Origin of the sequence: Tannerella sp. (assembly GCF_052170195.1) — a bacterium.
In the GTDB taxonomy this organism is placed as follows: domain Bacteria; phylum Bacteroidota; class Bacteroidia; order Bacteroidales; family Tannerellaceae; genus Tannerella.
The window spans coordinates 57,672-115,342 of record NZ_JBQNAZ010000003.1; the positions used below are offsets into that span (position 1 = coordinate 57,672).

Here is a 57,671-nt window from a genome sequence, read left to right on the forward strand (position 1 = left end):
TATGCGCGTCCTGCATCAGAACGATGGCATTGGCGATCGCTCCCGGCCCGCAGAGCATCGGGATACCGAGCGGCGTAATGGAAATGTCGTTGGCGTATGTTTTGATCTCCTCATCTTTCAGCCGAAGCGAAGTATAACGCGCCTGCAACATATCGAATCCGATTTTGAAGATAATCACTCCTCCGGCGATGCGAAAGCCATTCGTCGAAATTCCGAAAAATTTGAATAAAAACTGCCCGGAAAAGATGAAAACCATCAAGGTGAGAAAGGCGACGATGGTAGCGCGGCGTACAATGGCACGGCGTTCCTTCTCGGTCATACCGTTTGTCATGGTCAAAAAAACAGGCATCGTTCCTAACGGGTTCGTCAGTGTAAAGAAAGATGTAAAACACAGTAAGGCAAAAGGCAAAAGTCCTGAGTCCATTTTTATAAATTATATTGATACGGCTGAAAAATTAATTCCTCTGTTCTCACGTTGTTATTCTGTAATCAGAGAGAAGTCGCCGATTCTTACGGGCGGATTCAGGACGATACTCTTTGCCGCAAGGCGAAGCGTTTTTCCTTCGACCGGTTGGGCAAACCGTACTTCCTGCATGACGGGATTGTTGCGGATATTGGAGAACTCGCCTTTCGCCACCTCTTTCCCATCGACAAAAACCTGATACGAGGAAATATGCCCATCGGCATAGCGCTGTTGATTCGGGAGATAGCGGAATCCTGCGATCGTTGCTTTCTCTTTCAGAACGATGGTGAGCGAGTTTTCGCCCTTGGGCAACGTATACAGCGAATTTCCATCGCCATCGAAAAGAGCCGTCATCTTTTCGTCCGCCATCTCATACGACGAGGCCGGAATATCCAGCTCGGCCGTAGTAACCGGGCTCCACTTATCAAATGTCGCATCATAGCAGGCGGCTTTGATACGGCCTTTTTGCGCAAATGAGAATGGGTGATCGTAACGTGTCGACTCGAGGGAAGGCTGTGAGTTGTCCGTTGTGTAATAAACAACCGAGTTTTTATCGCCCGGCAGAATCTTTACTTCATCTTTCTCGTTACGAACGATACGAGGTTCGACCATCAGCGCAGGCGCCAGAAATGCTTCCACATTGTTGATACAAAGCGAACCACGGGTATCGAGAAAACGTATCCGGAACTGTTTTGCAGTGACGGTCTGGAAACGGACAATACGCTTATAACCGACCGTTGTCGTAGAATCATAAGCCTCGACAGGTGTCCACTGACCTTCGTGCTCGGCTTCGATGACGAATGAACGGACCCGCTGGCCCAGCGGAATATATTCCTGAATCAGGAAGCGATTCAGAGCCGTCGGCTCCGAGAAAGAGAATGTCAGATCGCCGCTTACTTCTCCGTCTGCCGTAGCCCAGTAAGTATCCCAATCTCCGTCAAGCACCTGTTTGGCGGTGTACTTGCTTCCCCGTACGGTTGATGCTTTAACCGTAGCCAGGGTAAGCAGATTTTCTTTTAAATCGTTGCGAATTGTTTCGGCCCATTCCATCACTCGTGCCGAGTCGAAAGGATGAATCGTTCCGCGCAGAGAGATGGGGAAATTCAGAATCAGATTCGCATTATGTCCCACGCTGCGATAGTAATAATCGACCATCTGCGAGAGTGTGCGTACCTGATGATCTTCGCTGGCATGATAGAACCATCCCGGACGAATCGACACATCGACTTCGCCGCCGAGCCATTTCGATCCGTGCTCATCGCCCCACTGGCTCTGTTTGTAATGATAGTTGTGCTCCGGCTCTGTTCCGAAGATGCTCCATTGCGTGTCGCCGGCCCATCCGCTTTCGTTACCGATCCAGCGAATGTCGGGTACCGTACCTCCGAAAATCATCGCATCGGGATGTTTTTCTTTGATGATTTCGCGTGCCTTCTCGTAGTTATAGTAAGTGGAGGCATTGATCGAGCGTTTTTCGTTAGCGCCGCCATACCAGCCGTCACCACCGTTTGCCCCGTCGAACCAAAATTCAAAAAGCGGACCATAGTTTGACGACAATTCACGTATCTGGTTATGGTACGTCTCTACGTATCCGGGACGGCCGTATTCGGCATGATTCCGATCCCACGGCGAGAGATAGACGCCAAACTTCAAGTCGTATTTCTTACATGCTTCGGAAAGATCACGCACCACATCGCCCTTGCCGTCTTTCCATGGCGAATTTTTTACGCTGTATTCCGTTGTTTCCGTCGGCCAGAGACAAAAACCGTCATGGTGCTTTGTCGTAATAACAATTCCTCTGAATCCGGCGGCCTTGATGATGCGTGCCCACTGGTCGCAATCGAGATTCTCAGGGTTGAATGTCGATGCGGGTGTATCGCCATAACCCCATTCCAGGTCGTTGAATGTGTTTAACCCGAAATGTACGAAAGCGTATATTTCCGTTTTATGCCAGGCAACCTGTTCAGGCGTAGGAACCGGCAGAATCGGTGCCGGAGCTTCGGAAACTCCGCTGCCGCATGCTCCGAGAGAGGCTGTTATACAGCCGACAACAAAAAAATGTTTTATATTCATTACTAAGATTGTTTATCATGATGAATGACCATACAAAGATATAGCTTTTTTTGAGACAGATGCTTCTTTTAACGATTCACAGGCCATTTTTTTGAGGTGCGAAAAGTCAAAACAAAAGAACGACAAAAATGACTCGGAAAATTTGACACAAGATGTATTTGGTTTGTGACAAGAGCATCATCAATATCGAAAAGAGCCGCCTTTACACTGCGACAATTACAATAAAATAACAGAAATTAATCTCATTTTCTGGAAAGGATGGTTATCTTTGCGCAAATAATAATGTAAGCCATTAGCCATTAGAAACGTATGAAGAAGATTGTTATTTCGCTGTGTTTGATGACAGGATGTTGTCTGACATACGGACAGCGTACGCATCGGTTCGAGTCGTCCGACCGGTTATTTCACGAGGGGAAAGAGCTGTTTCATTTACGAAACTATCCCGGTTGCTCCGACAAACTGAACGCTTATAAAGCACAATCGACCAATCGCGACCTGATTCAGGAAGCAGACTATATGCTGGTCTGCGTCGCTTTCGGACAAGATCATCCGGCAGCCATCGAGACACTCGAGAACTATCTGACGACTTATCCCGACACACGTCATGGAGACGAGATTTGCTTCATGCTTGGCTCAGCCTACTTTGCACAGGAGAATTATCAGGCAGCGATCGAATGGTTTAATCGCTCCGAAATCGATTACCTCGACGAAGAGCAGCAGGAGGCTTATGCGTTCCGCATGGCTTATGCGTTATTGCAGACGAACGACCTGCGAACGGCACGGAATTATTTCGCCCGGATCCAGCAAGTGGGAAAAACCTATCAAGAAGCGGCTTCATACTATCTGGCTTATATCGATTATGCCACAGGTAACTATGAAAAAGCACTGACCGGATTTAACCGGCTGAAAAATAGTCTGACTTATCGCGAACAGGCTCTTTATTACATCACCCAGATCAATTTTATTGAAAATCGTTACGACCGGGTCATCGCAGATGGTGAAGAGCTCTTGCGAGCTTACCCGAATAGTGCGAATAATTCGGAGATATACCGGTTATTGGGAAATGCATACTACCGGAACGGCGAGCCATCGAAAGCGATTGATCGGCTGGAAAAATATGTGGCTCATACGGATTCCGTACTTCGTGGCGATATGTATATTTTAGGTGTCTGCCACTATAATCAAGGCAATTATGACCAGGCGATCGAAGCGTTGACTGAAGCCATTGATGAAGAAGATGCATTGACACAAAATGCCTACCTCTATTTAGGACAGTCTTACCTCAAGACGAATGATAAAAATAAGGCACGCATGGCCTTTGAGATGGCCACGACATCCGAATTCGACAAGCAGGTGCAGGAAACGGCCATGTATAACTACGCTCTGCTGATTCACGAGACGTCATTTACCGGATTTGGCGAGTCAGTCACCATTTTCGAAGATTTCCTGAACCGTTTTCCGGACTCGAAATACACGGACAAAGTAAACGATTACTTGGCTGAAGTGTATCTTACCACAAAGAATTATGAAGCAGCATTGGCTTCGATCGAAAAGATACGCCAACCGGGAGCCAAGATCCAAGCTGCGCGTCAAAACGTATTATTCCGATTGGGAACACAGGCTTTTGCTAACCAACAGCCCGAGAAGGCCGTCGATTACTTCAACAGCGCCATCGCATTAGGGAACTATGACAAGGAAGCCTATAGCGACGCCTACTTCTGGCGCGGAGAGGCTTATTACCGTCAGCATAACTTCAGTGATGCGGCCTCAGACTTCCGTGCCTTCGCAGCAAATACGCCTGACCGAGCCTCCAATACTTATGCGCTTGCACATTATAATCTGGGATATTGCCATTTCAAGCAGAAGAACTACGAAGCGGCACAGTCAGCTTTCCGGCAGTATGTCGACCTCGAAAAAAACACATCGGCGATATCGCTGGCCGATGCCTATAACCGAATCGGCGACTGCCTGTTCCATAACCGTCAGTTCACGTCGGCCGAAGAGCAATACACACGCGCCGCGTCATTGCAGCCTTCGAGCGGAGATTATGCGCTTTATCAGAAAGGATTCCTTCTGGGATTGCAGAAAGATTACAAAGGAAAGATCAGCCTGATGGACCGGGTTATCCGTGAATATCCCGAATCCCCCTACACAGACGACGCCTTGTATGAGAAAGGACGTTCGTATGTGCTGATGGAAAACTACGATCTGGCGGCCGACGCTTTCAAAGAGCTGCAACAGCGTTTCCCACAGAGCAGTCTGGCACGGAAATCGGGTTTGCAACTCGGCCTTCTGTACTTCAACAACAACCAGCCAGAGCGGTCCGTCGAAGCCTATAAGAAAGTGATCAGCGACTATCCGGGCAGTGAAGAAGCAAAGACGGCCGTGCAGGACCTGAAATCGGTCTATGTGGATATGAACGATGTGGCATCGTATGCGAGCTACGTCAACTCGCTTGGCAACACATCGACGCGTTTCGATGCAAGCGAACAGGATTCTCTAACGTATTTTGCCGCCGAGAAGCTCTTTATGCGTGGCGATAATGAAGGGGCGCGCCGGAGTTTGAACAATTATTTGCAGCAATTCCCGCGTGGAGCGTTCAGCTCGAATGCCAATTATTATCTGGCCCAGATTGCTTTTGCGCAGAAACATTACGATGAGGCCCGAACACGCTATGCGGCGGTAGCCGAAAGCGGCAATACGAAATTTCTCGAAGAGTCGGTAGCACGCAAAGCAGAGGTGGAATACCTGCAAAAAGATTGTGCGGAAGCCATCAAGAGTTTCAAATGGCTGGCAGCTATCGCTGAAACGGCTCATAATCGTGAGGCGGCCAGACTGGGTATCATGCGCTGTGCCCGGCAGACAGGACAACAGACCGAAGCCTTGCTGGCAGCCGATGAACTGCTAAAAAGTTCGAAACTCAGACCCGAAGTAGAGGCCGAAGCCCGTTACTTGCGCGCTCAATCGTATCTCGGCTTGGGTGAAGAAAACAAAGCCCGGGTCGATCTGCAGGCATTGAGTAAAGATACGCGTACGGTCTACGGAGCTGAGGCTAAATACTTATTAGCTAAGTCTTATTACGACGGAAACGAGCTTGACAAGGCCGAAAAGGAATTGCTGAACTTCATAGAGAAAGGTACGACCCATCGTTATTGGCTTGCACGCGGATTCGTGTTGCTCTCTGACGTGTATGTTCGGAAAGGAGATAAATTTCAAGCACGTCAATACCTCACAAGCCTGCAAAAGAATTACAAAGGCAATGATGACATTGCCGGAATGATAACGGAACGACTCGCAAAACTGAAATAAAGAAAAGGATAGTCGAAATGTCAATGAAAAAAATGAAGAAGATGACAACGAAGAACCAAATACGGATATCGATCGCAGCTGTTTTATTAAGTAGTAATCTGACGCTTGCGGCTCAGGAAAAGGAAACGAAATTGAACCATGAAATGACGCTCGAACGCGAATATGATCCGAGTGTACAAGATGCGAATAAGGTCAATCGCCTCCCCGACCTGAAAGAGCCGAAAGTGACGAAGCATACGATCGAATATTCACCGTTCACCCTGCCGGCCGATCCGGAAAAGGAGATCGTCGTGCTTCCTTCGGGTAAAATCATGACGGCCATCCCTTACAACAAACGTCGCGGGTATCTTCGTCTCGGTACGGGAATGAACATGAATGTAGAAGGAGATTTCGGCTATCATCTTTTAAATAACCGGACGGATTTCCTGAATGTTTTCTTTTCTCACCGTTCGACGAGTAGCAAGTTAAAAGACTACGATGGAAGTGGCATGAAACAAAAAGCCAAGCTCAATGACAACCTTGGAGGAATCCATTTTCATCATCATTTCGACTTTGGCACGTTGCGCCTCGGAGGGAAATATGGCTACACAGGGTTTAATTATTACGGTTTCCCCTTAGACTCGCTCTACCGAATCCAACAACCGGGCAACAATCTGCTACTACCACAGAGTTACCCCGCTGATCGCGAGAGGAATCAGGTAAACCAGACCATGAACGCATACGTTGGCATCCGATCGAAAGAAGACGCCTTGCTTGGCTATCTGCTCGATATTGAATATCAGCGCTTCGGACAAAAATACGGACATACCGTCGACGTGGATGGCATACGTGAAAATCGATTCACTCTGCAGCTGGGCTTTAGCTCACGTTTCAGCAATAACCCTCAACGGGTAGGTCTTGCCGGTAAGCTGGATTATTTCAACTATACGTATCCTTCGAACAATAAGGGAGGCGATACCCTCGCCTTCGGCTATCAGAATCAGGCCCAAATCACCGTGACGCCTTATTACCGTTACGCAGACGATAACTGGAAGTTACAGTTAGGAGCCAACGTGATGCTCATCACCGGCGATTCGTCCAAACTTTTTCTGTCGCCCAATATTTCGGCCGAAGGAAAAATAGCGGATAAGACGATGCTATACCTCTATGCCGGGGGCGGTATTGGAATGAACGATGCACGTTCGATCTCACGACTGAACCGTTATACGGATCATGGGTTAATGGTGAGACCGTCGCGCACATGGCTGGATTTGGAGTTGGGCATCCGAAGCGGCTTCGTTCCGAACATGTGGATGGAATTCTTCGGTGGTTACAAAATTACGGAAAATGAGGTGTTTTTCGTTCCGGCTAATTATGTCGGAGCCAAGCACGATTTTGGGAATTACAGCTTCGCTTATCAGCCGGACGCTTCGCTGTTTCGCGTCGGTGCGTCGTTGAAGTATGCCTATCAGAAATGGGTCGATGCCTCGATCAAAGGCGTGTACCATAACTGGTCATTGCGTGACGGAGATGGCAACACGTGGCTCTCCGGCAAAGGGAATGGTTATAAAAAGGCTTACGGACGCCCCGAGTTGGAGCTTCATGCCGATCTTGCCGTCCGTCCGTTCCGTCCGCTAACGCTGGCACTGGGATACTATTTAGGTGCGAATCGTTATACGCTGTTCCATCAGAAAGAAATTAAGCTGTCGAACATCAACGATCTGAATCTTACGGCGACGTATAACTTCAACGATACGTTCGGCGCTTATGTAAAGGTGAATAATATGCTGAACAGGCAGCAGGAACTGTGGTACGCTTACCCTACTCAGCCGTTTCATGTGCTGGCGGGTGTCAACCTCAATTTCTGATTCACTGATTATACAGATTCCTGTCGAAGAAATCGAGGATTTCGATCTCGCTCTGATACGCGCGATGGGCAGGACTGTCAGGGTTCAATGCCGTCGCTGCTAAATAGTTATTTAATGCTTCGCGGCTGTTGCCCTGCTTACGATATGCATTGCCACGTAAGAAAAAGGCTTCGTCCGACTCGGGATGGTCGGTCAGGTAGGCATCAAGCCGGCGGATAGCGTCGGCAGTTTGGCCTTCACGGATGAGTTGTTTTATCTCGTTCATGTTCATGCGGCAAAGATAGGGACTTGTTTGTGAACGGAAAAGATCATCTGCTGTAAAAATCGTATAAAGACAGGAACGGCGCTGTTTCTGAAGTGGGAGCAGCGCCGTTCGACTGTATATCAATACCGGTAGATGTCCGACTTGAACGGCCCGTTTACCGGAACGCCGATATAATCGGCTTGTTTTTGGGTGAGTTTCGTGAGTTATGGCGACCAAAACAGCTGGATTTGGGTGTTATCGGGCAGGATTTTAAGGAATCACAAAAATACCTTTTAGAGGAAAGGTGAAATTTTCTTCGCCAACAAAATTTCGATACTTCTACAGGGCAATTCTTCGTTGAAATAAAAATACAGCTAAACTCTCTCGGGAACATACTTCTCGGCACTCATACATCAACCCCTTCGAGGAAATGGAATACGAATAGCCTGTAGTCATCCGTCTCCCTAAGTCACACTACAACTCAAAACTAATTTCCGGACAATCTTGCAGTAATTTTTGTTTTGCTCGCTCAATGATTTCTATTCGGGGAATCTCCGTTTGTTGGGTATGCCAGTTGTTGATAGGCATATTCATCAACTCGTTGTCTGGTGTATAGTCTGGCAATCCGATCCTCTGGCGGATGTTTAGCCATAAGAGCATTTCTATCGGAAAAATGAAGTAATCCGATGACGGAAAATCCGGAGTACGGTCTTCATATTCATTCTCGTCTGATTCTGCGATATGGAAGTCCGTAAGGTCATTTATTATCTTTGCCAGCAATGTGGTATCTGTTGTATCCCAGCACTTTAATGCTTCAATATAAACGCCCATATCCTTAGGGTAATTGAGTTTGCTGTAGTCAAGCTCTATTTTTTGCCATTTACAGAAGATTTCCAACATAAACCATGGATGCTTGTACGCTGGATGCCAGCCTTCGTACTGCTTGCCATAAAGCATCTTGATTAACAGATGTCCATATTTTACGGCCAATTCATCCCACCCTAACAACAAAGCTTGAGCCATGTGTTTTATCGCTTTATGAAACTGGATGGATTCATTATATTTCTCAACATCTTTGCCCAAGAAGTAATCCCAATTAACAGACTCTAATGCAAAAATTGTAGACAATTCCAATCCATGAGAATCTATTTTTTCGTTATTTAGGAAATTAAACATAAATTCCCAATGAAGCCAGGTTGATATTCTCTCAAATTTTAACCCAATTATGGATCTACCTTTCACTCCTTCTATGAAGTTTTGAATATCTCTCATTGAATTAGTGTAATGCCCATTGTGCTTATCTATCTGGTGCGTTTTTTTCTTTAAAGCATATAACTTCAGTTTCTTAAACTTGTCCATATATTCTTTTTTTACCATTTTCTGACTTGCGGTTCCCCTCGTAATGTCCCATTCTGCTCCACATATATATCTATTTTTTCTGTCTTAACTTCAGCGCCATTATTTATTGCTTCTCTTTGCGCCTCTAATGCCATTTCTGCTTGTTCAGAACTTCTGCCATCAGTGTACCCATCATCACCATTTGCAGCTCTATTTAATCTGTCATTGGTATAATGCTCACCTCCCATCTGTCTCTGATCCTTGCTTAGCGGTATTTCCTTTGTTTTACCACCATTCCAGAGCTTATCTTGTTGGGTCGTTTTGACTTCTGCCTTTACCATATCTCCCGTTTGGGAGTTTCTGGCTACAATATCTACACCATTGCCAGATTTATTTTGCACCGCATAAAACTCATCATACCCTAAAGAACGATAATAATCCTTTGCAATAGTTTCGCCAAAGTCCCCTAATTTTTCACCCTCACGTAAGCGATATTTTTTATAGTCGAAAAGAAATTCGTCTATATTTTTCACTGGAGGTTCCAATTTCGGCACCTTTGCTTTATCCAAAGCTTTAGCAGCATCTGCTGCATCATCCAATTTGTCGGCGGCCTTAGCTATATCAGCTGCATCATCCAGCTTATCCAACGCTTTGGCTGCATCCAATGCATCATCGACCCGATTGGCAACCTTTGCCACATCTACCACCTTGTCGGCAACTTTTACGGCTGTAAGAGCTGCGGCTCCTCCTGCGGTGGCAACCTCTGTGCCCACCTCGAATAGCACCTGCCCGGCAAAATCACCCCATTCCTCCGCACTCATATTGGCGGCCTTGTCGGCAAGGGTTTCCAACATGGCCCTGTTCTCCTGTTGTGCTGCCAGAAAATCCTGAGGGTTGGCCAGCAAATTTACGGCAGAATTACGATACATCCAAGTTCCCGCCTTACCGGCCAGATTGCCAAGAGATTTCAATGTCTCGCCGTCTTGCTTCAGCTGGTCGGCGAAGCCGGCCGATATTTTTAGTGTTGTTTAAATTTTGAATATTAACAATAAGGGACGGAGGGTGTAATCTAAAATGTATTAAGTATTTCATCTGCTTTATAACCAAATCTCTCATTGTCTTCCTGCTTGATTCGATTAATAGCACATAGGATGAAATTTCTTATATCATCATTCTTTTGTTTTAATTTATCGGCTAAAGCTTTTCTCCCCCAATCAGTATTTAATATCCTATAGAATATTATATTTTGCCATCCAATTGAATTGTTATCCATTTTAGCCAAAGCATCTACTAGCTTATCAAAATAGTTATCCACACCGAATAACTTGCAATAATTTTCTATTCCATGTACCAGCCCAAACATCACCTCATGGTGCTCTGTGGCATCATTAAATGCCTCACAGAAATAATCAATATTATTCAGATTGGGTTCTTTATATAACTCATTCATGGCTGACTCAAACAACTCTACCTCTTCTTGAGTTCTCATCAATTTATTTTTCACCAATTGGAGTCTTAAATCTTCTATCGATTTCATGCTATTTTTTGAATAAATCAGGATATTTTTCTTTATTTCTTATAATCACTTCAAGCAATCCTTCTCTAATCTTATCATTGTATAAACCTTGTTCTTTATAAATCTTTATTGCATCATTAATATCATGAGCTAATGCTTCTCTCGGAGACAAATTCCAATATGATTGCTGTTCAGCTTTTGTCATATTATTGTTGTATGTAGACGTCTTTCTATGTCGTCCTCCTTTTCCCGGGGAGGGCTGCTCCATATTCATCGCCACACCATCTTTATATTTGATATCCGTATTAATCTCTGGGTATTTTGCAGATGGCATATGATGAGGAGTAATATTATCTCCCATAGTCCCTGCTTTTACAAGTTCATCAAAGCTACCAACATTTCCTTCTGTATCTAACAATTTAAAGGAATCTATATCGTCTGCCTGTCTCATCACTGGATTGGTCAGTTTGGGCACCTTTGCTTTATCCAATGCTTTAGCAGCATCTGCTGCATCATCAATCTTATCCAATGCCTTGACAGTATCCAATACATCATCGACCCGATTGGCAACCTTTGCCACATCTACCACCTTGTCGGCAGCTTTTACGGCTGTAAGAGCTGCGGCTCCTCCTGCGGTGGCAACCTCTGTGCCCACCTCGAATAGCACCTGCCCGGCAAAATCACCCCATTCCTCCGCACTCATATTGGCGGCCTTGTCGGCAAGGGTTTCCAACATGGCCCTGTTCTCCTGTTGTGCTGCCAGAAAGTCCTGAGGGTTGGCCAGCAAATTTACGGCAGAATTACGATAGATCCAAGTTCCTGCTTTCTCCGCAACTTACTCCAGAAGCTGCGTTCTTCTTCGCGTGAGGCACCGCAGGCAGCCGAGGCGGCCGCCAATGTGTAGAAGATGCCAAGTAAGACCATCAATGTATGGTTTATCATATCGTATAAAGACAGGAACGGCGCTGTTTCTGAAGTGGGAGCAGCGCCGTTCGACTGTATATCAATACCGGTAGATGTCCGACTTGAACGGCCCGTTTACCGGAACGCCGATATAATCGGCTTGTTTTTGGGTGAGTTTCGTGAGTTTGACGCCGACCCGCTCGAGATGCAGCCGTGCCACTTCTTCGTCGAGGTGTTTCGGCAGACAGTAAACGCCAACTTCGTACTTCTTTTGCCAGAGATCGATCTGTGCCAATGTCTGGTTCGTAAACGAGTTACTCATTACGAACGAGGGATGTCCGGTTGCACAGCCGAGGTTGACAAGACGGCCTTCGGCCAACAGGAAAATCGAATGCCCGTCGGGGAACGTGTATTTGTCGACCTGAGGTTTGATATTTTGATGCTTGATACCGGGGAATGTGACCAGTTTTTCGACTTGAATCTCATTGTCGAAGTGTCCGATGTTGCAAACGATTGCCTGGTCTTTCATCGCCTTCATGTGGTCGATGGTGATGACATCGCAGTTACCGGTTGTGGTCACAAAGATATCGCCTTCTTTTATACCTTCTTCCATGGTTGTTACTTCAAAGCCTTCCATCGAAGCCTGTAGTGCGCAGATGGGGTCTATCTCCGTTACGATCACACGGGCCCCGTACGAACGCATCGAATGAGCGCAGCCTTTGCCCACATCGCCGTATCCGGCTACTACTACGACCTTTCCGGCAATCATCACATCGGTAGCGCGCTTAATCCCGTCGGCCAGCGATTCGCGGCAGCCGTATAGATTGTCGAACTTCGATTTCGTCACCGAGTCGTTTACATTGATAGCAGGCACGAGCAGTTCGCCGCGCTCCATCATTTGATAGAGACGATGTACACCGGTTGTTGTTTCTTCCGATACGCCTTTCATTTCCTTAAGCATATTGTGCCAGCGTTGCGGGTTTTCCTTATGGATGCTTTCGAGGAGGTTCAGAATTACTTGTTCCTCGTGATTGGCTGCTTTGCGTTTAAGGATCCGGGGATCGTTTTCGGCCGCATATCCCTGATGGAAGAGCAGCGAGGCGTCTCCTCCGTCGTCGACAATGAGGTTCGGGCCTTTACCGTCGGGGAAACGTAGCGCCTGATCAGTACACCACCAATATTCTTCAAGCGTTTCGCCTTTCCACGCGAATACGGGCACACCGGCCTTGGCGATAGCGGCTGCCGCATGGTCTTGCGTAGAGAAGATGTTACAACTTGCCCAGCGTACATCGGCGCCAAGGTCTACGAGTGTTTCGATCAGAACGGCGGTTTGAATGGTCATGTGCAGCGATCCGGTGATGCGTGCACCTTGAAGCGGTTTCTTATCCGCATATTTTTTGCGCAGCGCCATCAGCCCCGGCATTTCGTGTTCGGCGATTTCGATTTCCTTGCGTCCGAAATCCGCCAGTGTAATGTCTGCCACTTTATAGGGCAGCGTGTTCGTTGTTTCCTTTGCCATAACTTTCTTGTATGATTTTATGGCGCAAAGGTATGAAAATTTTGGATATAACCGTTGACAGACACCGGCAAGGTCTATATAGTTCAAGCATTCCAACAAATGGATCTTTAGCTTTGAAGAATAATTTTTGCGGTCCAATAAAAATTTTTCCTACGACCGATGTAAAAAAACGACTTTAAAACGATGCTTTGTTAACTTATTCAGCCCGTATTCGTTTTTATCTCACAAAAACAAGAGATTTTATAAAGATTACTATTTGAACTCAATGGACAAGCCCTTATAAGAAGAAAATGCTTGTAGTGAAGATGGATAAAGGAATCTGGAGCTTTCAATTTATTTTTATCGAACAGCAATAAAAAAAGGAGGCTGCCTCAAAAGTAAAGTCAGCCTCTTTTGTGCGGCTCTTCTTCTTCGCCGGTCGGTGATTACAGATGGTCTACCTGCGTTCTTTTCAAGAAGGCGACCGTCTTATGTATCTCTTTATACATCACGATATCGTCCTTGACGAAAGGCACTTCCTTGCGATAGGCGTGCATGAACCGTTCCAGAATGGGGGAGCTTTTCAGCGGCCGGCGGAACTCCATGCCTTGCGCCGCATTCATCAGTTCGATGGCCAGAATCAGTTCCAGGTTGTTCATCACCCGGTAGAGCTTCGTGGCGGCGTTTGCGCCCATGCTCACGTGGTCTTCCTGTCCGTTGGACGAGACGATCGAGTCGCTCGAAGCAGCGTGGCAGTACATCTTGTTCTGGTTCACCATAGCGGCTGCGGCGTATTGCGGAATCATAAAGCCGGAATTGAGCCCCGGATTGGCGACGAGGAATTCGGGCAGTCCGCGGAAGCCCATAATCAGCTGTGCCACGCGTCGCTCGGAGATATTGCCCAGCTCGGCCAGCGCGATAGCCAGAAAATCGAACGAGATAGCCAGCGGCTGACCGTGGAAGTTCCCGCCCGAAATAATCAGGTCTTCGTCGGGGAAGATGGTCGGGTTGTCCGTTACGGAGTTGATCTCGGTCAGCAATACGGAGGCCACGTAACGAATGGCATCTTTCGTCGCACCGTGTACCTGCGGGATGCAGCGGAACGAGTACGGATCCTGCACGTGCGCTTTGGGCTGAGCGATGATTTCGCTGCCTTCGAGGAAATGGCGGAAGGCTTCGCCGGTTTCGATCTGTCCCTTGTGCGGACGAATCTGATGGAGGCAATCCATGAACGGCTCGATGCGTCCGTCGAAGGCTTCGAGCGAAAGGGAGGCGATCAGGTCGGCCATTTTCGAGAGACGGCGCGCTTTCAGAATCGCAAATACGCCGTTGGCACTCATGAATTGGGTACCGTTGAGCAACGCCAGTCCTTCCTTGCTCATCAGCCGTACAGGCTCCCAGCCGAACTCGTCGAGCACGCTGATGGCCTCGCACTTTTTCCCTTTGTAATAGACGTCGCCCACGCCGATAAGCGGCAGGAAGAGGTTGGCCAGCGGGGCGAGGTCGCCCGATGCGCCCAGCGAGCCGCGGTCGTACACGATCGGCATCACGTCGTTGTTGAAGAAGTCGAGGATGCGCTGCACGGTGATTACCTGCACGCCGCTGTGCCCCAACGAGAGGGCGTAGGCCTTGAGCAGCATCATCAGCTTGATTACGACAGGCGGTATCTCTTCGCCCACGCTGCACGCATGGCTCTTGATGAGGTTCTCCTGAAGCGTTCCCAGTTCGTCCATCGAGATGTTTTTGTTACACAGCGATCCGAATCCGGTGGTGATGCCGTATAACGGTTCGGACGAGGCCGCTATTTTGGCATCAAGATAGTCGCGGCACGTCTGAATGCGCCGACGAGCTTCGGGCGCCAGTTCGAGTTTGAGGTTCTCACTGATGATCTGTTCGATAATGTCGAAGGTCAGTTCGCCGGAACCGATTTGATATACGTTCTTCATAGTGTAGTCTGTATTTATTGGAAAACTGTTTTAACGTATTCGAGCACCTGCTGTTCGGAGGCGAGCGTCTCCCGCTCGAGCCGTTCGGCCTCGGCGCTCATCTCTTTCACAAACGCCTCGTCGGTAATCGACGTCAGGTTGATACGCACGTTCAGCAGCGCTCCCAGCACGGCCGTGCGGGCGCACATCATGGCTACGCAGGCATCCGTTACCGCGTTGCTGTTGCCTTTGCGCGCGACCGTATCGATAAGCGGCAACATGGCGTGAGCCGTACGGGCTACTTCCATCGGTACCTCGGCGGCATACTTCGTCTCACGCTGGACGGCTTCCGTGCGAACGGCCTTCTCTTCGTCCGTCTCTTTGGGCAACTTGAAGGCTGCGAAGACGCGGTCGTACGCCTCGGCGTCGCGGTCTACATCGTTTAATAATTGAGCGGATAAGCCCGTCAGACGTGCCGACAGCTCCTCCATCTCGTCGTTGACCTCGGCGTACTTCTTACGCCCCACGGTCAGATTGGCTACCATAGCCGCTAACGAAGCTGCCAGCGAACCATTCAGGGCCGACACGCTTCCTCCACCCGGCACAGGATCGTTGCCGGTTACTTTGTCGATAAATTCTTTGACTGTTAAATCTTGTAAGTTCATATTCTTCTAATTTATTTAGTGAAAAACGATAAACGAAAAGTGAATAACTAAAAACTAAAAACTAAAAGTGAAAAACTAAAAATTAAAAGTTGGGGGATCGTTCTTTTTCTTTCAGGCTTTTTTTGGATGTCTTTACGGTCGATACGAGCAATGAAATGATTTCTTCGCAATCCTTTTTTAAGGAAACGGAAAGATTCTCTTCCATATAGCCGGTATCAAAAATCAAAGACAACCAGTAATGCGTTTCGTTAGCTTCTTTTAGCGCAATACTCATTTTATGAACGAAATCGGCTTTACTCTGACCGAACTCCGCTTCTCGAACCAAGGCACCTATGGATGTTCCGCTTCTCAAAATCTGACGGCTTAAGACAAACTCCATCCTGTCGCTCTGAAGCATTTGAGCAAGTCTGACGATCCTTATCGCAAAATGATAACTCTTCGTTTTCAAAATGGAGTCAGCCATAATTTTTCACTCTTCACTTTTCACTCTTCACTTTTCACTCTTCGTTACTCAATCACTCTTCCTCCCTTAATTACTTTTTCCACGATATTCATCCCTACATGGTAGGGCAGGAACTTGTACGACGGGAATTGCAGCAGCACCAGATCGCCCTGCTTGCCCACATCGATGCTGCCGATCTTGTCGGCACGACGGAGGGCTGCCGCGCTGTTGATCGTCAAGGCCGTTACAGCCTCTTCGGGCGAGAGCTTCATATAAATACAGGCGATGGCGAACAGCAACGGTACGGAGGCGCTGAACGAACTGCCGGGGTTGAGGTCGGTCGCCAGCGCTACGACGCATCCGGCATCGATCATCTCACGTCCTCGTGCATATTCTTCGCGCAGCGAGAAGGCGGTGAGCGGCAGCAGAGTTGCTACCACACCCGCTTCGGCCATGGCGCGGATGCCCTCGTCGGAGGCTTGCAGCAGGTGATCGGCCGAAGTACATTTCAATTCGGCGGCCAGCTCGGCCCCTCCGAACCGGACAATCTCGTCGGCATGAATCTTCAATTCGAAGCCGTGCTCGCGGGCCGCTTGCAGGTAACGGCGCGACTGCTCAATCGTAAAGACGTTCTTCTCGCAGAAGATATCGGCGAACTCGGCCAGTTGCTCCTGCGCCACAAGGGGAAGCATCTCACGGATGTTGAAGTCGATAAACTCGTCTTCGCGTCCTTTCCACTCGGCCGGCGTCGCATGAGGTCCCATAAACGTGGGAACGACGTCCATCGGGTGTTCGCTGTTGAGGCGACGCATCACACGGAGCTGCTTCAATTCGGTCTCCCTGTCGAGCCCGTAGCCGCTCTTTCCTTCGACGGTCGTGATGCCGAGGCGTATCATCGCGTCGAGCCGTTGGCAGCCTGCTTCGAACAGCTCCTCCTCCGACGCTTCGCGCGTAGCCCGTGTGGTGTTGACGATGCCTCCTCCGCGATTCATGATGTCCATGTAGCTGTCGCCGCGCATGCGCCACGAGAATTCCTCCTCACGATAGCCGCCGAACACAAAGTGGGTATGCGGATCGACAAAACCGGGCAACAGCGCTTTACCCGTGCCGTCGAGGATTTCATACTCCGCTTCGTTGACGGGAACCGGTTCGCCCGATCTCAGCACGTGCGAAATGATTCCGTCCGTTACAACGACCGTCCCATGCTCGATGACATGCAGTTCCGACATCTCCTTTCCGCGTTTCGGGGCAAAGCCGCTGCATGTAACGACTTGGGACGCATTTTTTATGATCAGGTTGTTCATTGAATCCGTTTAAATGTGTTTACCATCAATCTGAACAAGCATTATCGTTCGAAGCGTTTACTCCATGATGCGCGATTCGAGTACCTGATCCATCGAGAATTTCTCGATTCCCAGATAATATTCGGCACAGTCAATCAGCGCCTGCATCGGTACGAGTCCGATCACTTCGGCGCCCACGACGCTCACGCCGTAGCGTTGCGCTTCCATACGCACCATTTCGTGTGCACGGTAGATAGCCGTCTTCGTGAAGTCGGTCAGGTTCATCGACACCTGCACGATGCCGCGATCGGTCAGTTCCACGCCCATGGCCTTGCAGAAGCGGAGGCCGCCGCCGAGGAAACGCACTTTCTTGGCGATGGCATCGGCAATGGAGAGATCGCCGGTATTGAGGTTCACGTTGTAAGCTACGAGCGGCATCCGTGCTCCGATGGCTACCGTTCCCGCCGTCGCATGACGCTCGGCCGGACCGAAATCGGGATGCCATTCGGGTTGTTTGATCTTCTCGGCCATCCCTTCGAATTCGCCTTTGCGTACGGCGGCCAGATTCTCGCGGTGAGGCGCCGAAGCCGATTTCTCGTAGAGGAATACGGGCAGGGCATACCGTTGAGCCACCTGCTCGGCCACCTCTTTCGAGAGGGCAATGGCTTCGTCCATCGTCGTGTTCTTGATCGGGATAAACGGCACCACATCTACCGATCCCATGCGGGGATGCTGGCCGCTATGCTTGTTCAGGTCGATCAGTTTCACGGCTACGCCGATCGCCTCGATCACGGCATCCCGTAACGGAGCAGGCTCGCCCACCACGGTAACGACTAAGCGGTTATGATCTTCGTCGTTGTTGTAATCCAATAGTTTTACATTGTCTTTTCCGCGGAAACACTCCACGATTTTCTCGATTTTTTCTTTGTCGCGCCCTTCGCTGAAGTTGGGGACACATTCAATAATTTTGTTCATAAATGATTGTTATTTTGAGTATCTATGTATAATTATTCTTTTTTAGAGAAGTTTAAGTGCACTTTTATACGGTTTATCGAGGGAACTTCACTGTCTTTTCTTGCCTCAGATTTATCTTAATCGTTTTATTTTCTCGTTTACTTTATCTATAAATACATGGTATTTATTGGGAACTCTCATTTTCATCTTATCTAAAATCCAAAATTTTCGGACTCCTCCGATATAATATTCAATGTAAAGTCCTCCCCCGTCTGAAGCGTCCGGTTCTCCTATTCTTCTCTCTTTTTCTTTGAGTAAGTCTTTCGGGAAATAATCAATCAAATCTTTTGTCGCCTCGAATTTCTCTTGCGATAACTCCACATATTCCCCGACATAAAAGTCTTCTGATGAAGGATATTTCTTCCGGATATCTTTAAACAACTTCGCTTTTTCTAATTTAAAAATCTCGATGCATTTTTCTCCTTGACACATTCCATAAAAATGTCCAAAAATAAGATAGTCAGTATCCGAGAACTCTATGTCTTTTTCTTTTTCACAAGCGAACGATAGTGCCATAAACGACAGAACCGTGATAATTAAATAGCATGTACGTTTCATAAGTATTGAATATAAGTGAATGAATTGACTGTTTGCGTACCGTATGGTTTGATAGAGTTCATCATGCGTTCTATTTGTTTATTCTTGCAATCATGTTTGTACATTCATTTTACCAACCATTTATTTCATCTTCGATCGTCGGTAATACGTCCAAATTTTGGGCAGATCTTTTTGATATTGGACCAAGTCCCATTTCTGTCCCATCCCTTCGAGATATTCGGCGAGCGGTCCCATGCCCATCGCGGCACGTCGTTCGTCTACATGTTCGACGTCTTCGATGGGAACGACGAAAAAGAACGAACGTCCATCCTCCTCTTTTATTTTATAAGTCTGCGTTCCATAGACTTGCTCGCGTCCTTCATGCATACGGATACGGTCTACCAGATAAGCATAGTACATCGGAACTGTGCGCTTTTCATCAACAGCCGCCTTCAGCATCGGCAAGTAGCGGACAGCTACTTCCGGCCGTTGGTCAGCATGCTGGATGCATAGCCAAAGCGTCTGATCGGCCGATGCTCCTAACACATCCGCTCCCGGCCACTTGCCGAAAGCATCGAGAATCTGTGCTGCACGTCGGGTATTTCGCTCGTCTACACGCCGCATTTCATTCCGAACTTGTGCCTTAGTGGTGTCAGCTGTCTCTTTCGGCAGATTGATCCACAATACCCTGATTCCTTGATCTTCGCGTTGGATACGCCATATTTCGTCGCGGATGTCGGCATAAGGTACGGACTTTACGGAGTCGAGCCATCTTTCATACTTCTCCCAGCCCGACAGTGACCGGAAGAAGGGATGATATTCCGTATTCGAGAGGTAATAATACGCTAAAGCGTCTAATTCGGGGGCGGCTGTCAAGCTCTCCAAGTAGGATTGAACGGCCTGTCGATCACCTTGATGAATGGCACTGTCTAAATAAATTCTCGAAGCCTCCGCCGCATATCGCATAAAAATATCCGGATAGACCTTCCTGAAAGCGATACTGTCACTTGCTTCCAGAAAAGTAATGCATCGACCGATTAAATCTTCCGATGATTGGGCTTTACCCTCTCCCCAAAAGAAGATGCAAACGAAAAGCATCGTTAGACGAGTACAAATCAGGGAAGCGATTCGCTTATTACGTAATCTTGACATCTTATTACTCCTGTTTGAGTATGCGCTTTATCAACTCCTCATTCACCAGATACGGTTCCGTGATATGATACCCGTCGGCATGCGACCGGTTAAATTCGGCGACGGTACTCATGGCGTTCGCGTTGCGTGCCCACGAGCGGCGGGCTACACCTCCCATCACGTCCCAGAGCATGGACGAACGCAGAATCTGATCGACGCGTTCGCTGCCGTCGCACACCATGCCGAAGCCTCCGTTGATGGCTTTGCCGATGCCCACGCCTCCTCCGTTATGCAGCGCTACGAGGCTCATCCCGCGGGCGCAGTTGCCGGCGAAGCACTGTACGGCCATGTCGGCCATCACATTACTACCGTCCTTGATGTTCGAGGTCTCGCGGAAGGGGGAGTCGGTGCCGCTCACGTCATGATGGTCGCGGCCGAGCATAACGGGGCCGATCTCGCCCTTGCGTACCATCTCGTTAAACTTCAATGCGATGGTCATCCGTCCTACGGCATCCTGATAGAGGATGCGTGCCTGTGTGCCTACCACTAACCGGTTTTTCTCGGCGTCGCGAATCCAAATCCAGTTGTCCATATCTTGTCCGCGGCGGTGAGGGTCGATGCACTCCATGGCGGCGCGGTCGGTCTTGATCAGGTCTTCGTGTTTGCCGCTCAGGCAAACCCAGCGGAAGGGGCCGTAGCCGTAGTCGAACAGTTCGGGCCCCATGATGTCTTCGACGTATGACGGCCAGATGAACCCGTCTTTGTCGTCGATGCCGTTTTTCGAGATCTCTTTCACGCCGCTGTCGTAGATGGCTTTCATAAATGAGTTGCCATAGTCGAAGAAGTAGGTGCCGCGGGCTACAAGCTCTTTCACGACGTTGAAATGGCGTCGGAGCGAGGCGTCGACGAGCGTATGGAATTTCTCACGGTCTTCTTTGAGCAACCGTGTGCGTTCTTCGAACGAGATGCCGGCCGGACAATATCCTCCGGTGTAGGGTTCGTGGCAGGATGTCTGGTCGCTCAGCAGTTCGATATGGATGTTCTTCTCCACCGCGTATTCGAGCAGATCGACCACGTTGCCGTGATAAGCGATGGAGAGCGGTTCACGACGTTTCATGGCATCGTGCGCCCATTCGAACGCTTCGCCGGCATGGGGTGTGATGCGTTGCACCCATCCTTGCGAGTGGCGCGTTTCGATACGCGAGTAATCGACTTCGGCCACGATCGATGCAGCACCGGCAATGTCTGCTGCTTTCGGTTGTGCGCCGCTCATGCCGCCCAATCCGGACGAGACGAAGAGATGTCCGCGCAGGTCACCGTCCTGCGGTACGCCCAGCTTCATGCGTCCGGCGTTAAGCAGGGTGTTGAATGTGCCGTGCACAATCCCTTGCGGACCGATGTACATCCATCCGCCGGCCGTCATCTGACCGTAGTTGGCGACACCCATCTGTGCGGCAATCTCCCAGTCGGCGAGGTTATCGAACTGTCCGATCATCATCGAGTTGGTAATGATCACGCGCGGTGCGTCGGGCTTGGAGCGGAACAGGCCGAGCGGATGTCCGCTCTCGATGACGAGCGTCTGGTCTTGCGTAAGCTCTTCCAGATATTTCATGATCAGACGGTACTGCATCCAGTTCTGGCATACCTGTCCCGTTTCGCCGTACGTGACTAGTTCGTATGGGTAGAGGGCGATATCGAAACAGAGGTTGTTATTGATCATCACCTGAAAAGCTTTGCCTTCGATGCACTTTCCTCGGTATGCATCGATGGGTTGGGCTTTCAGGTCGCCCTCGGGGCGGTAGCGGTAACCGTAGATTTTTCCACGCGTTTTCAGCTCGTCTAAAAATTCGGGAGCAAGAGTTTCGTGCAACTCGAACGGAATATAGCGCAAGGCGTTTTTTAACGCGGTTTCGGTTTGTGCCGGAGAGAGGCGGAAACCGCGATCGGGTGCGCGGCGTATGCCTTCCTGAAACTTCGGATACGAAGGCAACGTGCTTTCAAGGGAGATCTTCATATTCTATTATTGTATTGTTTAACATTCTATCATTGGGGGCGCAAGTTAGAAAGAAAAAAGGAGAAACAAAAACAAGTTTATGAAAAGCGAAGCACAAAGAATCCTTCAAAGGTTGAGTTGTCATTCAACATTCAGCCATCATCATTCGTAATTCTTTACAACCTTTACTACTCTTGCTACTTAGCTCCCTTTTTTTGTCATTTAGAGCGAAGCGAAGAATCTCTTTTCTGTTTGACCCAAGAGTAACCCAAAGGTCAAGGCTTCGTGCGCTTCGCACGCCTTCGCGACGCTTGCAGGTCGGAAAATCAGGTAACTCGCTTTGCTCGGACAGCCTGATTTTCTTTCGCCCTGCTTGCTGCTCCGTCGGCTCACCGCCCGAGGCCCGAGACCCAAGACTGAAAGCCGAGGCGTTCGAACATCATTTTTTGTCATTCAGAGCGAAGCGAAGAATCTCCTTCTTTTCCGGGGCGAGATTCCTCACTGCGTTCGGAATGACAAAGAGAAAGCGTTCGGAAATAGATTATGACCGGTCCGGAACCTGACGATGGGTAGTTCGGAACGTATCGGCTGGTAGTTGGAAACGTATGGGTGAGTGGTTCGGAACTACCCATGGATACGTTCCGAAGCAGGTGTCGGGTGGTTCGGGTACGTACCGGAAGTAGTTCCGATGTCATCGGTGAGTATTCCGGAACCGCCCGTCGATACGTTCGGAGCTACCCTTCGGGTAATAAAGAACCGCCCGACGGGTGCCTCCGAGCTACCCATCGGGTGGTAATGGAACTACCTGCCGACAAGTTCCGAACTACCCGTCAGGTATTTCCGAAATACCTGACGACAAGCTCTGAACTACTCACCGATGACCTCAGAACCACTTTTGGGGTACATTATCAGTTGGTTGTGGGTTTTATTTAAGGGGCTTCCGGTATTTGGAGTGACATACATCATCACGCCAAATTCCTGATGAATTTTCTTGTAACGACTGGTTGGGAGAAGGCAGAGATAACAAAAGAGGATGTGTCGTTTGGACACATCCTCTTTTAATAAATGAGCTTTTTTGCCCGGATAAACTTGTCTGCGGTTTATGCCGAGAAAATATTGCGATCGTTATTCGACTAAAATCTTGCCGGAGTATCCGTTATCGAATTTGATGAAGTATACGCCCGGTTGGGGAGCATCGAACGTGGTCAGTCCCGCTTGTACTTTTTCACGTCGGTAGAGATGGCCCATGGTGGTGAAGACATAAACCGTGGTGGGACGATCGGTCTCCACGTAGACTTTCCCTTCATACACCCAGGCTCTTGCTACCTTTCCGATGATTTCCTGATTGCCAACCGGACTGACTCCCGATACGGTTACTTTCAGGTTTCGGGTAACGGTAAGAATCGTTACTTCCATCACACTGTCCGAAAGCATTGTTCGTTTAATGCCGCCTTGTTCGTTCCAGATGGGACTGTCGGTAGTAACCGTCGCGTATTTCAGGCTGTACCCGTTCTTCGCCTTGATCGTGAACGTAAAGTCTTGTTGGCTTTTTACGAAAATCAACTGTCCCGGTCGGGGGGTGGTCTCGGCCGATGGCGGTACGATCAATTCGATGAGGCGATTGATCCCGTGGATCTTTTCGTCGCAGAAACTGAGGTAACACTGGTTACTTACAATACTGTCACCACAGGGATTCTTGACCGATACGCGGAAGAACGCCGATGAGTCTTTGGCCAGTGCATAGTAACTGCTCTTTGTTGCTCCGGGTATAGGCAGACCATTTCTGTACCATTGATACAGCATGAATTTCCCGGTCGTTTTTACGCTCAGCAGGTATCGCCAGTTGTCGCATTCGCGTGCGTGGAGAGGCAGGTCTTTGATGAACGCAGGGATTTCACGGAAATAGACCTCCATCGTATCGGAGCTGACGGTTTCGGGCACCGTATCGGTAATTTCTACGTGATATTTGCCGGGTTTACGCACGATCAGGCTGGTGTCCGTGGCGCCTGCGATCGCACTGCCTTCGTAGAACCATTGATATCTGATGTCCATTCCACCTCCCTTGACGAAGAGCGTATCATGATCTTCACAGATATACTTCATCGGGTCGAGGTTGCGAATAAACCATGGATGGATCCATATCTTTACGGGATAAGGCAATCGTCCGCCAAAATTATGACCATTGATTACAGGAGTGAAGTAGTACATCAGTTCTCCGAGTTTTGTCGAGTCGGTAGGAGCATGCGGCCATACCGGTCCGGTATGCTGCAATGTTCCTCCTGTCTTTTCAAGATACCAGCTTCCTCCGAATCCGGCGCTGAGTATTTCGATCGTGTCAAGTTCGCTCACATACAGGCGTGCCGGGATTTCTTTGGCTGTAAAGAGCCCGATGCTGTCTTTTCCGGTACCGACGGGTACAACGATGGGCGGACAGCTTCCGAATATGGCGTAGATATTGACCGAAGCGATAATCGAATCGACCGGGTTATCTTTGCGTGAGTGACCGTTAGGGGTATACTTAACAGGTACATGGCAGGTGATTTCAGCACCGACTCCCTTGTTAGCGGCTGCATTGTACTCATTGATGGGCATGGGTAGTCTGACGTAGCGCACGCCCTGAGCGTCAATGCTGTCTTTGTATGTGATCGTATCACGTTTGGCCAGTCCGCTCATGGAACCGAAGCCCCGGTAGAAGATCGAGTCCCCCTCCACGTTCAGTTCTTTGGGCATCCGGAGCATTAAATGATCGGTTGGCACCATAGTGTTGACGGTCCCTGTAATCTTTTTGATCGTTAGTTTGAGGGTGTCCTGTGTCTGAATCTCGTTGAAGGCATGCGTACCGGATACCGGAGCGATCTTGATGTCCTCGAACAGATAATTGTATGTCACGTTCGGATACAGTTTCCGTGAAACGATATGAGTGCCACTCCCGGCTGCAACCGTTCCGCAGGGTGACATGCCGGCAATCTGTCCTTTATATTGTATCCCCGTAAAATCGGTATTACATTTGGCATTAAATTCCAGGACGATGCCAGCTGTCCGGTCGGCATCTGTCGCCTCTGTATCGAGGTTTCCCGGCAGGATGATATCACTTCCTTTGGCGTCGGCGAGTTTAATCGAAGCGATCGTCCGTTCCGCATCTTCTCCGGCCCCGAATGCGGCAACGAGTGCAGCTTCCATCGCAGCAGGAACGGGGTTCAGTGTACCTACGGGATATTCAAGGCGTGCGCTTCCGGCTTTATAGACTTGTCCGATAGGAACGGTAAAGTCTTTCATCTCTGGGTTTTTAAGTGCGCCTGTGGAAGTCGCGGTCGTAAAATTCACTTTGATGATATACGGCTCTACCGATTCGTGTTTGAACGTATCTCGAACAGCCGTGATGCTTCCTGCTATCGTAGCATCGGCCGATGGTTTGATAACGAACGAATCGATGGCCGAAAAATTATCGCCCTCCGGATCGAGCGGAGCATTTGTGTTCGGAGTCCATGCGCTGTTGAAACCTGCACCGGTATATACCTTTACTTTGTCGCCCGTACAGTCGTTGAAATTATAGGTATAACTCATCTCGAAGGTCTTTGAAGCCGTGCCGGGCACATTGGCTACTTTTACCCAACGATTTCCCAGTCCGGTACCGTTATGAATCGTTCCGGCGTCGGCATCTTTGAGTTTAACGTCGCTGATATTTCCTTCGAAATAAAACCACATATCCTGTATCGGATTGCTTGTCTGGTTTGTTACGGTGAGTGCCGGACTGTTGACGGTAGGGCCATAGGCCGGTACCTCGGGGACGGAAACTTCGAGCGAATTGCCCGGTCCGGTATATTTAAATGTGACATCAAGTACATGCGTGTGGGTTTGTCCCGTTTTCGGGTTCTTCCACGTCGAGATACGTTTCATGATACTTGCATCGCGCTTGGCTGAGGGTAATGCCTTAATTTTACCGTACGTCGTAAGCCGCCAGAAATCGTCGGGCCGTTGCCATTTGCCCGCTTGCAATGCACCGGAACCATCGTACGTCAGGTCATACAAATTTTTTACGTCATAAATCATATGCCCTCCCGTCGAACTTGCAGGGGCTAAGGTTGTATTTTCAATCGGCCCTGATCCATTATAATACTGTATCGTCAGAGGATCGATAATGCGATATCCTTTGGGCAATTTGAATTCGAGTTTCTCAAGATATTCATGGAAGCGTACTTCTTTGGGGAAGTAGGGAGACGGGAATTTTCCACTGTGGAAAATATCGGTATACCCAAGCGAGAAAGGCCCTTTGGGATTGTTATCGGGGAACGATTCTTCTAAGGCATCGTTATTCCACCAGTTCAGCCGGTCGAGGTTGTATGTGCCGATGGGTAGCGATGCTTTTTCTTTCCCTTTACGGGCGGGATCCGTTGCACTGTTCAGCGGGTTGCTTACAGGAGTGGCGCTTACATACAATTCGGAATCCATACTGTTAGGATTGTTGGTGCCGGATCGTATCTTAAAGGGGACTTTGATTTCGACGACTGTGAGGGTTGTTAAGCCGGCCGGATAATGATAACGGAAGTAGCCCGTATTGATTGTTGATCTTGCAAAAGTTACTTGACCGGCTGCCGGTGCTCCGTTGAGCGTGACCGTTGCGTTTTGGGGATCGGGTACGACGTTCGAATCGAATCGGAATCCTACGGCCTTGACCGGCATATCGATGTATTTATATCCACCCGGTGCCTGAATCGTGCCTTTCCAGTAGAAGTATCCTTCGTCTTCGGCAATGAACAGATCGTGCCGTATTTCACTGTCGGGAGCTACGGAGCCATCGTCCGGCACTCTGTCGTTATTTGTATCTTTCAATCCTTTGGATGTTCTGCGAGAATAAAATTCATCGAACGATATGCCGACAATATCACAGGTGTGTATAGCTTCTTGAAAAACTTGGCTTATTTTTTCGAGCGTTTGGGAGCCCCACTTCTGATTTGCCCAATAATGTACTTGGTCTGTTTGATTGACATTCAATCCGCACGGGGCGGCTTTATATTCCACATGCAGGTAAGCCGTCCCTTGATTCCCTCGGTTCTGAATTGATACCGATGCGTGCGTGGCCCCCGGAGCGACGGTGGCTTGTCCATACAGCACTCCGGTGCCATCGCTGTTACTCGTTATCTTCATACTTAAAATCGTAAGCCAGGCAGGGGTCTTAACATGAAATTCTGCTATTGTTTCATTCGTAGAACCGGGGGCGATGAAAACAGTCTGTTTCTTGGTCTGCCCTCCTTTTAAACTCAGGCTCGGTGGCAACTCACGATAATGCGGAGCATTCAGATAAACAATTCGGAAAGCTTGGGCCAGGGCAATGCCATCATCACCACAAGGACTTTTAACTTGAATGATATTGCTTGTTATTCCGTTGATGGTATTTGTTCCATAGTTATGATAAACATTACGGGTGGTATTGTCATAAATATCTCCGTTGATCGTAGGCACCCAGAACGTAATCGTTTTGCCTGCCGGAACTTCTTCGGGAATGAGGATATGTATTCCATACGGTTTTCCAAGAGCACTTGGTTTGAGATAGCCAAATGTCTCACCGTTGGTTTTGTTCGATGCTTCGGTAATTTCACTGGCTGTGATCTTACGTTTGGGACCTCCTTCCACTTGCATATAAATATCGGAGATGTCAAGATAATTATACGACCCGTAGTTGCGGAAATGCAGCCGGATGTTACGTGCGCTTCCCCCCGTATTCCGGAAAGTCGTTTTTACGATAGTTGACGTCGTTCCGTCCATGTTGACTTGGGGGCTGGTGATAGGAGCATCGGCATGATTGACATAAGTCGTGCTAACGTGTACCATGTTGGGTAGGGGAGGGGACGGGAATGCCAGCGTGACGGAAGAGCCTGTTGCCGTGGCACAATCCGAATCGTGCGGGTATTGCACGCTTGCTTCAACAAGGTGCGAGCCGCAGCCGGTAGAGGCTCCTTGAAAGGTAATGACTTTGTCATTCGTATCATCGATCTTGCTTCCTAACGCGGAGGATGTGAATGCATATGTATAGGTCTTCTTTCCGCCGACCGTCGCTTCGACCGGAGTAAACGAGACACCTTTGAGCTTGAAGTCGGAAAGTGTGGTTACGAGGTCTGTCGTAAACGTAACTTTCGCCGAAGAAGCCTTATTCGCTGTATTTGTCTTGAGATAATACGTAACGGTATTGACACTTGCTTGGGTCGGGAAATTAATCGTTCCATCGGTCGATACGATAGCAATACTTGGTTTTACCATATTTGTCGTTACCGTCTTTTGTCCGTCCGTTACATTCGTTGCTCCGGCTTTAACCTGAATGTTGAAATTCGCTGCTCCGGGTGTTCCACACGAAACGGCTTTTACGTTGACGTGGATTTCTACTTCCGTGTTGCGCAGTAATTTGTTCCCATTTGAAGTGATAGCGATGGACGCAGTTCTGCCTGTAGCCAATGCTCCTCCGAAAGTGTTGGATAGGTTCAGAGGCGTTGAGGACAGTACCGTCGTTCCACTGATGGCCCCGAAGTCTACTTGTGGGGGTAGCGTAATTTCGATGGTTGCGTTGTTAATATCTGCAGTCAGAGGAGTGAAGCGTATTAATAACGCACGTTCATCTTCCAGCATCACCAAAGGCACCTCGTCCAGTTTCGGGTAACCTGATGTCCAATTTACCTTTTGGGCTTGTGTTGCAATTGCTGTGGCAAGCAAAAGCAAGCAAAGCAGTAAAGAAATTCGGCCTTTTCGCCATAAGTAAAAAAGGAAGGCATTCAAATCGTGAGTACTTTTTCTTTCCATTTTGTTCTGATATTTTAATTGATGTTTGTATCTTGTTTTATTTATCTCGTTTTAATCGTTTTTTGACTGAATTGAATTTGTCAAAAGACAGGTTATTTTTTGGGCTTATAATATTATTATACAAAAGTATATTGTTTTTTCGGTTAAGCCAATATTTTTGTAATATTTGACATATTTTATTTTTAATCAAAAGAGTTTCTCGAGGAAATTTATTTCAGTATTTATTGGATTTATTTCTCATATGTCCATTGTGTGATGTGGTATGTCTTTGAAGTTAAGATAAGTGGTGCTTTTTTCAACGGGTGCTTTCCGGTAAAGCCGTTACTTAAAACTTTATTATTTTTCTGAATAGATATTGGAAATTATCCCGTACCTTTGTCCCCAAATGATAAAATTAGAAAGGATTTAAAAGTGTTATGATGAAAAAACGATTACTGCTGTTAGGGTGCGGATTGGCAGGTTTGATGTTGTTTTTCAGTTGTGGAACATCGACGGATGCACCGGGGCGGAAAACGTTCAAACAGGCCGAAGTTCCGGCAGTCTATACTGAACCGAGACTACGTGCCGAGTATCTGGCGATGCATTATTGGGATCATTTCGACTTTGCCGACACGGCTTTCGTGGGTAGTGCCGCGAATATCACCGAACAGGCAATCATCGATTTCTTCTCCATCTTTCCTTATACTCCGTATCAGACCTCCTGTAACGGAATCAAACGTTTGCTCGATCAGGCACAGAAAAATCGCGCGATGTACGCTTTTTTTACGTCGAAGATGGAAGAATTTCTTTTCTATCCTAATTCATCCATGCGAAACGAAGAATATTTCATTCCCGTACTCGAACATATGGTTGCATCAGACAGTTTGGATGCGTATCGCAAAGGGCGTCCTCGGGCGATGCTGGCACAAGTGCAAAAAAACCGTCCCGGCATGCAGGCTGCCGATATCCGCTATACAACCGAGAATGGCTCTCAGGGATCGCTTTATGATTTGAAGACTGATTTTGTGCTTGTCTTTTTTCATGGCCTTGATTTGGGGAATGCGCGTGAGGTAAGTCAGATGATTGACGTCTCGCAGCCCGTTAAGCAGATGATTGCTCAGAAAAAGCTTACAATCCTTTCCATATATCTCGATATGGCCGAAGAACAGTGGAAGGAGTATCTGCCTCAGATGCCCGAAACGTGGATACATGGTTATGATAAGAATCTTGATATCCGGCAGCGACAAACGTACGTATTGCGTGTTCTTCCGGCGCTTTATTTGCTCGATAAAGAACATAAGGTTGTCATGAAGGAGGTTGCCTTTCCGTATATCGAATTGTATCTGAACAGTATTCTCAATCCTCCGGCACAAAAGGAAATACAAACCCCTCGATCATAAACAGGATGAAAAAAAGTCTAATATATACCGGTGGCGGTGATAAAGGAACGACTTCGCTCGTAGGAGGTGTACGCGTCCCCAAGACGCATCCTCGTCTTGAAGCTTACGGTACGATCGATGAACTGAATTCCCAAATAGGATTGTTGATTGCCGAAACGGACGATCAGCAAACAGCTGACTTGCTCCGCTTTGTCCAACACAAACTCTTTACCGTAGGTTCCTATTTGGCAACCGATATGACACAGACCGACCTGCGTATCGAAAGCAATGTGACTCCCGAGAGTATCTGTCGTCTTGAAGAGGCGATTGATCGTTACGATACGCAGCTACCGCGTATGCGCGGATTTGTTTTGCCCGGAGGAAACCGCTCATCGGCTTTGGCGCATGTGTGTCGTACCGTATGTCGCCGTGCCGAACGACGCATTTATCGTCTCACCGAATCGGCAACCGTCGAAGAACCTGTGCTGATTTTTATGAATCGACTTTCTGATCTTCTGTTTGTTATTGGTCGGAATGAGTGCATTCGTAAAAATAATGATGAAATTCTTTGGGATAGCGCTTGCAGCTAACAAATAAACGTTTATTTTTGCCGAAAATTTCAGCCCATTTTTGGGATGGCTTTAAAGGTAGATAACTGTAAAATAGGGTTTTTATGTATTGGACATTAGAATTGGCATCCAAATTGGAAGATGCACCTTGGCCTGCAACCAAAGACGAACTGATTGATTACGCTCAACGTTCCGGTGCTCCGCTTGAAGTGATTGAAAATTTGCAAGAGATGGAAGATGAAGGCGAAATATATGAGAGTATAGAAGATCTCTGGCCGGATTATCCCAGTAAGGAAGACTTCTTTTTTAATGAAGAAGAATACTGAAAAATGAAAGAGTTGCGGGCAGTGCTTGCAGCTCTTTTTTTATTTCATACACAATTTTACGGGTTTTTCAGAGTTATACATATCTATAGATGTAACTCTTTCGAATGACGATCAAACGATTCTGGACGTTTTCCCTCCTTTTAAGCATGGGGGTAGCTTCTGCTTGGGCGCAGGTTGACGCATCGCTGAACCATTATTTTATGGCGATGGGGGCATATAACCCTGCCTCGGTCGGGATGAAGAATGAGCTCGGAATAACGGCGCTTTACCGGCTGCAATGGCTTGGGCTCGACAGAGGAATGCCGCAGTCGGCTTTCGTTGCCGCCGATATGCCATTCACGTTCGGAAAAACACGGCATGGGGTAGGAGTGATGTTCTTTAGCGACGACAAAAGTACGTTATATAAAGATGTGTACACTTCGCTTCAATATGCATATAAACATAAGTTGGGCAAAGGAGTATTGAGTATCGGACTTCAAGGTGGAATGATCAGCAAGTCGTATTTAGGTTCTAAGGCAGAACCTCTTCCCGAAGGAATTGACGGGAGCACGGACCATTCGTCCGAAGATGACGCCTTGCCCAAATCCGACATCGATGCGAAGGGACTGGATATAGCCTTAGGGTTACTCTACTCGACAGACAAATATTATGTCGGTATTGCTTCTACGCATCTGCTTGCTCAGGAGATGGAGCTGGATGAAAATTTTACGCTGAAAGTTAATCGGGGATATAATTTAACAGCCGGGTACAATATTAAACTGAAAAATCCGTTGATTGAGTTACAGCCTTCTGTTTTTCTGCAAACGGACTTGCAGATGTATATGGGCGATGTGACCGTAAGAGCGGTTTACAAGACAATGTTTAACGGAGGATTGGGTGTGCGGATCGGAGATAGTTATCAAGGTGTCCGGATGAATGGCATCCTTTATTTGGGGGCGAATATCGGTAAATTCCGTGTAAGCTATGCGTATGAATATCCGTTTTCTGCTTTGTCGAAGGTGAGTACGGGCAGCCATGAGGCCATGGCAACATATCGGCTGACTTTGAACAAACCTAAAGGCGGAAGAAACAAACATAAGAGTATCAGAATATTGTAAGATAAGAACAGACAATAGACAATCAGGAAGATGATGAAGAAATTAGCATTCATATCGATCGCCATGATGTTACTGACGACCTCGTGCGGAAAATTGCTTTCCGGCGACGGCGGCGAATTGGTTGGCGTCAAGATGGCTTCGTTCAACGAGCCGAATCCTTATGGGATGGTCTTGATTAAAAGAGGTTCCTTCGAGATGGGACCATCGGATAAGGATAGCCTCTGGGGCTTCGATGCCGAAACGAAAGGAGTATCGTTCGAAGCATTCTGGATGGATGAGACGGAAATTACGAATGCGAAATACCGACAGTTCGTTTATTGGGTGCGTGACTCGATCATTCGGACCCGTCTGGCGGACCCTGCATACGGAGGCAACGAGCTGTTTATGATTACGGAAGACAAATACGGTGAACCGGTCACTCCGCATCTTGACTGGACGCGTCCGATTCCATGGAAACGCGCCAATGAAGATGAACAGCGTGCTATTGAAAGTGTCTTTTATACTCATCCTGTGACGGGTGAACGCGGGCTCGACGGGCGACAGATGAATTATAAATACGAATGGTTTGATTATACCGCTGCCGCTTTGCGCCGTAACCGTCTCGATCCGGCCGAGCGCGAACGTAATACCGATATCCAACCGGATCCCAATGCCGTCGTGATGATTTCGAAAGATACGGCCTACCTCGATACGGATGGGCGTCCTGTTAATCAGACGATCACACGTCCGTTAAGCAGTCTGTTTGATTTTCTGCATACTCATATTGTCAATATTTATCCGGATGAAACGAGCTGGGTAAACGATTTCAAAAACGCTTACAACGAGCCGTACCTTAAAATGTATTTCACGCATCCGGGCTACGATGATTATCCGGTGGTCGGTGTCTCGTGGGAACAGGCGAATGCTTTCTGTGTGTGGCGAACCGAATATTACAAGAAATCGGCCAACTTGCCTCCCGGACAAGTGATCGAGCCGTTCCGCTTACCGACAGAGGGAGAATGGGAATATGCAGCTCGCGCCGGCAAAAACGAAAACAAATATCCGTGGTCGACGAATGAACTCCAGAATGGGAAAGGTTGTTTCATGGCCAACTTTAAACCGGGAGACGGAAACTATACGGAGGACGGTCACCTGATTACATCGCGCGTTGCAACGTTTGCACCGAATGAGTTCGGATTGTATGATATGGCCGGAAACGTGGCCGAATGGACTTCGTCCGTTTACACCGAATCAGGACAGAACCAGACGAGCGACCTTAACCCCGACCTTCATTATAACGCGGCAAAGGAAGACCCCTATGCGATGAAAAAGAAAGTGGTGCGGGGCGGCTCATGGAAGGATGTCGCTCAATTTATCCGCTCCGACCGGCGTACTTTCGAATACCAGAACGAAACACGTTCCTACATCGGTTTCCGCTGTGTGCGTACACAAATCGGATTCTCTAACGCGAAAGGGAAAAATAAAAAGAAATAAACTCCAACGACAACAATACATCAGAAAGAATTATGGGAAAATATAGAAGATATAAAAACCGGATCGAAATGTTCCTTTCGTCCGAGAACGGAAAGCGAACACTGAATTTCGTATATAGCTGGGGAGCTTCGATTGTAATCATCGGAGCTTTGTTCAAGATTCTGCACTTGCAATATGGCAACGAAATACTTACGGTGGCGATGATTGTTGAAGCCATTGTATTCTTTGTGTCCGGTTTTGAGCGTCCCGCTAACGAATATCATTGGGAAGAAGTTTTTCCGGTCTTGAAGTCGAAAAATCCGTTGGACCGTCCCGATTTCAGCAGCGGAGGATCAGGAAGCGGTGAAGGACATGTGATTATCGGAGGCGGTGGAGGACACTTGGGAGGCGGAACCATTGTGTTGGGTGATTTGTCGGGAGCTCAGTCCGGTGGTGCTACGCTCACGGGCAATGCCCGTGCCGCTGCTCAGAATGCCGAGATTGGTATGGCGGCGATGGGATTGAATGTATCGGAAGAAGATACGAAGAGCTTGGCTAACAGCATCCAGAAATTGGGTGATGCGGCTGAGCAGATTTCCCGTATGGCCGATCTGACGGATGCGACGAAGACCTATATCGAACAAATATCGAGTGTTACGGCCAATCTGGAACGTTTCAATGTTGTGACCAACTCGTTGAGTGAAGTTTCCGATTCGCTCGTTCATTCGTGCGAGATGATTGCCGGATCGAAGAATGAGCATTCGGAGAAACAGACTGTCGGATATGTTCAGCAGATGGAGCAACTGAACCAGAGCCTTTCGGGATTGAACGAATTTTATTCCGTGCATCTGAGCGGCCTGCGCTCGCAGATGGATACGATCCAGCAGATTAATGCAGGATTGAGCCGTATCCGCGACATGTACGACAATTCCGTGATGGACAGCACGGCTTTCCGTAACGAGAACGAGCGGATGGCGCAGCTGTTGGCACAGCTGAATCAGGTTTACGGACGTCTGCTGCAAGCCATGACGGTCAATATGCCGGGGGGAGGAACGATGTATCCGCCTCAGCAACCTCCGTATCAGGGCGGTTATCCGCCGCAGGGCTATGCGCAACAACCTCCTTATCCTAATCAGCGATAAACAACGGAATGTTGATGGATTTGAACAACTATATAACCAATGATTAAATGGCAGGAATAGCAAATAATCCCAATTCACCGCGTCAGAAAATGATCAACCTGATGTATTTGGTGTTCATCGCCATGATGGCATTAAATTATTCATCGGAGGTACTGAACGGATTTGATTTGGTGGAAAGAGGACTGCGTGAATCCGCTACGATTGCCTCTGTACGGAACAAAAAAGCGTTGGAGACGATGGAGGCTGCCAATGCGGAAAATCCTGCGAAAGTGGGAGAATGGTACCGTAAGGCGATCGATGTCAAACGACAATCGGACGAACTGGTTGACTACCTACAGAATCTTAAAATCAGGATCGTGCAGGAAGCCGACGGGAAAGAGGGCGATGTCAATAAGATAGAGAATAAGGAGAATATGGATGCCTCGTCGGAAGTGATGACTGCACCGATTGTCGGGGAAGGGAAAAAGTTGAGAGAGCGCTTGGAAACGTATCGTTCAAAGGTAGTCGCTTTAGTCGACGATCCCGATTTGCGCAATATGTTACAACGCGTTCTGAGCACGAAAGTGCCGTCTAAGACGGGAGTAGAGCTTCGCTCGTGGGAGTCGATCATGTTTGAAAATATCCCTGTGGCAGCTGCCGTTACGATCTTGACGAAATACCAAAATGATATCCGTTATGTAGAAGGCGAAGTATTGGCAGACATTGCAAAAAGTGTCGATGTGGGCGATTACCGCGTGAACAAGATCGTTGCGCAGGTCGTTCCCAAGAGTCAGATCGTGATGAGCGGAACTCCTTATCAGGCGAATATCGTACTGTCGGCCGTCGATTCGACCCAGCGTCCTCAACTCTTTATCGGCCCTAAAGGCAGTGAAAAAGAGGTGAGCGATTACGAAGGCATCTATACGGTCGGTACGGGTTCTACCGGAACATTCCCTGTTCAGGGCTATCTGAAAGTGCCGGGCAAAGATCCGTACTACTTTAACAGTGAATATTCCGTATCGGCTAAAAGTGCGACGGTGGCCTCGGCGCTGATGCGTGTGCTGTATGCCGGACGTGTGCGCGAGAACGAGATTGATATTGCCGTGCCCGGCGTGGCCAGCGGCGATGTGACAGCCACCATGACGAACGGGCAGATCCGTACGGAAAACGGAAAAAGATATGCCGTTCCGAACATGAATGCCAAGGAAGCCGTGATTTCCGTAACGGCTCGTATCGGAGGCGTGCAGACCAAGATCGGCGATTATCCGTTCAAGGTGCGTCAGTTACCCAAGGCGCAACCGTACATCTTGTATACGGATGCCAACGGGGTGACGAAGAAGTTTACCGGAGGCCGTATATCGAAACGTGCCCTCGTGGAAGCAACGGGTATCATGTCGGCTATCGACGACGGAATCCTCGACATCGAATGCCGGGTGAAGAATTTTACGTTGACGTATTCCGATTCGATGGGGAACTCGCTGATAGAGGTGTCGCAGAACAACTCGTTTACCGATCGGCAAAAGAGCTATATCCGCAACCTGCAACGCGGAAAACAGTTTTATATCAAGTCGGTTTCCGTTACTCCCGAAGGAGTGGAGCAAGACCCGGTCGTTTTCGATGTAATCATTCAATAAATTGTAGAGCATAACAAGTAAAGATAAGAGATGATGAAACGGATTGTTTTTTTTACGGTTGTAATAAGTATGCTGACGGCCTTTTCGGGCGTCATGCTGCAAGCGCAGGATACGGGCAATACGCGCCGTACACCTCAGATGAGCCGGGGAGGCGATCGTAACCGGCAAAACCGGGACGAGAGTGGCTTGCCCGAACTTACCGTACGTGCGCAGCATCTTAACGAGCAACTGACGCAGAACATCGGCAACGCACGGTGGATGCGTGTGATATACCGCGAGCTGAACATGCTCGAAGAGAAAAATGCACCCCTCTATTATCCGGTGAATCCGAGGAACGGTTCGATGAATCTCTTCTCTTCCATATTTCAGTTAGTGAGCGAGGGAAAACTCAAAGCGTATGAATATATAGACGGTTACGAAGCGTTTGACGAGGAGCATCTCGTCGATTTTAAATCGGTGCTCGACCGTTTCTCCATCATGTATGAAACAGTACCGGAGCGTGACGGGAGGCAGCGTTTCGTGATCAACGAAAGCGACGTCCCTTCGGGCGAAGTCAAGGCCTTCTACGTAAAAGAAGCATGGTATTTCGATCAGAACAATTCCCTGTATGATGTGAAAACATTAGCCATCAGTCCGATTATCTTCTACGAAGGCGATATGGGTACCGAGCGTTCGCCTATGTTCTGGGTTGTTTACGAAGATGTCCGCCCTTACGTATCGAATACATATATCATGACGTCGAACACGAACAACGCAAAAACGTTTACGATCGACGATTATTTCCGTCGCCGCATGTTCGACGGCAAGATTATCAAGACCGAGAACCTGCTTAATATTCCGTTGCAGGCCTATTGTCCTACGCCCGACTCGCTGGAGCGCGAGCAAAAGAAAATTGAAGGCGAGCTGGTCGCGTTCAACAAAGCGTTATGGTTTCAACCCGATACGACCGCACAGGCAAAAGCGGCAACTTCCGGTAAGAAGAAAGCCGGAAAAACAGGACGCCGGTCGTCCGTAAAAGAGAAAGCGACCAACGAGAAAGAAAAAGAGACGAAAAAGACAAAAGCGCCGAAACAAAAGGCGGCCAAAGCGCCTAAGACGAAAGCAGAAAAGCCGGCTGCAACACGCAGCGTGCGGCGAAGAAGATAAAGGGACGGCTGTTTATACATCGCCGTTGCCGGTTTGTCGGTATGAGCGGCTGAGCACCGGCAGTGCTTCGGGACCCATGTTGAACAGCAGGTCTACCATGCTCAGGTCGGGCAGGAAACCGTGTCTTTCACGGAACACCTGATAGTAGGGCTGGGGATGAAAAGAAGGATCATCGTGCGGGTGGCGCGGATGGAAGGCATTCCGAAAATCGTTCGGGATGTCGGGCTCATACGTTCCGGTATGTATGATTTGTGGCCGCAGGTCAATCAGGTCGCAGATGAGGTGTTGCAAAGCCTCGTTATAATCCATCAGAAAAGTAAATTTCTTCTCGTAGAACGGCGCGAAATCATCGGCATAATATTCGAAGAAAGGACTCATGTTGTAGGCCGAGACTAATGCGTTCCAGTGCAGATGACGCCAGTTACCATGGTCGGAGATACGGATATCGCGTGTCAGGATTTTCGGTGCCGGAGATTTTTCGACGGGTACGGTCAGCTCCTGTATGCCGTTGGCCGTAGCGATCCGGCAGCGGTTGCGGAAGGTCTGTTTCCGGTAGTTCTCGCAGGTTTCGAGCTGTACGGTATCGAAGGCATACAGTTTGCAATAGTAGCTGACAGGCGCCAAATAGGCGGTGGAAAGGCAGACGATACTCATATCGCTTACTCGATACGTTTAAACAGCTTCTTCCGGTCGTTGCTGTACCAGCGAAACCATACGTTACCCTCGATTCGGGTTTCCGGAATCAGCCCGAAGTGTCGCGAATCGACGGCCTCGTCCTCATTATCCGAAAGCATCCAGTAATAGTTTTTCCGGAAAAACAGGTAACGTCTATGCCTGCCGTCTACATAGAGTACCCCGTCGCGGATCGACGCCCGGTTGCCGTATTCCGTGAGGATAGCCTCACGACAGATGAGCAGGGAGATCGAATCGATTCGGTAAAGGCTGTCTTTGGCCGGGATCACAAACCTGTGGCGACGACGTTCGCCGGGAAGCCATTCGATCTGCAGCAACCGGGGGAGTTTATCGCGGAGCAATACTTCTTCGCGACTTGTCAGGCGAAAAGTCAGGCTTAGCGAATCTTCTCCGGCGCTACGGTAGGGGATGTTCAGGCCGCGCATCAGTTCCATCAGCGGTTCCTTGATGTCTCTGCGGATGCGAAACATATTTTCGGTTGTCGGGAGTTTCGGATACAGACGTCCGGCGATGCGGAAGCCGTCTTCGTCGATGATGACGGTGTCGCCCGGCATCCCCACACAACGGCTTAGGAAGAGCGGGGCTTGACAGCCCTGCGTCCGGTGGCCTTTGAACAGGACAATCCGGCCCCGTCCGGGATTCGAGACGCTGCGGATTTTGTTCACGAACACGCGGTCGCCCTCCTGCAGCGCGTCGCTCATCGAACGGGTCGAGATACGGTACGAACCGATGCAGAAGAGATGCAGCCCCCATGCGATCAGGGCGGCGATCACCAAGCCTGTCAAGTATCGTATCAGCCGACGTGTCATTGTCTCTCCTTACAGCGTTTTTGATCAGTCGGAGCGTACCGTGCGGAACATCCGGCTCCAGCGGATGCCGCCATTGAAGAGGCTCCGGTCTTTGTCGAGCGAGAGCCAGATGAGGATCGGCTTCCCGACGATATGATCTTCGGGCACGAAACCCCACGAACGACTGTCGGCGCTGTTGTGTCGATTATCGCCCATCATCCAGTAGTAGTCGTATTTAAATGTATAGGTCGTAGCCGGCTGTCCGTTAATGAGTATCTGCCCGCCCCGTACTTCCAGTTTATTCCCTTCATAACTTCCGATGCACCGGCTGTAGAGTGCTAAGTTGCGTTCGTTTAACTCGATGGTTGCACCTTTCTTCGGGATCCAGATAGGACCGTAATTGTCGCGTGTCCATCCCGTGCGGTAACCGACCGGATATGTTGTGCCTCCTAATTGCTCGGGCTCTACTTTAATCTGCTTCACCGACCGGATTTTCTTCATGATCTCCAGCGCCTCCTGTGTCAGCGGCAGGCGATAGATCGGATTGTATCGTCCGTCGGTCGAAGTGAAGCCGAGAAACGGCAGATATTCGTAGTAAAACTTTTCCTCGTCCGATGTAGGGACGGAAACGAACTTGCGGTCGCTCTTACTGATGTCCATCTTGCGGAACTGCTCTTCAGTGAGCATCGCTCCGTCTGTTTCAACAAAGTAGCAAAGCTGCATCCGTGCCGGGTCTTTCTGTTTTTCTCCGTTAATGTACAGTGCATTGTTACGGATCGCGAGTGAGTCACCCGGCATCCCGACGCAACGCTTTACGTAATTTTCCCGTTTGTCTACGGGGCGATAGATAATGTCGCCGTAATAGTCTTTATTTGCATGCACCGCTTCCCGTCCGACTTCATTTACCAGCCAATAATAGTCGGGATTCTGCCATTTGAGCGCCACCGTATCGCCGGTAGGGAAATTAAATACGACAATATCGTTGCGTTTCACCTGCCCGAAGCCTTTTACACGCTTATAACCCCATCGCGGCCAGTCGAGGTACGACTTGCAGTTCAGTATTGGGAAAGTGTTCTGCACGAGGGGAAACGATATCGGAGTGTTCGGCACTCGCGGTCCATAGCTTAGCTTGCTGACGAACAGGTAATCGCCTACTAATAACGTTTTCTCGAGCGAGGGAGTCGGGATCTGATAATTCTGAAAGACGAACAGATTGATCAGGTAGACAGCTACGAGTGCGAACACAATATCGTCTATCCATTCAAGCGTTTGGCGTATTCTCTTATTCTTCGAGCGTTTCCATGCGCCCCATGGGATGAATTTCGTGAGGAAGATATCAACCAGTATGATCAGACCGAAGAGCATCCACAAGTTTTCCATCCAGATACAAAACAGGGTATAGAGCGTTGCCCAGATACCGAAACTGATCCATTGGCGTGTTGCAATTTTTTTCATTTCTACGTGTATATTATTTTTTCATTGTTCAACAGGAGAGAGATGAAGCAGATCATTCATTCCGAGGAAGCCTGTTTTCCCTGCGGTGAACTCTGCCGCAAGCACGGCGCCCAATGCCAAACCGGCACGACTTTTTGCGCTGTGGCAAATGCGGATGAAGTCCGTTTCCGAGTCGTACTCCACCTCGTGGATGCCCGGCACTTCGCCTTCGCGGACAGACAGCACGGCCAATTCTTCGGGGTGTTCGGCCTTGCCCGATACGCGGCGCGTCTTTCGGTCGATGGCCTTGAGGATATCGTCGGCCAGCGTGATAGCCGTTCCGCTCGGAGCATCTAACTTATGAATGTGATGCGTCTCGGTGATCTGCACATCGTAATCGGTGAAGCGGTTCATCAGTTTTGCCAGATAAGCATTTACGGCAAAAAACAGATTCATGCCGATGCTGAAGTTCGACGCATAGAAGAACGTCCGTCCTTCGTTGCGACAGATCGCTTTGACTTCGTCGAGCCGGTCGAGCCATCCGGTTGTCCCGCTGACAACGGGCACACCGGCCGCAAAGCACTGCATGTAATTATCGAATGCAGTGTCCGGTCTTGTAAATTCAATGGCCACGTCGGCGCTCCGAAAAGCTTCCGAGCGGAAAGCATCATGATGGTCGACATCAATAATTGAAACGATCTCATGTCCCCGTTTCAAGGCGGCCTCTTCGACGGCTTTCCCCATCTTTCCGTAGCCTATCAATGCTATTTTCATTTGCTTAGTTCTTCTGACTGATGATCGTTACCGTAAACTTTTTTCTCATAAAGGTGCAAATATAAGGATTTTGTATTATATTTGGGCAAAGTTTCCCAAAACTATTGCAAAATGAAGGAACGAGTCTTACAATACCTCTGGAAATACCGGCTTTACGACGAAGTCGATCTGCGTACCACGACCGGTGATCCGGTAACAGTCATTGATCCGGGCTTGACGAACACGGACGCGGGAGCGGATTTCTTCAACGCCAAGTTGCGCATTGCCGGAACGGTCTGGGCCGGCGACATCGAGATTCACAGTAAGGCATCGGACTGGATACGGCACGGACACGACCGGAATCCTGCATACGATTCGGTGATCCTGCACGTGGTCGGAGAAGACGACGCGTCCGTGTGCCGCAGTAACGGAGAAGTGCTGCCACAGTTAGTGTTGCATGTACCCGGAAAGGTACGGCAGAGCATCGACTGGTTGCTGTCGCGCGAGGGAGCGGTAGCGTGCGCCACACGGATTCATGAAGTCAGCCCGCCCTTCCTGTCGGGATGGATGAACGCGTTGCTTGGCGAACGTCTGGAACGGAAGACGGAAGACATCTTCAAGCGGCTGAAGCAAACGAGATATGACTGGAACGAAGTTTTTTATCTTACGCTGACCCGCAATTTCGGCTTCGGAACAAATAGCGATGCATTCGAGTGGCTGGCTGTGAGTTTGCCATTTAAATATATCCGGAAACATCGGAACAACAGCATGCAGGTTGAAGCGCTGCTCTTTGGTCAGGCAGGACTGCTCACCGCCGAGAAAGATGACGCATATTACGAAGCGCTTCGACTTGAATATGCGTTTCTGCAAAAGAAATACGGATTGAAACCGGTGGACGGTTTTCTGTTCAAAAGGTTGCGCACGCGTCCGGTCAATTTTCCGCATCTGCGATTGGCACAGCTGGCTTCCGTTTGGACACATAACGATACGCTTTTTTCCGAAATACTCGAAAACCCGTCGATAGAGAAATTGCAACAATGTTTTAATGTTCCTCCGTCGACCTATTGGGATACGCATTATCATTTTGATTTCCCCTCGCCGGCACGTAAGAAACCGATCGGTCTGCATGCGGCCTATATTGTGATGATTAACACGGTAGCGTCTGTTCTCTTTGCCTACGGTAAGCAGAAGCAGCAACCTGAATATGGCGAGCAGGCGCTGCGTCTGCTCGAACAGATACCTCCTGAACGCAACAGCATCGTTAAAGCCTTTACCGATGCCGGAGTGCCGGTCAAGAATGCCTGCGATTCTCAGGCGCTGATTCAGCTGCGGCGTGAATATTGCGACAAGCGGAAATGTCTCTACTGTCGCATCGGTTTCCGGCTGATCAAGAGCGCTGCAAAATAAATTTCATTCCTGCCTGCATTTACGTTATCTTTGCGGCTGCAAAAAGAGAAAGAACAGAGAAGACGGTAATGCTCGAAAACAGAGGAAAGAAGATGTTGTATCGGATCGGACGCATGATGCAAGGGGTATGGTGCTGCTGTGCGCTGGTTTCGTGTGCTAACATGGCCTCGCCCAACGGAGGACCATACGACGAACAACCTCCGAAGTTCGTGAGCAGTACGCCCGCACCCTATCAGACGGGCTACAAGGGCAAGCGGATCGAAATTCTGTTCGACGAACTGATTCAGATCGAGAAACCTTCCGAAAATGTTATCATCACCCCTCCGCAAAAAGAGCTGCCGAGCATACAGGTGATGGGTAAAAAAATTCGCGTCGAGCTGAAAGATACGCTGAAGCCCGATATGACGTACACGATTGACTTTACCAACTCCGTGTCCGACAATAACGAAAAAAACGTGTTCGAAAATTTCAGCTTTGCTTTTTCGACAGGCGAAACGATCGACTCGTTAGAGATTTCAGGCACGCTGCTTAATGCCGCCAACCTCGAACCGATGCCCGGTATCATGGTCGGACTGCATGCCAATCCGGCCGACTCCGCTTTTACGACCCTGCCTTTCCTGAGAACCTCAAAAACAAACGATCGCGGACGGTTTACCATCCGCAATATCGCCGAAGGGACGTATCGCCTCTATGCCCTGAACGATGCCAACCGCGATTACTTGTTCGATCAGCCCGGCGAAGATATCGCATTCCTCGACTCGCTCGTGACACCGACCTTCGAACTGGCCCTTCGTCAGGATACGGTCTGGAAAGATTCCGTTACCGTCGATACGATTTGTACAGTTGAGTACACACGCTTTCTGCCGGACAATGTTGTCCTGTTCCTTTTCAAAGAGAAGTTCCGCCGCCAATATATGCTTCGCCCCGAGCGTCCGCAGGCCAACCGCTTTGTACTCAAATTCAATGCTCCGGCCGACTCGTTGCCGCGCGTCACGCTGCTTGACCGGCCAACTCGCGATCCGTGGTTCCTGATGCAGCCGGCCGAAGGAAACACAGCCCTGCACTACTGGATCACGGACTCGATGGTCTGGAAACGCGACACGCTGCATCTGCAGGTCGACTACCTGAAAAGCGACTCGACGAACATGCTGCGTCCGCAGACGGATACCATCCATCTCACGCTTCGTAAGCAGCGCGTGCCGAAGAAACCGAAAAAAGGGGAGGCCGAGCCGAAAGTCTTCCTGACGCTTCAAACCAAAGCCTCCGGTACGATTGAAATCTACGATACCGTTTCGTTCGTATTCAACGAACCGGTTCTCGACCTGAAGCGCGAAACCCTCCTCCTCGAACAGCAAAACGATACGCTCTGGGCGCCTGTTGACTTCACGCTGCTGCAAGACAGTGTCGATCTGCTGAAATATCACGTCCGGCATCCGTGGAAATACGGTACGAGTTATCGTGTCACCATCGATTCGGCACGGTTGCAAAGCCTCTACGGGCATCATAACAATACCTACGAGACCTCGTTTCAGATCCGGAAAAAGGAGGAGTACGGGCATCTTTATCTCAATATCGAAGGAGTCGCCGAGCCGGCTTTCGTGGAGCTGCTCAATGCGAACGACGAGCCCGTGCGGAAAGGTCGGGTCAAAGACGGAGGCGTGCTGTTCTCAAACCTGCTGCCCGAGAAATATTATGCGCGGCTGATTGTCGATACGAATGAGAACGGAGTATGGGATACCGGCAACTATGCCGGAAAACAACAGCCCGAAACGGTGTATTATTCACCGAAAATCTATACGATGCGGACAAACTGGGAGATTGAGGAAACGTGGAATGTAACTGATACGCCCATTACTCGACAGAAACTGCCGGAAATTACGAAAAATAAGCCGAAAGATGTTACGCGAAAAAAACGTGATTATAAAGAAGAAGGCCGGTCGTCCGGACGCTCGTCGGGCGGTGCCATCGGACTGCCGTTCTAAGTATGTCCGCATTATGCTTGTGGTGAGCTGCGCGCTCCTGTTTGCCTTGCATACAAGAGCGCAATGCCTTCCCTCGACTCTGCCAATCAATCATGGTGAGACGGTGAACTACGACATTTATTTTAAATGGGGATTGCTCATGTCACGCGCCGGCGAAGCTTCACTCTCGTTCGGCAAGGCCACCTATCAGGGGCAGAGCGCATCGCGCTATCGGTTGCATTTCCGTACGGTGAATCTCTTCGAATCCGTTTACCGGATGCGTGACACGATGGATTGCTATTATGCCCCCGACTATTCCCTGCTGTTCAGCTCGAAGCATACGCACGAAAATCATTACCATCTGATTGACGAACTTACTTTCTCGTATCCGAACCGGCGCACCTCGATACGCTCGCGCCGCTATACGTCGACTGAAACGAAAATCGATACCACCCTTAACGTTCGGTCGGGTTGCGCGTTCGACATGCTGGGCGCCACTTTCTTTCTGCGAACACTCGACCGGAAGAAGCTCAAAACCGGAGATACGTTCCCGATGACGGTGGCCATCGGCAAAGACTTGGTGAAAATCAGCTGCCGCTATCAGGGGCAGGCTGTCGTTGAACGCGGAAATATCAAATACCGGACACTTCATTTCTCGGTCGACATTTACGATAAAGCCTTCACACAAACCAAGGCTGCTGCCGAACTGTGGATCGGTGATGATGATAACTTTATTCCTGTCAAAATACGTTCGAAGCTGAAAATCGGTTATGCCGAGGTACATTACAGAAATGCGTCCGGGCTGAAAGCGCCTCTCCATTGTCGCATTGAAACAAAGCGGTAAAAAAGATATCTTCAAAAAAATGTTTGATGGTATGCAAAAAAAATCCGTATCTTTGTTGTCGGACAAAAAGGAATGATGTATGTCGCACTTCATTAACCCGTTTACGGACTACGGATTCAAAAAAATATTCGGTCAGGAGGTAAGCAAAGAACTGTTAATAGATTTTCTCAACAGTCTTCTTCTTGGAGAAAGAGTGATTAAAGATCTGACATTTCTCAACAACGAACGCTTGCCCGGAGACGAGGATATGCGTGCAATTATTTATGATGTGTACTGTACGACCGACAGCGGAGAGCAGATTATTGTGGAGATGCAGAATCGTACACAGAGTAACTTCAAGGAGCGTGCGCTCTACTACGTGGCTCGTGCATTGTCGGAGCAGGGGCAAAGAGGAAGAGGCTGGCAGTATGCCGTAAAGGCTGTCTATGGTGTCTTTTTTATGAATTTTACATTCGAAGGAGAAGAGGCCAAATTCCGTACGGATGTGATCCTGTCAGACAGGGATACCGGCAAGATGTTTTGCGATAAAATGCGGCAGATATTTATCACGATGCCTTTGTTCGATAAGGATGAGCGCTCGTGTACGACAGATTTTGAACGTTGGATTTTTGTATTAAAGCATATGGAAACACTGAACCGAATGCCATTCAAGGCACGAAAGATGCTCTTCGAGCGTCTCGAGGAGTTATGTGATGTAGAGAATCTACCGGCAAAAGAGCGGCGTATGTATCAGCGTAGTTTGGATATATACCGGACCAATCTCGCCATAGAAAGCTATGCTAAAGAGCAGCAGGAAAAAGCATGGGAAACTGGGCTCGCAAAAGGGCTTGCAGAAGGACATGCTCAAGGACATGCTCAAGGACATGCTCAAGGACATGCAGAAGGACATGCTCAAGGACATGCAGAAGGGCGTGCTCAAGGACTCGCAGAAGGAATTCTTGAAACAGCGAAAAAAATGAAAGCATCCGGTATACCCATTGATATCATAAAAGGCTGTACCGGATTGCTTCCCGAAGAAATAGAAAAGCTATAGGAGGAAGTATAATACTGTAAATTTTAAAGATACGGCTCATCGTATAAGGTTGTTGTGAAATAACGGGGTGATGCCATAGCAAGCTTTTTTAGGGTTTGAAATCCCCTTGTACGGCATGTCCGCACAGGGGATTTCTTTTATTATTATGTATATCTCGTTACCCGACAAGAGCTTTTTTGATTCCTTATGTGTAACTTTGTCCGTCAAATGCAGTTGAAAGATGAAGATTCGGAAAACAAATGCCTTGCGTCTGGTAGAACAGGAGCAGATTCCTTATGAGACATTGTCGTATGTCGTTGATGAAAACGATCTGACGGCCCTACATGTTGCCAGGCAATTGGGGCAAGACCCTGCTCAGGTGTTTAAAACGCTCGTTCTGCGTGGCGATCGCAACGGGTTGTTTGTCTGTCTTATCCCCGGTAATACCGAGGTAGACTTGAAAAAAGCCGCCCGAATATCGGGTAATAAAAGTGCTGCCATGCTTCCAATGAAGGAATTACTCCCCGTAACCGGATATATTCGTGGAGGGTGCTCTCCGATCGGCATGAAGAAGCATCTTCCCACCTTTATACACGAAACATGCCGGATGTTTGATAAGATTTGCGTGAGTGCCGGCCGACGCGGTTTACAACTCAAGCTCTCGTCACATCATCTGACAGCATTAACAAGTGCGACTCTTGGAGATCTTATTGTGTCGACAGGAGACCTGCCGTAACCACCTTATTCCGGAGCGTAATTCGGGGCAAAATAGCATCCTTCTTGCGTAAGTTCTGATGAAGAGATGTGTTAAGATCGCTTTACCCAATGAATTCTGGTGTTTCTTTTATAAAAAAACACCCAAAAGATATTTGCATTTGAAAAAGAATCTTTTTATCTTTGCGGTGTTTAGGATGATAAGCTTTACCGGTGATAAGCAAAATGGAAACGAAGTACGGCAGATATAAAAATCGCAATCGGTATATATTATATGTACGCGAGGATGCAGATGGATTCTCCGCATACCGTATCTCTCCGTATATATGCACATCCGAAAGAGGAAAAAACCGTAAAAGACCGCACGAATCTCAAACTTTTTTGTCAGAAGGGCTTAACGGAACTGCGTGGTTGCTCTCAGAGTCATGCACGAAAGTAAAAATGCCTGCGTCCGTATGTAATAAAAATTACATACGGGAGAAAATAAATTTACATCCGTATGTAAGTTTACGCGCATCCGTATGTGGCGAAATTTATATACGGGAGAAAATTTACGCGCATCCGTATGTATGTAAAAACCGTAAAAACAAACCTCAATATTAATCCTATAAAAAACGTAAAAATCATGAAGTATAAATTAGTGCAGCGGAAAAACCCGCAAAAGCCCGCCGAACCGGGCAAGTGGTATCCTCAGGCAGTCAATGCCGGGAAAGTAACGGTTAAACAGATCGTAACCGATATAGCGGGGCGCTCCTCGCTCACCCGCGGAGATATTAACAACGTATTAGACAATTTCCTCGACCGGCTGCCTGCCTACTTGATGCTCGGACACAGCGTGCAACTCGGCAGCTTCGGGACCATTCGGTTGTCTGTCACCGGCGAAGGGGTAGACACGAAGGATAAGTATAATACAAAGAAAATGAACCCGCCCAAAGTTATTTTTACGCCGGGCGTAGACTTTAAGAATAACCTCGACGAAATCACCTTCGAACTCGTAACCGAGTAAGAGGATGCTTTTTGAAGAAGAAATGATAGTTAAATAGAAGATTTAGTTATTAAAAACAGAAATTATGAGTAAAAAATTAACAATTTTGTGGCTGATCTGCATAGCAATGTTTATGGCAGGCAGCGGAACCATGTGGGGGCAATACGGGGTGTTAGCTCCACAGAAGCATGTGCATAGCCATGAATGTAATGGCTCATGCGGAGACGCTCATTTGCCGTCGAAACCTGCTGAGATTTATTACACGGATTATTCCAATCAAAAAGAAGGTGTAAGCCTTAGACGTGATCATGCTCCTGGAACGGTCGATACCATTCGGTATGCTCAGGATGTTCAAGGTGAGTTCGGTGCCGGAGAATCTTCCAGAATTTCGCCTGCGCACCAGTTGCTTATTAATGCGGTGACTGCAATACCTTTTACAGGGGCAACGCACGATGCACCCGCCGGAATTCTGTTAGGTAGTCAGAATAGTAAAAACGTTGTAATCAAAACGTATTCCGGTGCCGGCTTTGCAATGGGATGGATGTCGGTGCTGAATGCATATCGGGCGAATGCCGCTATAATTAAACCTGCCGCGATTAACAGTTGGCAAGATGTAAAAAATATTCCGGGGCTGACTTACTATGATGAGCCTCATGCAATAGGGAATGGTTATAATATTTTTTCTTTTAACAAATATAATCGGCAAAAGTTTGTAATTAGTAATCAGCCTGGATACAGTCTAAATCCGTGGAACTCTCCAGACCCTACGGATTGGAGTGTGCTTGAGAACAATCTGAATGCGTGTGATGGTAGAAGGTATCGGAATCAAAATGTACCAAGTGCCGCTACTGGTCCTGCGATGGCTCCATGTCAGCGTTCCCTATTCGAGTTGCATTATTATCCGGAACCTAATGGAAAAGCGCGTATGTGGATTTATCATCATACAACCGATGGTGTCCCTTGTTTGACGGTGGGGCCTTCTGAGAAGCCTCGCTATTACTATACGAGCTCAATCAGCGATAAATATACGTTTACTTGGCCGGTAGAAACATTTGACGATAATGCTCTTACTTCTCTTGATTTCCCAATGGATGATGGTATTCCATTGGTTCAAATTAACGGGACAATGATGAAAAGTTCGACAGACTTGAGCAATCAAGTAAAGATGGCATCAGTAGTGGGGACAGAAGCGTATTCAATTGCAGCGAACAGTACAACCGATATGGGAGCCAATGCTGCGAATAGTGGCGCTGCAACAATGGCGAACTATAAGCGCCCGACAACTGTTCTTATCGAGAAAGGAGACAATGAAGCCGTACAGACATTCGACGAATTTACATATCGCGATATTAATTGGTGGTATACAACGGATACCGTTTATCCTCAACTCGGTTCTCAAAAAGTAGGTTCCAGTAGCTGTGGATCGGGAGAAATGACGTTTATCACAATTAGTCCCGAATGGCGTCGTCCGGCAGATCCGGTAAGAGGAAGTACCTTTATCGATGGCGCAATTGTGATTGCTGCAGGTGCGCATGTATGCGTTAAAAACAATGTCAAAGACGCAACCGCTGTTGCGGCAACTTCTAAAGTGGCTGCTAATCCGTTGGCTGATGAAAAGACGGATGCATTGTTGGTTCTGCCGAACGATGGTCGTTCTACTTTACGTGTAGGAGGAGATATCGACAGTATCAACATCGCGCATGATGCGACCCTTCCGTTTATACAAGCGAATAATCCTACTAACAAGTTCTATACGCAAGCAACTTTCCCGGTGAGTGCAACGAATATTTATTCTTATCCGGCCGGCGCATCTTTTGGAAATGGATTTACGTTTGCTCCGAACTCTTTGGGAGGATTTACGAATGCTGCCATCAATGTGAGTTTGCCCGCTCTTCCCGTTAATACCGAAGCCAGCGTATTAGGGGTTAATGGGAATTATAATTATAAAGCGAATAATGCCGAATGGCATACGAACCTTGTCCCGGGAGGAACTATGACTGATCATCCCGGTGTGATTGAAATCGGAACAAAAACAAGGGGATCTGGGCATATGCATATTTATTCGGGCGGTATGTTGAAGAACTTCGAGAGCTGTATAGTGAACAGTAGTTTCCCGATGCATTTGGGATGTCCTTCGAATTTAACGGGAGATGCGGCTGCCTCACAGTTTGTGCTTAATGGTACGCAACCGCTTCATATTATGAACTATGGTGTGGGACGTCCGGTAGTTGATGCATGTCTGGCCGACCTGTATTTTTACAAGGCTGCGACCGACAGTATTGCAAATGCCTTTACGAATGCTACGGATGATGGGATCATGCGTATACAGGCACTCAGTGATGCTGAGTTGAGAGCCGATGCTACGATTGATGCTACGCCAAGAGGAAATAATCTGTATATTTTATCCGAAGGAGGTAATGTAGTCACACAGAAGTTCAACTATAAGGGGGACCACAAGAATACGCTCGCTCAGGGATTGCTTACGCTTTGGGCGGAAGATCGTCAACCCGAACTTTTTGGAGGCTGTGCTAATGACTGGGCAACGAACCGCAACTCGAATCGTGGAAATGTTTATATTAATGATAGTATAAAGGTTAATCGTCCTGCGGCTCCGGCACCCGGAAATTTAAATACGGAAACGAATATGATTGCAGCCAATAATATCCGGACTGCTTCGTTTGAGTTTGAATCGCAAAATCAGGATCATGACACGACGAATATCATTTCGCGCAAAGGCGATATTTGGTTAGGCTACTCGATCGGCGCACAGGTATATGATGCAGTGGGCAATATAACAGCGAATACTTATAAATTCAGCGATAATAAGTTTACTTATAAGGTAAATGATGTTGCGAATGCAGGAGTACTGAATATCAAAGCCGGCTGGGATGAAACGGATAATGGCAAACGCTGGGAAGGCGGAAATATCTATTTCACGTCGATCAAAACTGAAATGATCGGCTCGGGTGCTTATCCGACGAATATTACAATTCCGTTCTCGAACGAATATTATTGTGGAAGCAGTGATCCGGTAACCGGTGATCTCCATGAGCGTAGAGGCGAAGCGATGCAACGTTACGAACATGCAGGTATCATCGGCGGAGTAGGCCGTTGCGGCAGGGAACAGGCTTGGAATGAATACGAAGGAAAATTCACCAATCCGATCGCGGAAAATCTGGCCGATCAGGTTATAGAACCGGCGTTAAAATATCAAGGCAATAACGGTGACCTGACGGTTGATGCCGGCCAGCGCGGTAATATCATTATGAATACCGGAACGGAAATTAATTTCCAAAACGACAAGGGAAGCGCATTCTTCCGCACACGCTTTGGCGATATCGACCTTCGCGGAAAAACGAATATACGTGGGCTGAAAGGCAATTTGTTGCTTCTTGCACAAACGGAAAATCTCAGCGACCTCTCGAAGGTAGGTCTGTGCGGTTGCGCCGAAGAACGCAATAACGTCTATGTACAAGATATGGCTTATACGCCGAACGACAGCGGAAGTATCTTTATCGCAGCAGACAATAACATCAAACTTAACTATGGCGGTCTGCAAAATAAGGGTACGCGCCACGATCCGTTCCTGAGCACGGATTACAATCCGGCTAATCCGGACGAAAAGATCGGAACAGACTATCCGTGCGGAACGGGCAAATATCATTGCGATATGGTAGACAATGAAAATCAGGCGCGTGAGCTTATACTTAACTTCTCCGATACCATGGGTATGGTTACCTCTTTCAATAAAGGCGGTTTTGCCGCTGTTGCATCCGACTATATTGATGTATATAAAAAGATGGAATATAAAGGTGGTCAGGGCGCAGGGATCGGATCCGTACCCGGTACAGGTACGCTGCACGGTGAAAACGTAGCCGGCTACGGGTTGTATATGAAAACTCAGGGCAATAAGAACAACTGGAATACGAATACTCTCAAGTATATACCCAAGTGTCCGATGGGTTGTGAGGGCGGATGCGATAAAGGAGATTTCCTGCATATGGTATCGCGTATGACATTCCATAGCGATGCTCGCATCTATGCGCATGATCAGAAAGTATATCTGGGCTCTCCGGTGATCGAAGTGTTCGGTGATCTGGAACTCAATACGAAAGAGAAGGATGGCACTCGCACGGAAATTGTGCTTCAAGCCGACAGTTTGATCTTGCACGACAGCTTGATCGTGAGCGGAGACAAACTGAAATATCGTTCGTGGAGCGGCGTCAATGGGGATAAACCGATCATGAAGTTCGGTTACAGCCGTCGTACTCCTCCGGTACAGGAATATAAGTATAAAGATATCGAATGCGCACCTTGCTACAGTTATATCCCGGGCAGTACGGACCCGAAACATATGCTCGATACGATTACGATCAAGTTCAAATACGGCGATACGTTTGTAGAACGTTTCAACACAGTAGTGTTCGACCATACGGTGCTGACGTTTGTGACCGACTCGTTCGACCATGTACAGGGACCTCCGATCTTGAATGCTCGCTTCTTTATCGATACACTTAAAGTCCGTAATCAGGTAGCCCTTTACGCGGATGCAAGACACGAACATGACGCTCACTTCGAATTGATCTCGGAAGAGCAGATGCAGTCTAAGAATTATGCTGGTGTGTATACACGACATTACCATATGGAACCGATTGGTGCTTGCGGTCGCAATTATAGTGAACTGTGGCTCTCGGACGACAAAGCGCTTGACGTGATCACGACCTCGACGTTCGGAGGGTTCGGCTACCAACACTCGGATGTGCATGTAGAAACAGAAGCACACCTGAACCCGGGCTTCACTTCGCTTCGTTTGCGCGGTCAGTGCTACGAGCAGAAGTGCGGAACGCTTAAGATGAAAGACCTTCGTCTTGACGGCGGTGCACAGCTTCATTTCTCGGTAGGTACGACGAAGGGTATCAACGGCGAATACAGCGATGCAATCGATGTAGATATGTTGACGACGTATGGTACGGTCGATGTAAATATCGAGGTTCGTCCGTGCGAAAGAATGGAGAACCGTTGCTATCCGATCATCTATTACAAATCGCAGACTCCGGGTAGCGTGAAGAACTTGAATCTTGTTCCGAAGAGAATGAAAATCAACGGTATGGAAGTTCCTCTTGCTCTTGATGTATCGCAAGAAGGAGTGGTTTATCTGTGTGTTGGTAATGCTGTAGTGCCTAAGACAGTTTACTCAGTAACGATTCCTTCGGTAGTGGGTGTAACGACAACGCCTCCGGCAGGTATCGCGTATACGCTAGGTCATTCGAACTTCGAATTCAGGGCGAAATATTCGACCGAGAAACCGTTCGTGGTACGTACAGACCGTATGTATAACGGATTGAAAGAAGTGCTTGAAGGCAAGAAAAACGCCAACGGCGAATATGAATATGTGATTACAGATGTTACGCAGCATATTGTGCTGACGTTCGGTCCGGACCATGTAGCAAATATGTCGATTGACGGTCCGGCCGTATGGTCGCATGGCGAAACGATTTACATCCGTGTAGAACGTGAGGATATCGCAAGCATTTACTCGGTAGCCGGTCAGTTGGTTAAGAGAATCGAACTGCCTGAAGGCGATACGCCGATCCCGATGCAACGCGGCGCGTATGTGGTAACACTCAAAGACGGCACGGTACATAAGGTTATTGTGAAATAACATTTATTGAGATCATAGCCATTTTGATGGTTTTAAATCCCCTTGTGCGGCATCCCCGTACAGGGGGATTTTTTGGTTATCAAAGCGGGAATGCTTACGTCTTTGTTGAGGCATAAGCATACGATGGATTGGATGAGTTACAAAATAAACTATCTTTGTCGTTTGGCCGGGAAGAGTGATTCGTTTTTACATATCCGGATTTCTGTTGAACGGGCAAACAGTATCAACAATTTAAAAATATCGTTTTATGAAAAAAACAATGTTATTAGCGCTGCTGTCGCTTTGCTTTGTGTGGACGGCTATGGCGCAGAATGGTATTTACGACATCACCGTCAAGGATGCCGAAGGGAAAGAGGTCTTACTGAAAGAGTACGAAGGCAAGGTGCTCTTGATTGTAAACACTGCAACGAGGTGCGGTTTTACACCTCAATACGAAGCGTTGGAAAAGCTTTATGAACAATACAAAGGGCAAGGCTTTGTCGTCCTCGACTTTCCCTGCAACCAGTTTGGCGAGCAGGCGCCGGGTACGATAGAAGAAATCAAAGACTTCTGCACCCTAAAGTACGGAACGAAATTCCCATTGTTTGAGAAGATCGAGGTGAATGGCGAAAACGAGTCGCCGCTCTATACGTATCTGAAGAGCCAAAAAGGCTTCGAAGGTTTTACCGGTTCGCGAGCCCATGCCATGAGTGCCCTGCTCGAGAAAAAAGACAAGGACTATGCAAGCAAGCCCGATATCAAATGGAACTTCACAAAGTTTCTGATCGATAAACAAGGGAATGTTGTAGCTCGCTTCGAGCCCACGGCTGGCATGGACGAGGTGGAGAAAGCCGTCCAAGCCTTGCTGTAAACAGTTTGAACGCATACCCTCAATGCTCCGCATTGGGCTGAACTAATGCATCCCTGCGGGGCTGTTTTCCAATTGTTAGTTGTTAATGGTTATTTGCCAGGTACATGATTCGACGTGTACCACACATAACAATGAACAATTGACCATTAACCATTATCATCGCTCGCACGGGGCACAAGGGCTGAAAGCCTGAATTAGTATCAGGTGTTAATGGTAAAGGGTATCTCAACGGTGGAATGATACGAATTTAATAGAGCGAGCCTGCATCTCTCGTTTTTGTCTGGCTTCATCACGCTTACTATCTTGCACACATTTTGCATATATACAAAAAAGAATTATCTTTGTGAAAAATAAAAAATAAAAAGTTATGTTAGCAGACACCAACCAAATCATCAAAGATGCCGAAACGAAAATGTCGTCGGCTATTCGCTATTTAGACGATGAGCTGGCACGCATTCGCGCCGGCAAGGCAAGCCCGCGTATTCTGGACAATGTCAAAGTCTCTTATTACGGCAGTATGGCGCCACTCGCTAATGTGTCGTCCATCACGACTCCCGACGCCAAAACGATCATTATCACCCCGTGGGAAAAACAGATGTTGAAGGAGATTGAGAAGGCGATTCTCTCGTCCGAAGTAGGCATTACCCCCGAGAATAACGGCGAAGTGATCCGCCTCGGTATTCCACCGCTCACCGAAGAGCGCCGCCGCTCACTCGCGAAGGGCGCCAAACAACATGCCGAAACGGCAAAGATCAGTATCCGTAATACGCGCAGGGATGTGATTGAGCTGCTCAAGAAAGCTGTTAAGGAAGGGGTGCCCGAAGATGCGGGGAAAGATGCCGAAGCGACTGTACAGAAGATTCACGATAAATACATCAAGCAAGTGGACGAACTGTACGCGGCGAAAGAAAAAGAAATCATGACCGTTTGATGCACGGCCTTGTCGTAAAGAATACCGGTAGTTGGTATACGGTTCATACCGACGATGGGCGATCTGTCGATTGTAAGATTAAAGGATCGTTTCGGCTGAAAGGCATTCGAAGTACGAATCCGGTCACCATCGGCGATCGGGTCGAAATCGAAGAGAACTGCGAAGGAAGCGCGTTTATTACGGCAATCGGCGACCGCCGAAATTATATGATCCGGCGGGCATCGAACCTGTCGAAGCAGTCGCATATTCTTGCGGCGAATATCGACTTGGCCTTGCTCGTCGTTACAATTCATTATCCGCAGACGACAACGACTTTTATCGATCGTTTCCTTGCCACCGCCGAGGCTTACGGGATTCCGGCCTTACTCGTCTTCAATAAAATAGACCGTTATGACGCCGACGAGCTTGAATATCTGGAAGGGCTGATGACGCTTTATCGTACCATCGGGTACGACTGCATGAAGCTTTGTGCTACGTCGGGCGAAGGAATCGATGCGTTGTCGGACAAGATCAGCAACAAGATTACGCTGCTGTCCGGGCACTCGGGTGTCGGGAAATCGACGATTATCAACAAGCTGCTGCCGCATGCCAAGCTCCGAACGAAAGATATCTCCGAGTATCACAAAGCGGGTGTTCACACCACGACGTTCTCCGAAATGATTCCGCTTCCGAACGGAGGCTATCTGATCGATACGCCCGGCATTAAAGGCTTCGGTACGATTGAGATGCAGGGGGTAGAAGTGGCGCATTATTTCCCCGAGATTTTCAAACATTCGGCCGACTGTCGGTTTAGCAACTGCACGCATACCAATGAGCCGGGCTGCGCGGTGCGCGAGGCCGTCGAAGCACATTACATCAGCCAGTCGCGCTATAAAAGTTACCTCAATATTCTCGAAGACAAAGACGGCACGAAATACCGTGAGGCCTATTGAGGATCGTTGCTCAGACGGCCGGCAGACTCATGCCCGTAATCTTGCGATACAGGTCGAGGGCGTAGACGTCCGTCATGCCCGAAATATAATCGAGCGCGCACTGTATCTTCCCGTATGTGGTAGGCGCTTTGATGTCATACTGACCTGGTATGCGGCTGAGGAGTAACCGGCTGTACGCGTGCTCAGGATGGAGCACGGCATCAATGACTGTCTCGAGCAGGTATCCGAAGATATGATAACCTGCCAGTTCCACGTCGACCACTTCATTCGCGACGTAAATTTTCCGATAAGCCACCTCCGAACACGCCTTATATGCCTTGCGCGCCTGTTCGTTGATACAGTCGATCAGCGGTGCATGGAAACTTCCGTCGAGCAATCCTTCCTCGTTTTCGATAAATACCTGCGTGCACTCGTCGACCAGCAGTCCGATGATGCACGAACGGAGGTAGGCGATCTGCTCGTTCGTGTCGTCTACCATGACCATCGTATGTTGGATATCATTCAGGCGTTTTCCTTCAAAAAAGCCGAGCAGCAGCCCGATGGCCTCTTCGCTTGTCAGCAGACGTAATTTGTGGGCGTCTTCGATATCCATAATCTGATAACAGATATCATCGGCGGCCTCGACCAGATAGACCAACGGATAGCGGACATAGGCGTCGGAAGCGTCGGGCTGTTTGGGGATGCCCAGCTCTTCGGCGATGCGGCAATACGTTTCTTCTTCGGTCTGGAAGAAGCCGAATTTTTGCTTCGCGGAAGCGTGTATCGAGGCATAAGGATATTTGACGATAGAAGCAAGTGTGCTGTATGTTAGGGCAAACCCGCCTTTTCGACGCCCGATAAACTGGTGCGTGAGCAAGCGTATGGCGTTGGCATTGCCTTCGAAGTGTACGAAGTCTTCCCATCGGCCGCTTTCGGCACGTACGAGGGCTTCGAGCTGCCGGCCCGCACCTTCGGAGAAGAATGCCGAGATAGCCCGCTCTCCCGAGTGCCCGAACGGAGGATTTCCCATGTCGTGCGCCAGACAGGCCGCTGAAA

The 57,671-nt window shown here is 48.5% G+C and carries 44 protein-coding genes and 1 pseudogene (2 of these 45 cut by a window edge); 21 read left to right on the forward strand and 24 right to left on the reverse strand.

Annotated elements, in window-relative coordinates; all coding sequences use genetic code 11:
- Positions 1 to 424 carry the 5' portion of a MarC family protein gene (locus tag ACTTKA_RS01540; RefSeq protein WP_442723707.1) on the reverse strand. The gene continues 242 nt to the left of window position 1, outside the view, so only the first 424 of its 666 coding nucleotides appear in the window; it begins with the start codon at positions 422 to 424; the stop codon falls past the left edge of the window.
- Positions 425 to 478: 54 nt separating this feature from the next.
- Positions 479 to 2,533: an alpha-L-fucosidase gene (locus tag ACTTKA_RS01545; protein ID WP_442723708.1), complete on the reverse strand. Its 2,055-nt coding sequence runs from the start codon at positions 2,531 to 2,533 to the stop codon at positions 479 to 481.
- Between the two features lie 309 nt (positions 2,534 to 2,842).
- On the opposite strand from ACTTKA_RS01545, the gene ACTTKA_RS01550 reads away from it, so the two are divergent.
- Both ACTTKA_RS01550 and ACTTKA_RS01555 read left to right on the forward strand, forming a co-directional pair.
- Positions 2,843 to 5,842, forward strand: coding sequence for a tetratricopeptide repeat protein (locus tag ACTTKA_RS01550; RefSeq protein ID WP_442723709.1), 3,000 nt, complete (start codon positions 2,843 to 2,845; stop codon positions 5,840 to 5,842).
- A gap of 32 nt (positions 5,843 to 5,874) precedes the next feature.
- On the forward strand, positions 5,875 to 7,689 hold the full coding sequence (locus ACTTKA_RS01555) for a TonB-dependent receptor (RefSeq protein WP_442723710.1): 1,815 nt from the start codon (positions 5,875 to 5,877) through the stop codon (positions 7,687 to 7,689).
- 1 nt (position 7,690) lies between these two features.
- Here the strand turns inward: ACTTKA_RS01555 and ACTTKA_RS01560 are convergent, their stop codons facing one another.
- The 16 genes and pseudogenes from ACTTKA_RS01560 to ACTTKA_RS01635 all read right to left on the reverse strand — a co-directional run bounded on the left by ACTTKA_RS01560 (position 7,691) and on the right by ACTTKA_RS01635 (position 22,199).
- Positions 7,691 to 7,954: a tetratricopeptide repeat protein gene (locus ACTTKA_RS01560; protein WP_060831792.1), complete on the reverse strand. Its 264-nt coding sequence runs from the start codon at positions 7,952 to 7,954 to the stop codon at positions 7,691 to 7,693.
- A gap of 119 nt (positions 7,955 to 8,073) precedes the next feature.
- Positions 8,074 to 8,157, reverse strand: a pseudogene (locus ACTTKA_RS01565) (adenosylhomocysteinase); the annotation flags it as partial.
- 250 nt (positions 8,158 to 8,407) lie between these two features.
- Positions 8,408 to 9,292 (reverse strand): hypothetical protein, encoded by an 885-nt coding sequence (locus ACTTKA_RS01570; RefSeq protein WP_046825998.1) that lies wholly within the window; start codon positions 9,290 to 9,292, stop codon positions 8,408 to 8,410.
- A gap of 11 nt (positions 9,293 to 9,303) precedes the next feature.
- A complete protein-coding gene (locus ACTTKA_RS01575; protein WP_442723711.1) occupies positions 9,304 to 10,242 on the reverse strand; it encodes a hypothetical protein in 939 nt (312 codons plus the stop codon).
- A gap of 98 nt (positions 10,243 to 10,340) precedes the next feature.
- Entirely contained in the window at positions 10,341 to 10,808 is a 468-nt protein-coding gene (locus ACTTKA_RS01580; protein WP_014225725.1) for an Imm30 family immunity protein, read from the reverse strand.
- Position 10,809: 1 nt separating this feature from the next.
- Entirely contained in the window at positions 10,810 to 11,523 is a 714-nt protein-coding gene (locus tag ACTTKA_RS01585) for a hypothetical protein (RefSeq protein WP_442723712.1), read from the reverse strand.
- A 53-nt stretch (positions 11,524 to 11,576) separates the two neighbouring features.
- Positions 11,577 to 11,729 (reverse strand): hypothetical protein, encoded by a 153-nt coding sequence (locus ACTTKA_RS01590; RefSeq protein ID WP_442723713.1) that lies wholly within the window; start codon positions 11,727 to 11,729, stop codon positions 11,577 to 11,579.
- A 61-nt stretch (positions 11,730 to 11,790) separates the two neighbouring features.
- The gene (gene ahcY / locus ACTTKA_RS01595) at positions 11,791 to 13,209 is read right to left on the reverse strand and encodes an adenosylhomocysteinase (protein ID WP_442713063.1); all 1,419 of its coding nucleotides are present in this window, start codon (positions 13,207 to 13,209) and stop codon (positions 11,791 to 11,793) included.
- 425 nt (positions 13,210 to 13,634) lie between these two features.
- A complete protein-coding gene (hutH, locus tag ACTTKA_RS01600) occupies positions 13,635 to 15,134 on the reverse strand; it encodes a histidine ammonia-lyase (RefSeq protein WP_014224209.1) in 1,500 nt (499 codons plus the stop codon).
- A gap of 14 nt (positions 15,135 to 15,148) precedes the next feature.
- Positions 15,149 to 15,778, reverse strand: coding sequence for a cyclodeaminase/cyclohydrolase family protein (locus ACTTKA_RS01605; RefSeq protein WP_442723714.1), 630 nt, complete (start codon positions 15,776 to 15,778; stop codon positions 15,149 to 15,151).
- Positions 15,779 to 15,860: 82 nt separating this feature from the next.
- Positions 15,861 to 16,241, reverse strand: coding sequence for a four helix bundle protein (locus tag ACTTKA_RS01610; protein WP_442723715.1), 381 nt, complete (start codon positions 16,239 to 16,241; stop codon positions 15,861 to 15,863).
- 44 nt (positions 16,242 to 16,285) lie between these two features.
- The gene (gene hutI, locus ACTTKA_RS01615; protein WP_046825565.1) at positions 16,286 to 17,524 is read right to left on the reverse strand and encodes an imidazolonepropionase; all 1,239 of its coding nucleotides are present in this window, start codon (positions 17,522 to 17,524) and stop codon (positions 16,286 to 16,288) included.
- Between the two features lie 57 nt (positions 17,525 to 17,581).
- Positions 17,582 to 18,478, reverse strand: coding sequence for a glutamate formimidoyltransferase (gene ftcD, locus ACTTKA_RS01620; protein ID WP_442723716.1), 897 nt, complete (start codon positions 18,476 to 18,478; stop codon positions 17,582 to 17,584).
- A 111-nt stretch (positions 18,479 to 18,589) separates the two neighbouring features.
- Complete coding sequence (locus tag ACTTKA_RS01625; protein ID WP_060831062.1) at positions 18,590 to 19,075, reverse strand: hypothetical protein; 486 nt, start codon at positions 19,073 to 19,075, stop codon at positions 18,590 to 18,592.
- Between the two features lie 120 nt (positions 19,076 to 19,195).
- Complete coding sequence (locus tag ACTTKA_RS01630; protein WP_060831063.1) at positions 19,196 to 20,206, reverse strand: DUF6624 domain-containing protein; 1,011 nt, start codon at positions 20,204 to 20,206, stop codon at positions 19,196 to 19,198.
- Positions 20,207 to 20,210: 4 nt separating this feature from the next.
- The gene (locus ACTTKA_RS01635) at positions 20,211 to 22,199 is read right to left on the reverse strand and encodes a urocanate hydratase (RefSeq protein ID WP_442723717.1); all 1,989 of its coding nucleotides are present in this window, start codon (positions 22,197 to 22,199) and stop codon (positions 20,211 to 20,213) included.
- A gap of 592 nt (positions 22,200 to 22,791) precedes the next feature.
- Between ACTTKA_RS01635 and ACTTKA_RS01640 the strand changes: the two genes are divergently transcribed.
- Positions 22,792 to 22,974 carry a hypothetical protein gene (locus ACTTKA_RS01640; protein WP_442713070.1) on the forward strand — a complete coding sequence of 61 codons (183 nt, stop codon included), beginning with the start codon at positions 22,792 to 22,794 and terminating at the stop codon, positions 22,972 to 22,974.
- A 329-nt stretch (positions 22,975 to 23,303) separates the two neighbouring features.
- Here the strand turns inward: ACTTKA_RS01640 and ACTTKA_RS01645 are convergent, their stop codons facing one another.
- Complete coding sequence (locus ACTTKA_RS01645) at positions 23,304 to 28,967, reverse strand: hypothetical protein (protein WP_442723718.1); 5,664 nt, start codon at positions 28,965 to 28,967, stop codon at positions 23,304 to 23,306.
- Between the two features lie 416 nt (positions 28,968 to 29,383).
- Between ACTTKA_RS01645 and ACTTKA_RS01650 the strand changes: the two genes are divergently transcribed.
- The 8 genes from ACTTKA_RS01650 to gldN all read left to right on the forward strand — a co-directional run bounded on the left by ACTTKA_RS01650 (position 29,384) and on the right by gldN (position 37,670).
- Positions 29,384 to 30,346, forward strand: a complete 963-nt coding sequence (locus tag ACTTKA_RS01650; RefSeq protein WP_442723719.1) for a DUF5106 domain-containing protein — start codon at positions 29,384 to 29,386, stop codon at positions 30,344 to 30,346.
- Between the two features lie 5 nt (positions 30,347 to 30,351).
- On the forward strand, positions 30,352 to 30,915 hold the full coding sequence (locus tag ACTTKA_RS01655) for a cob(I)yrinic acid a,c-diamide adenosyltransferase (protein WP_442723720.1): 564 nt from the start codon (positions 30,352 to 30,354) through the stop codon (positions 30,913 to 30,915).
- 83 nt (positions 30,916 to 30,998) lie between these two features.
- Complete coding sequence (locus ACTTKA_RS01660) at positions 30,999 to 31,220, forward strand: DUF2795 domain-containing protein (RefSeq protein ID WP_014224689.1); 222 nt, start codon at positions 30,999 to 31,001, stop codon at positions 31,218 to 31,220.
- A 104-nt stretch (positions 31,221 to 31,324) separates the two neighbouring features.
- A complete protein-coding gene (locus tag ACTTKA_RS01665) occupies positions 31,325 to 32,317 on the forward strand; it encodes a PorP/SprF family type IX secretion system membrane protein (RefSeq protein WP_442723721.1) in 993 nt (330 codons plus the stop codon).
- 30 nt (positions 32,318 to 32,347) lie between these two features.
- Positions 32,348 to 33,790 carry an SUMF1/EgtB/PvdO family nonheme iron enzyme gene (locus tag ACTTKA_RS01670; protein ID WP_442713075.1) on the forward strand — a complete coding sequence of 481 codons (1,443 nt, stop codon included), beginning with the start codon at positions 32,348 to 32,350 and terminating at the stop codon, positions 33,788 to 33,790.
- 32 nt (positions 33,791 to 33,822) lie between these two features.
- Positions 33,823 to 34,911 (forward strand): gliding motility protein GldL, encoded by a 1,089-nt coding sequence (gldL, locus tag ACTTKA_RS01675; RefSeq protein WP_442713076.1) that lies wholly within the window; start codon positions 33,823 to 33,825, stop codon positions 34,909 to 34,911.
- 47 nt (positions 34,912 to 34,958) lie between these two features.
- On the forward strand, positions 34,959 to 36,524 hold the full coding sequence (gene gldM, locus ACTTKA_RS01680; RefSeq protein ID WP_315286797.1) for a type IX secretion system protein PorM/GldM: 1,566 nt from the start codon (positions 34,959 to 34,961) through the stop codon (positions 36,522 to 36,524).
- A gap of 33 nt (positions 36,525 to 36,557) precedes the next feature.
- Positions 36,558 to 37,670, forward strand: a complete 1,113-nt coding sequence (gene gldN / locus ACTTKA_RS01685) for a gliding motility protein GldN (protein WP_442723749.1) — start codon at positions 36,558 to 36,560, stop codon at positions 37,668 to 37,670.
- A gap of 12 nt (positions 37,671 to 37,682) precedes the next feature.
- On the opposite strand, the gene ACTTKA_RS01690 is transcribed toward gldN, so the two are convergent.
- The 4 genes from ACTTKA_RS01690 to dapB are packed head-to-tail and all read right to left on the reverse strand — an operon-like array spanning position 37,683 to position 41,359.
- Complete coding sequence (locus ACTTKA_RS01690) at positions 37,683 to 38,324, reverse strand: WbqC family protein (RefSeq protein ID WP_442723722.1); 642 nt, start codon at positions 38,322 to 38,324, stop codon at positions 37,683 to 37,685.
- A 5-nt stretch (positions 38,325 to 38,329) separates the two neighbouring features.
- On the reverse strand, positions 38,330 to 39,172 hold the full coding sequence (gene lepB, locus ACTTKA_RS01695) for a signal peptidase I (RefSeq protein ID WP_442723723.1): 843 nt from the start codon (positions 39,170 to 39,172) through the stop codon (positions 38,330 to 38,332).
- Between the two features lie 24 nt (positions 39,173 to 39,196).
- Positions 39,197 to 40,606: a S26 family signal peptidase gene (locus tag ACTTKA_RS01700; RefSeq protein WP_442723724.1), complete on the reverse strand. Its 1,410-nt coding sequence runs from the start codon at positions 40,604 to 40,606 to the stop codon at positions 39,197 to 39,199.
- A 21-nt stretch (positions 40,607 to 40,627) separates the two neighbouring features.
- Positions 40,628 to 41,359, reverse strand: a complete 732-nt coding sequence (gene dapB, locus ACTTKA_RS01705; RefSeq protein WP_442723725.1) for a 4-hydroxy-tetrahydrodipicolinate reductase — start codon at positions 41,357 to 41,359, stop codon at positions 40,628 to 40,630.
- Positions 41,360 to 41,470: 111 nt separating this feature from the next.
- Here dapB and ACTTKA_RS01710 point away from each other — a divergent pair, with 111 nt between their 5' ends.
- From ACTTKA_RS01710 to rsgA, 10 genes are all read left to right on the forward strand, one after another.
- Complete coding sequence (locus ACTTKA_RS01710) at positions 41,471 to 42,745, forward strand: DUF2851 family protein (protein WP_442723726.1); 1,275 nt, start codon at positions 41,471 to 41,473, stop codon at positions 42,743 to 42,745.
- Between the two features lie 68 nt (positions 42,746 to 42,813).
- On the forward strand, positions 42,814 to 44,727 hold the full coding sequence (locus ACTTKA_RS01715) for an Ig-like domain-containing domain (RefSeq protein ID WP_442723727.1): 1,914 nt from the start codon (positions 42,814 to 42,816) through the stop codon (positions 44,725 to 44,727).
- Entirely contained in the window at positions 44,666 to 45,550 is an 885-nt protein-coding gene (locus ACTTKA_RS01720) for a DUF3108 domain-containing protein (protein ID WP_442723750.1), read from the forward strand. The genes ACTTKA_RS01715 and ACTTKA_RS01720 overlap by 62 nt, the downstream gene beginning before the upstream one ends.
- A 79-nt stretch (positions 45,551 to 45,629) precedes the next feature.
- Positions 45,630 to 46,583 carry an Rpn family recombination-promoting nuclease/putative transposase gene (locus ACTTKA_RS01725; RefSeq protein ID WP_442723728.1) on the forward strand — a complete coding sequence of 318 codons (954 nt, stop codon included), beginning with the start codon at positions 45,630 to 45,632 and terminating at the stop codon, positions 46,581 to 46,583.
- 220 nt (positions 46,584 to 46,803) lie between these two features.
- Positions 46,804 to 47,298 (forward strand): Cys-tRNA(Pro) deacylase, encoded by a 495-nt coding sequence (gene ybaK, locus ACTTKA_RS01730; protein WP_442723729.1) that lies wholly within the window; start codon positions 46,804 to 46,806, stop codon positions 47,296 to 47,298.
- A 603-nt stretch (positions 47,299 to 47,901) separates the two neighbouring features.
- On the forward strand, positions 47,902 to 48,282 hold the full coding sequence (locus tag ACTTKA_RS01735; protein WP_442723730.1) for an HU family DNA-binding protein: 381 nt from the start codon (positions 47,902 to 47,904) through the stop codon (positions 48,280 to 48,282).
- A gap of 64 nt (positions 48,283 to 48,346) precedes the next feature.
- Positions 48,347 to 53,923 (forward strand): hypothetical protein, encoded by a 5,577-nt coding sequence (locus ACTTKA_RS01740; RefSeq protein WP_442723731.1) that lies wholly within the window; start codon positions 48,347 to 48,349, stop codon positions 53,921 to 53,923.
- A gap of 247 nt (positions 53,924 to 54,170) precedes the next feature.
- Complete coding sequence (locus ACTTKA_RS01745; protein WP_442723732.1) at positions 54,171 to 54,773, forward strand: glutathione peroxidase; 603 nt, start codon at positions 54,171 to 54,173, stop codon at positions 54,771 to 54,773.
- 367 nt (positions 54,774 to 55,140) lie between these two features.
- Positions 55,141 to 55,704, forward strand: a complete 564-nt coding sequence (frr, locus tag ACTTKA_RS01750) for a ribosome recycling factor (protein ID WP_442714649.1) — start codon at positions 55,141 to 55,143, stop codon at positions 55,702 to 55,704.
- Entirely contained in the window at positions 55,704 to 56,636 is a 933-nt protein-coding gene (rsgA, locus tag ACTTKA_RS01755) for a ribosome small subunit-dependent GTPase A (RefSeq protein WP_442714650.1), read from the forward strand. Before frr ends, rsgA begins: the two co-directional genes overlap by 1 nt.
- 10 nt (positions 56,637 to 56,646) lie before the next feature.
- Here rsgA and dgt read toward each other — a convergent pair whose 3' ends face one another.
- Positions 56,647 to 57,671 carry the 3' portion of a dGTP triphosphohydrolase gene (dgt, locus tag ACTTKA_RS01760; RefSeq protein ID WP_442723733.1) on the reverse strand. It continues 301 nt past the right edge of the window, so the window shows 1,025 of its 1,326 coding nt (coding positions 302–1,326); its start codon lies off the right edge, out of view — the gene reads right to left on this strand; the stop codon is at positions 56,647 to 56,649.

Excerpts from the sequence above, each read along its gene's own strand:
- ACTTKA_RS01545 (WP_442723708.1), bottom strand. The coding sequence starts at position 2,533 with ATGAATATAAAACATTTTTTTGTTGTCGGCTGTATAACAGCCTCTCTC.
- ACTTKA_RS01550 (WP_442723709.1), top strand. The coding sequence starts at position 2,843 with ATGAAGAAGATTGTTATTTCGCTGTGTTTGATGACAGGATGTTGTCTG.
- ACTTKA_RS01555 (WP_442723710.1), top strand. The coding sequence starts at position 5,875 with ATGAAGAAGATGACAACGAAGAACCAAATACGGATATCGATCGCAGCT.
- ACTTKA_RS01560 (WP_060831792.1), bottom strand. The coding sequence starts at position 7,954 with ATGAACGAGATAAAACAACTCATCCGTGAAGGCCAAACTGCCGACGCT.
- ACTTKA_RS01570 (WP_046825998.1), bottom strand. The coding sequence starts at position 9,292 with ATGGACAAGTTTAAGAAACTGAAGTTATATGCTTTAAAGAAAAAAACG.
- ACTTKA_RS01580 (WP_014225725.1), bottom strand. The coding sequence starts at position 10,808 with ATGAAATCGATAGAAGATTTAAGACTCCAATTGGTGAAAAATAAATTG.
- ACTTKA_RS01585 (WP_442723712.1), bottom strand. The coding sequence starts at position 11,523 with ATGTTGGAAACCCTTGCCGACAAGGCCGCCAATATGAGTGCGGAGGAA.
- ACTTKA_RS01590 (WP_442723713.1), bottom strand. The coding sequence starts at position 11,729 with ATGATAAACCATACATTGATGGTCTTACTTGGCATCTTCTACACATTG.
- ahcY (WP_442713063.1), bottom strand. The coding sequence starts at position 13,209 with ATGGCAAAGGAAACAACGAACACGCTGCCCTATAAAGTGGCAGACATT.
- hutH (WP_014224209.1), bottom strand. The coding sequence starts at position 15,134 with ATGAAGAACGTATATCAAATCGGTTCCGGCGAACTGACCTTCGACATT.
- ACTTKA_RS01605 (WP_442723714.1), bottom strand. The coding sequence starts at position 15,778 with ATGAACTTACAAGATTTAACAGTCAAAGAATTTATCGACAAAGTAACC.
- ACTTKA_RS01610 (WP_442723715.1), bottom strand. The coding sequence starts at position 16,241 with ATGGCTGACTCCATTTTGAAAACGAAGAGTTATCATTTTGCGATAAGG.
- hutI (WP_046825565.1), bottom strand. The coding sequence starts at position 17,524 with ATGAACAACCTGATCATAAAAAATGCGTCCCAAGTCGTTACATGCAGC.
- ftcD (WP_442723716.1), bottom strand. The coding sequence starts at position 18,478 with ATGAACAAAATTATTGAATGTGTCCCCAACTTCAGCGAAGGGCGCGAC.
- ACTTKA_RS01625 (WP_060831062.1), bottom strand. The coding sequence starts at position 19,075 with ATGAAACGTACATGCTATTTAATTATCACGGTTCTGTCGTTTATGGCA.
- ACTTKA_RS01630 (WP_060831063.1), bottom strand. The coding sequence starts at position 20,206 with ATGTCAAGATTACGTAATAAGCGAATCGCTTCCCTGATTTGTACTCGT.
- ACTTKA_RS01635 (WP_442723717.1), bottom strand. The coding sequence starts at position 22,199 with ATGAAGATCTCCCTTGAAAGCACGTTGCCTTCGTATCCGAAGTTTCAG.
- ACTTKA_RS01645 (WP_442723718.1), bottom strand. The coding sequence starts at position 28,967 with ATGGAAAGAAAAAGTACTCACGATTTGAATGCCTTCCTTTTTTACTTA.
- ACTTKA_RS01650 (WP_442723719.1), top strand. The coding sequence starts at position 29,384 with ATGATGAAAAAACGATTACTGCTGTTAGGGTGCGGATTGGCAGGTTTG.
- ACTTKA_RS01655 (WP_442723720.1), top strand. The coding sequence starts at position 30,352 with ATGAAAAAAAGTCTAATATATACCGGTGGCGGTGATAAAGGAACGACT.
- ACTTKA_RS01660 (WP_014224689.1), top strand. The coding sequence starts at position 30,999 with ATGTATTGGACATTAGAATTGGCATCCAAATTGGAAGATGCACCTTGG.
- ACTTKA_RS01665 (WP_442723721.1), top strand. The coding sequence starts at position 31,325 with ATGACGATCAAACGATTCTGGACGTTTTCCCTCCTTTTAAGCATGGGG.
- ACTTKA_RS01670 (WP_442713075.1), top strand. The coding sequence starts at position 32,348 with ATGATGAAGAAATTAGCATTCATATCGATCGCCATGATGTTACTGACG.
- gldL (WP_442713076.1), top strand. The coding sequence starts at position 33,823 with ATGGGAAAATATAGAAGATATAAAAACCGGATCGAAATGTTCCTTTCG.
- gldM (WP_315286797.1), top strand. The coding sequence starts at position 34,959 with ATGGCAGGAATAGCAAATAATCCCAATTCACCGCGTCAGAAAATGATC.
- gldN (WP_442723749.1), top strand. The coding sequence starts at position 36,558 with ATGAAACGGATTGTTTTTTTTACGGTTGTAATAAGTATGCTGACGGCC.
- ACTTKA_RS01690 (WP_442723722.1), bottom strand. The coding sequence starts at position 38,324 with ATGAGTATCGTCTGCCTTTCCACCGCCTATTTGGCGCCTGTCAGCTAC.
- lepB (WP_442723723.1), bottom strand. The coding sequence starts at position 39,172 with ATGACACGTCGGCTGATACGATACTTGACAGGCTTGGTGATCGCCGCC.
- ACTTKA_RS01700 (WP_442723724.1), bottom strand. The coding sequence starts at position 40,606 with ATGAAAAAAATTGCAACACGCCAATGGATCAGTTTCGGTATCTGGGCA.
- dapB (WP_442723725.1), bottom strand. The coding sequence starts at position 41,359 with ATGAAAATAGCATTGATAGGCTACGGAAAGATGGGGAAAGCCGTCGAA.
- ACTTKA_RS01710 (WP_442723726.1), top strand. The coding sequence starts at position 41,471 with ATGAAGGAACGAGTCTTACAATACCTCTGGAAATACCGGCTTTACGAC.
- ACTTKA_RS01715 (WP_442723727.1), top strand. The coding sequence starts at position 42,814 with ATGCTCGAAAACAGAGGAAAGAAGATGTTGTATCGGATCGGACGCATG.
- ACTTKA_RS01725 (WP_442723728.1), top strand. The coding sequence starts at position 45,630 with ATGTCGCACTTCATTAACCCGTTTACGGACTACGGATTCAAAAAAATA.
- ybaK (WP_442723729.1), top strand. The coding sequence starts at position 46,804 with ATGAAGATTCGGAAAACAAATGCCTTGCGTCTGGTAGAACAGGAGCAG.
- ACTTKA_RS01735 (WP_442723730.1), top strand. The coding sequence starts at position 47,902 with ATGAAGTATAAATTAGTGCAGCGGAAAAACCCGCAAAAGCCCGCCGAA.
- ACTTKA_RS01740 (WP_442723731.1), top strand. The coding sequence starts at position 48,347 with ATGAGTAAAAAATTAACAATTTTGTGGCTGATCTGCATAGCAATGTTT.
- ACTTKA_RS01745 (WP_442723732.1), top strand. The coding sequence starts at position 54,171 with ATGAAAAAAACAATGTTATTAGCGCTGCTGTCGCTTTGCTTTGTGTGG.
- frr (WP_442714649.1), top strand. The coding sequence starts at position 55,141 with ATGTTAGCAGACACCAACCAAATCATCAAAGATGCCGAAACGAAAATG.
- rsgA (WP_442714650.1), top strand. The coding sequence starts at position 55,704 with ATGCACGGCCTTGTCGTAAAGAATACCGGTAGTTGGTATACGGTTCAT.